The sequence below is a fragment of the Paenibacillus sp. JJ-100 genome, assembly GCF_948329825.1.
In the GTDB taxonomy this organism is placed as follows: Bacteria; Bacillota; Bacilli; order Paenibacillales; family Paenibacillaceae; genus Paenibacillus.
Window position 1 is genome coordinate 400,765 of sequence record NZ_CAOJCM010000001.1, and the last position, 57,671, is coordinate 458,435.

General features: G+C 45.3%; 57 protein-coding genes, 1 other RNA gene and 1 pseudogene (1 of these 59 running past the window's edge). 38 read left to right on the forward strand and 21 right to left on the reverse strand.

What is annotated here, in order from left to right:
- Nucleotides 1-212 precede the first annotated feature (212 nt).
- On the reverse strand, nt 213-809 hold the full coding sequence (locus PQG66_RS02130; RefSeq protein ID WP_272034592.1) for a helix-turn-helix domain-containing protein: 597 nt from the start codon (nt 807-809) through the stop codon (nt 213-215).
- Between the two features lie 455 nt (nt 810-1,264).
- Here PQG66_RS02130 and PQG66_RS02135 point away from each other — a divergent pair.
- From PQG66_RS02135 to PQG66_RS02180, 10 genes and pseudogenes are all read left to right on the forward strand, one after another.
- Nucleotides 1,265-1,675, forward strand: a pseudogene (locus tag PQG66_RS02135) (phage holin family protein); the annotation flags it as partial.
- 282 nt (nt 1,676-1,957) lie between these two features.
- Nucleotides 1,958-2,245, forward strand: a complete 288-nt coding sequence (locus PQG66_RS02140; protein ID WP_272034594.1) for a Dabb family protein — start codon at nt 1,958-1,960, stop codon at nt 2,243-2,245.
- Nucleotides 2,246-2,418: 173 nt separating this feature from the next.
- Nucleotides 2,419-2,874: a DUF86 domain-containing protein gene (locus PQG66_RS02145; RefSeq protein WP_272034596.1), complete on the forward strand. Its 456-nt coding sequence runs from the start codon at nt 2,419-2,421 to the stop codon at nt 2,872-2,874.
- Between the two features lie 17 nt (nt 2,875-2,891).
- Nucleotides 2,892-3,794, forward strand: a complete 903-nt coding sequence (locus PQG66_RS02150; RefSeq protein ID WP_272034598.1) for a DUF4261 domain-containing protein — start codon at nt 2,892-2,894, stop codon at nt 3,792-3,794.
- Between the two features lie 183 nt (nt 3,795-3,977).
- Nucleotides 3,978-4,418 carry a YtxH domain-containing protein gene (locus PQG66_RS25320; RefSeq protein WP_334220749.1) on the forward strand — a complete coding sequence of 147 codons (441 nt, stop codon included), beginning with the start codon at nt 3,978-3,980 and terminating at the stop codon, nt 4,416-4,418.
- A gap of 228 nt (nt 4,419-4,646) precedes the next feature.
- Complete coding sequence (gene racE, locus PQG66_RS02160) at nt 4,647-5,456, forward strand: glutamate racemase (RefSeq protein ID WP_272034600.1); 810 nt, start codon at nt 4,647-4,649, stop codon at nt 5,454-5,456.
- A 287-nt stretch (nt 5,457-5,743) separates the two neighbouring features.
- Nucleotides 5,744-6,976, forward strand: coding sequence for a M14 family metallopeptidase (locus PQG66_RS02165; protein ID WP_442954995.1), 1,233 nt, complete (start codon nt 5,744-5,746; stop codon nt 6,974-6,976).
- Between the two features lie 109 nt (nt 6,977-7,085).
- A complete protein-coding gene (locus PQG66_RS02170) occupies nt 7,086-7,343 on the forward strand; it encodes a hypothetical protein (protein WP_272036414.1) in 258 nt (85 codons plus the stop codon).
- A 143-nt stretch (nt 7,344-7,486) separates the two neighbouring features.
- Nucleotides 7,487-7,789 carry an iron-sulfur cluster assembly accessory protein gene (locus PQG66_RS02175; protein WP_272034602.1) on the forward strand — a complete coding sequence of 101 codons (303 nt, stop codon included), beginning with the start codon at nt 7,487-7,489 and terminating at the stop codon, nt 7,787-7,789.
- Nucleotides 7,790-7,810: 21 nt separating this feature from the next.
- Nucleotides 7,811-8,032, forward strand: coding sequence for a DUF1450 domain-containing protein (locus tag PQG66_RS02180; RefSeq protein WP_272034604.1), 222 nt, complete (start codon nt 7,811-7,813; stop codon nt 8,030-8,032).
- A 114-nt stretch (nt 8,033-8,146) separates the two neighbouring features.
- On the opposite strand, the gene PQG66_RS02185 is transcribed toward PQG66_RS02180, so the two are convergent.
- Entirely contained in the window at nt 8,147-8,596 is a 450-nt protein-coding gene (locus PQG66_RS02185) for a hypothetical protein (RefSeq protein WP_272034606.1), read from the reverse strand.
- 155 nt (nt 8,597-8,751) lie between these two features.
- On the opposite strand from PQG66_RS02185, the gene PQG66_RS02190 reads away from it, so the two are divergent.
- Nucleotides 8,752-9,030 carry a hypothetical protein gene (locus PQG66_RS02190; protein ID WP_272034609.1) on the forward strand — a complete coding sequence of 93 codons (279 nt, stop codon included), beginning with the start codon at nt 8,752-8,754 and terminating at the stop codon, nt 9,028-9,030.
- A gap of 130 nt (nt 9,031-9,160) precedes the next feature.
- Entirely contained in the window at nt 9,161-9,991 is an 831-nt protein-coding gene (locus PQG66_RS02195) for an aldo/keto reductase (RefSeq protein ID WP_272034611.1), read from the forward strand.
- A 474-nt stretch (nt 9,992-10,465) separates the two neighbouring features.
- Here the strand turns inward: PQG66_RS02195 and PQG66_RS02200 are convergent, their stop codons facing one another.
- The 4 genes from PQG66_RS02200 to PQG66_RS02215 form a co-directional block, all read right to left on the reverse strand.
- Nucleotides 10,466-11,200: a DsbA family oxidoreductase gene (locus PQG66_RS02200; RefSeq protein WP_272034613.1), complete on the reverse strand. Its 735-nt coding sequence runs from the start codon at nt 11,198-11,200 to the stop codon at nt 10,466-10,468.
- 83 nt (nt 11,201-11,283) lie between these two features.
- Nucleotides 11,284-11,715 carry a cytidine deaminase gene (locus tag PQG66_RS02205; RefSeq protein ID WP_272034615.1) on the reverse strand — a complete coding sequence of 144 codons (432 nt, stop codon included), beginning with the start codon at nt 11,713-11,715 and terminating at the stop codon, nt 11,284-11,286.
- Between the two features lie 111 nt (nt 11,716-11,826).
- On the reverse strand, nt 11,827-13,833 hold the full coding sequence (locus PQG66_RS02210; RefSeq protein WP_272034617.1) for an LTA synthase family protein: 2,007 nt from the start codon (nt 13,831-13,833) through the stop codon (nt 11,827-11,829).
- A gap of 322 nt (nt 13,834-14,155) precedes the next feature.
- Nucleotides 14,156-15,307, reverse strand: a complete 1,152-nt coding sequence (locus PQG66_RS02215) for a THUMP domain-containing class I SAM-dependent RNA methyltransferase (protein WP_272034619.1) — start codon at nt 15,305-15,307, stop codon at nt 14,156-14,158.
- Between the two features lie 262 nt (nt 15,308-15,569).
- Here PQG66_RS02215 and PQG66_RS02220 point away from each other — a divergent pair, with 262 nt between their 5' ends.
- Complete coding sequence (locus PQG66_RS02220) at nt 15,570-16,205, forward strand: O-methyltransferase (protein ID WP_442954997.1); 636 nt, start codon at nt 15,570-15,572, stop codon at nt 16,203-16,205.
- Between the two features lie 185 nt (nt 16,206-16,390).
- On the opposite strand, the gene PQG66_RS02225 is transcribed toward PQG66_RS02220, so the two are convergent.
- On the reverse strand, nt 16,391-17,602 hold the full coding sequence (locus tag PQG66_RS02225) for an asparaginase (RefSeq protein WP_272034623.1): 1,212 nt from the start codon (nt 17,600-17,602) through the stop codon (nt 16,391-16,393).
- A gap of 439 nt (nt 17,603-18,041) precedes the next feature.
- Between PQG66_RS02225 and PQG66_RS02230 the strand changes: the two genes are divergently transcribed.
- Complete coding sequence (locus tag PQG66_RS02230) at nt 18,042-19,244, forward strand: cytochrome P450 (protein WP_272034625.1); 1,203 nt, start codon at nt 18,042-18,044, stop codon at nt 19,242-19,244.
- A gap of 132 nt (nt 19,245-19,376) precedes the next feature.
- Here PQG66_RS02230 and PQG66_RS02235 read toward each other — a convergent pair whose 3' ends face one another.
- On the reverse strand, nt 19,377-20,588 hold the full coding sequence (locus PQG66_RS02235; RefSeq protein ID WP_272034627.1) for an MFS transporter: 1,212 nt from the start codon (nt 20,586-20,588) through the stop codon (nt 19,377-19,379).
- A gap of 202 nt (nt 20,589-20,790) precedes the next feature.
- On the opposite strand from PQG66_RS02235, the gene hemE reads away from it, so the two are divergent.
- The 15 genes from hemE to PQG66_RS02310 all read left to right on the forward strand — a co-directional run bounded on the left by hemE (nt 20,791) and on the right by PQG66_RS02310 (nt 37,117).
- Complete coding sequence (hemE, locus tag PQG66_RS02240) at nt 20,791-21,855, forward strand: uroporphyrinogen decarboxylase (RefSeq protein ID WP_272034629.1); 1,065 nt, start codon at nt 20,791-20,793, stop codon at nt 21,853-21,855.
- On the forward strand, nt 21,848-22,798 hold the full coding sequence (gene hemH, locus PQG66_RS02245) for a ferrochelatase (protein WP_272034631.1): 951 nt from the start codon (nt 21,848-21,850) through the stop codon (nt 22,796-22,798). Before hemE ends, hemH begins: the two co-directional genes overlap by 8 nt.
- A complete protein-coding gene (gene hemY, locus PQG66_RS02250) occupies nt 22,798-24,228 on the forward strand; it encodes a protoporphyrinogen oxidase (RefSeq protein ID WP_272034633.1) in 1,431 nt (476 codons plus the stop codon). Before hemH ends, hemY begins: the two co-directional genes overlap by 1 nt.
- 186 nt (nt 24,229-24,414) lie before the next feature.
- Entirely contained in the window at nt 24,415-25,815 is a 1,401-nt protein-coding gene (locus PQG66_RS02255; RefSeq protein ID WP_272034634.1) for a CapA family protein, read from the forward strand.
- Nucleotides 25,816-25,842: 27 nt separating this feature from the next.
- Nucleotides 25,843-26,595, forward strand: a complete 753-nt coding sequence (locus tag PQG66_RS02260; protein WP_272036416.1) for a glycerophosphodiester phosphodiesterase — start codon at nt 25,843-25,845, stop codon at nt 26,593-26,595.
- Between the two features lie 61 nt (nt 26,596-26,656).
- On the forward strand, nt 26,657-27,289 hold the full coding sequence (locus PQG66_RS02265) for a fumarylacetoacetate hydrolase family protein (RefSeq protein ID WP_272034636.1): 633 nt from the start codon (nt 26,657-26,659) through the stop codon (nt 27,287-27,289).
- Nucleotides 27,290-27,616: 327 nt separating this feature from the next.
- Nucleotides 27,617-28,177, forward strand: a complete 561-nt coding sequence (locus PQG66_RS02270; RefSeq protein WP_272034639.1) for a MarR family winged helix-turn-helix transcriptional regulator — start codon at nt 27,617-27,619, stop codon at nt 28,175-28,177.
- 81 nt (nt 28,178-28,258) lie between these two features.
- Nucleotides 28,259-29,707, forward strand: a complete 1,449-nt coding sequence (locus tag PQG66_RS02275; RefSeq protein ID WP_272034641.1) for an aryl-sulfate sulfotransferase — start codon at nt 28,259-28,261, stop codon at nt 29,705-29,707.
- Between the two features lie 38 nt (nt 29,708-29,745).
- Nucleotides 29,746-30,768 (forward strand): ABC transporter substrate-binding protein, encoded by a 1,023-nt coding sequence (locus tag PQG66_RS02280; protein ID WP_272034643.1) that lies wholly within the window; start codon nt 29,746-29,748, stop codon nt 30,766-30,768.
- A 31-nt stretch (nt 30,769-30,799) separates the two neighbouring features.
- Nucleotides 30,800-31,576: an ABC transporter ATP-binding protein gene (locus PQG66_RS02285; RefSeq protein ID WP_272034646.1), complete on the forward strand. Its 777-nt coding sequence runs from the start codon at nt 30,800-30,802 to the stop codon at nt 31,574-31,576.
- A gap of 17 nt (nt 31,577-31,593) precedes the next feature.
- The gene (locus tag PQG66_RS02290) at nt 31,594-32,367 is read left to right on the forward strand and encodes an ABC transporter permease (protein WP_272034648.1); all 774 of its coding nucleotides are present in this window, start codon (nt 31,594-31,596) and stop codon (nt 32,365-32,367) included.
- Between the two features lie 180 nt (nt 32,368-32,547).
- Nucleotides 32,548-33,357 carry a DUF92 domain-containing protein gene (locus PQG66_RS02295; protein WP_272034649.1) on the forward strand — a complete coding sequence of 270 codons (810 nt, stop codon included), beginning with the start codon at nt 32,548-32,550 and terminating at the stop codon, nt 33,355-33,357.
- Between the two features lie 13 nt (nt 33,358-33,370).
- Nucleotides 33,371-33,949, forward strand: coding sequence for a TetR/AcrR family transcriptional regulator (locus PQG66_RS02300; protein WP_272034651.1), 579 nt, complete (start codon nt 33,371-33,373; stop codon nt 33,947-33,949).
- An 83-nt stretch (nt 33,950-34,032) separates the two neighbouring features.
- Nucleotides 34,033-35,964 (forward strand): ABC-F family ATP-binding cassette domain-containing protein, encoded by a 1,932-nt coding sequence (locus tag PQG66_RS02305; protein WP_272034653.1) that lies wholly within the window; start codon nt 34,033-34,035, stop codon nt 35,962-35,964.
- A gap of 217 nt (nt 35,965-36,181) precedes the next feature.
- Nucleotides 36,182-37,117, forward strand: coding sequence for a hypothetical protein (locus tag PQG66_RS02310; RefSeq protein WP_272034655.1), 936 nt, complete (start codon nt 36,182-36,184; stop codon nt 37,115-37,117).
- 158 nt (nt 37,118-37,275) lie between these two features.
- Here PQG66_RS02310 and PQG66_RS02315 read toward each other — a convergent pair whose 3' ends face one another.
- From PQG66_RS02315 to PQG66_RS02335, 5 genes are all read right to left on the reverse strand, one after another.
- A complete protein-coding gene (locus PQG66_RS02315; protein WP_272034658.1) occupies nt 37,276-38,316 on the reverse strand; it encodes a M42 family metallopeptidase in 1,041 nt (346 codons plus the stop codon).
- A 110-nt stretch (nt 38,317-38,426) separates the two neighbouring features.
- The gene (locus PQG66_RS02320) at nt 38,427-38,819 is read right to left on the reverse strand and encodes a LapA family protein (protein WP_272034660.1); all 393 of its coding nucleotides are present in this window, start codon (nt 38,817-38,819) and stop codon (nt 38,427-38,429) included.
- Between the two features lie 133 nt (nt 38,820-38,952).
- Nucleotides 38,953-40,743 carry an oligoendopeptidase F gene (gene pepF, locus PQG66_RS02325; protein WP_272034662.1) on the reverse strand — a complete coding sequence of 597 codons (1,791 nt, stop codon included), beginning with the start codon at nt 40,741-40,743 and terminating at the stop codon, nt 38,953-38,955.
- Nucleotides 40,744-41,037: 294 nt separating this feature from the next.
- Nucleotides 41,038-41,223: a hypothetical protein gene (locus PQG66_RS02330; protein WP_442954998.1), complete on the reverse strand. Its 186-nt coding sequence runs from the start codon at nt 41,221-41,223 to the stop codon at nt 41,038-41,040.
- A gap of 3 nt (nt 41,224-41,226) precedes the next feature.
- Nucleotides 41,227-41,460 (reverse strand): hypothetical protein, encoded by a 234-nt coding sequence (locus PQG66_RS02335; RefSeq protein ID WP_272034668.1) that lies wholly within the window; start codon nt 41,458-41,460, stop codon nt 41,227-41,229.
- Nucleotides 41,461-41,623: 163 nt separating this feature from the next.
- On the opposite strand from PQG66_RS02335, the gene PQG66_RS02340 reads away from it, so the two are divergent.
- Complete coding sequence (locus PQG66_RS02340) at nt 41,624-41,821, forward strand: cold shock domain-containing protein (protein WP_095288023.1); 198 nt, start codon at nt 41,624-41,626, stop codon at nt 41,819-41,821.
- Between the two features lie 108 nt (nt 41,822-41,929).
- Here PQG66_RS02340 and PQG66_RS02345 read toward each other — a convergent pair whose 3' ends face one another.
- Both PQG66_RS02345 and PQG66_RS02350 read right to left on the reverse strand, forming a co-directional pair.
- Complete coding sequence (locus tag PQG66_RS02345) at nt 41,930-43,102, reverse strand: MFS transporter (RefSeq protein WP_272034673.1); 1,173 nt, start codon at nt 43,100-43,102, stop codon at nt 41,930-41,932.
- Nucleotides 43,103-43,150: 48 nt separating this feature from the next.
- Nucleotides 43,151-44,491: a multi antimicrobial extrusion protein MatE gene (locus PQG66_RS02350; RefSeq protein WP_272034675.1), complete on the reverse strand. Its 1,341-nt coding sequence runs from the start codon at nt 44,489-44,491 to the stop codon at nt 43,151-43,153.
- Between the two features lie 234 nt (nt 44,492-44,725).
- Between PQG66_RS02350 and PQG66_RS02355 the strand changes: the two genes are divergently transcribed.
- Complete coding sequence (locus PQG66_RS02355) at nt 44,726-45,751, forward strand: tetraprenyl-beta-curcumene synthase family protein (RefSeq protein ID WP_442955026.1); 1,026 nt, start codon at nt 44,726-44,728, stop codon at nt 45,749-45,751.
- A gap of 53 nt (nt 45,752-45,804) precedes the next feature.
- Nucleotides 45,805-46,776 (forward strand): 6-phosphofructokinase, encoded by a 972-nt coding sequence (gene pfkA / locus PQG66_RS02360; RefSeq protein ID WP_272034679.1) that lies wholly within the window; start codon nt 45,805-45,807, stop codon nt 46,774-46,776.
- A gap of 110 nt (nt 46,777-46,886) precedes the next feature.
- Here pfkA and PQG66_RS02365 read toward each other — a convergent pair whose 3' ends face one another.
- The 4 genes from PQG66_RS02365 to PQG66_RS02380 all read right to left on the reverse strand — a co-directional run bounded on the left by PQG66_RS02365 (nt 46,887) and on the right by PQG66_RS02380 (nt 51,022).
- Entirely contained in the window at nt 46,887-48,275 is a 1,389-nt protein-coding gene (locus tag PQG66_RS02365) for an MATE family efflux transporter (protein WP_272034681.1), read from the reverse strand.
- A gap of 213 nt (nt 48,276-48,488) precedes the next feature.
- Nucleotides 48,489-49,673, reverse strand: a complete 1,185-nt coding sequence (locus PQG66_RS02370; protein WP_272034683.1) for a putative glycoside hydrolase — start codon at nt 49,671-49,673, stop codon at nt 48,489-48,491.
- Between the two features lie 165 nt (nt 49,674-49,838).
- The gene (locus PQG66_RS02375) at nt 49,839-50,027 is read right to left on the reverse strand and encodes a hypothetical protein (RefSeq protein WP_174812284.1); all 189 of its coding nucleotides are present in this window, start codon (nt 50,025-50,027) and stop codon (nt 49,839-49,841) included.
- Between the two features lie 173 nt (nt 50,028-50,200).
- Complete coding sequence (locus PQG66_RS02380; protein WP_272034686.1) at nt 50,201-51,022, reverse strand: YitT family protein; 822 nt, start codon at nt 51,020-51,022, stop codon at nt 50,201-50,203.
- Nucleotides 51,023-51,326: 304 nt separating this feature from the next.
- Here PQG66_RS02380 and PQG66_RS02385 point away from each other — a divergent pair, with 304 nt between their 5' ends.
- The 4 genes from PQG66_RS02385 to PQG66_RS02400 all read left to right on the forward strand — a co-directional run bounded on the left by PQG66_RS02385 (nt 51,327) and on the right by PQG66_RS02400 (nt 54,765).
- On the forward strand, nt 51,327-52,898 hold the full coding sequence (locus PQG66_RS02385; protein ID WP_272034688.1) for a DEAD/DEAH box helicase: 1,572 nt from the start codon (nt 51,327-51,329) through the stop codon (nt 52,896-52,898).
- Nucleotides 52,899-53,092: 194 nt separating this feature from the next.
- Nucleotides 53,093-53,893, forward strand: a complete 801-nt coding sequence (locus PQG66_RS02390) for a YesL family protein (RefSeq protein WP_272034690.1) — start codon at nt 53,093-53,095, stop codon at nt 53,891-53,893.
- 73 nt (nt 53,894-53,966) lie between these two features.
- Nucleotides 53,967-54,158, forward strand: a non-coding RNA gene (gene ssrS, locus PQG66_RS02395) — 6S RNA.
- 214 nt (nt 54,159-54,372) lie between these two features.
- Nucleotides 54,373-54,765 carry a DUF1499 domain-containing protein gene (locus tag PQG66_RS02400; RefSeq protein WP_272034692.1) on the forward strand — a complete coding sequence of 131 codons (393 nt, stop codon included), beginning with the start codon at nt 54,373-54,375 and terminating at the stop codon, nt 54,763-54,765.
- A gap of 71 nt (nt 54,766-54,836) precedes the next feature.
- On the opposite strand, the gene tpx is transcribed toward PQG66_RS02400, so the two are convergent.
- A complete protein-coding gene (tpx, locus tag PQG66_RS02405) occupies nt 54,837-55,355 on the reverse strand; it encodes a thiol peroxidase (protein ID WP_272034695.1) in 519 nt (172 codons plus the stop codon).
- Between the two features lie 152 nt (nt 55,356-55,507).
- Between tpx and PQG66_RS02410 the strand changes: the two genes are divergently transcribed.
- Together PQG66_RS02410 and PQG66_RS02415 are read left to right on the forward strand one after the other, a co-directional pair.
- The gene (locus PQG66_RS02410) at nt 55,508-56,134 is read left to right on the forward strand and encodes a rhomboid family intramembrane serine protease (protein ID WP_272034697.1); all 627 of its coding nucleotides are present in this window, start codon (nt 55,508-55,510) and stop codon (nt 56,132-56,134) included.
- A 72-nt stretch (nt 56,135-56,206) separates the two neighbouring features.
- On the forward strand, nt 56,207-57,118 hold the full coding sequence (locus PQG66_RS02415; RefSeq protein ID WP_272034699.1) for a LysR family transcriptional regulator: 912 nt from the start codon (nt 56,207-56,209) through the stop codon (nt 57,116-57,118).
- Nucleotides 57,119-57,161: 43 nt separating this feature from the next.
- On the opposite strand, the gene PQG66_RS02420 is transcribed toward PQG66_RS02415, so the two are convergent.
- Nucleotides 57,162-57,671, reverse strand: partial view of a zinc metallopeptidase gene (locus PQG66_RS02420; protein WP_272034701.1) — the 3' portion only. The gene runs 171 nt beyond the window's last position; only the last 510 of its 681 coding nucleotides appear in the window; the start codon falls outside the window, past its right edge — the gene reads right to left on this strand; it ends in the stop codon at nt 57,162-57,164.

Genomic DNA, 57,671 nt, shown 5'->3' on the forward strand with positions numbered 1-57,671 from the left:
TATAACGCTATATGTATAGATAAACACAAACGCGGTTTGTTTCTCTTCAGTTTGCCGTCCTTGCAGGTAAATTATGCATAACTCTTCTCGAATTTCAATATTATTCATAAAATGAGCAAGGATCATGTACGATCGAGGCGATAAAAAAGTCCAACATAAAAAGGCTCTCGCTCCAGTAAACGAGCGGAGAGCCTTTTTGTCTGTTCACTATTTTAAGAGTGACGACGATCTTTCAGAATGACATCTGCGAACAGAATGGTCTTTGGAATGCGGAAAAATTGCTCCGCTTGCTCTTGAAACGCGGCAGAAGGCAGCGTTCCCTGATGCAGCCATTTGCGGAAAGTGCCGGGGTGAACCCCGATCCAGTGGCTGACATCTGTCACCGACAAATCATGGACCATACACAAGCCAGTTAAAATTCGGTTACTTACTGGGGAGCGAGTAACCGTCCGCTTCATAAAGCGGGAAGGCTCAGGTTGACAGATCACAGGGCTGTTACGCACGACTTCCTCATTGAAAAGAATATGCCGTGGGTAGCCAAGCAATTGACAAGTCTTGTCCAGATTGGTACTGCCGGGTATTCGCCCTTCGTACACCCACGCACTTACACTGCGTGATGAGATGGATAAGTCTTCGGCGAGCTGAGACAATTTAATATCGTTGGCCATCAGCACGGCAAGAAGAACACGATTGCGGATTTGACAGCGTGTCGGTTTGCGGAACCGTTTAACACGGACACCTTTTCCCAAATATTTTCGGTTGATCAGAGACCACGCCTGGATGGAATGTTGTTCTGGTTGATTAGGCATATTTCCTCCGATTTTTTTTAACCAAATACTACAATAAACGATGGGGTACTTTCAAGTGCCGTGTCTATCGATTTGAAAAGGGTTAGCACTCCATGTTACATCAAAGAGGGAACTACGAACTAGACGTTTCGTTATTCACATCCTAGTATATTCCTAGATTACAATGATTCACTAAAAATCATGGAATGATTTGTATATGATGTTATTATATTTAGTTCCTTAGACCTAATACTAGTTCTTTAGAACTTTTGTGTGATTTTTGTTGATATTATGCTGTTTGTTTCCCGCAATTCCCAATCTAATTATATTTCTTGCCAGGCTAATCCACTCAAAAAGTGCACAAATCCGAAATGACAATCCGCTTGTTCAGTAAGACAACTGTGCCTGTCACATTCTCCTTTTTTTACATATATTGTAGGGTGCAAATAATAGAACACAATGGAGAGGTGAGGAACATGAGTCCAGCGGTAAGTTCGTTTACTGCCATTTCGGGAGCGATTGTGACGTTTGCTTTTGGTGGGTGGGATCAGCTGCTCAGTCTGCTTGCTATCGCTATGGCAATTGATTATATTACAGGTTTGGCGGCTGCTGTGAGAACAGGAACGGGCTTGAATAGCAATATTGGCTTTTGGGGGCTTGCACGTAAAGGGCTCATGCTGACCGTTGTTCTACTTGCTCATCGTATTGACCTGATCATGGGAACCGATATTATCAAAGGTGGTGCCATTTATTTTTATCTGGTAAATGAGCTGATCTCCATAACGGAGAACTACGCCAGGATTGGGCTACCATTACCCAACAAGCTCAGACAGGCTATCGCGGTTCTAAAGAAACAGGAAGAACAGAACCCTCTGTCCGATAAGGAGTGGACGATACCTCAGCAGAATTCTGCTAGTCCGTCTACCGTGAATGAAAGTATGCAAGCAGAAGAAAACGTTCAAGCTGGGGGCGCAGAAGAGACGCAGGAGAAGGAACAGTCCCCCTCTAAGCCGTAAAAGGTATCTAAGAGGGGATAGTGAAGTACATTCTTCACTGTTCGGGAAACGCATACAACCATCCTTTCGTAATAGCCGGTGATATGATATATTTTGGATACACGAAACATTCAAATCAATGTACTAACTAATTCAAACGAGGTGTTTACCCAGATGATTAAGCATATTGTACTGTTCAAAATGAAAGATCGTTCCGCAGAAAGCATTGAAGCTGCTGCTCAGGTTCTTCGTAATCTGGAAGGTAAAATTGACGTGCTGATTTCACTTGAGATAGGTGTCGATGTACTGCGTTCAGATCGTTCGTTCGACATTTCACTTACGGCGGAGTTCGCTTCACTGGAAGATCTTCAGGCGTATCAGGTTCACCCGCTGCATCAGGAAGTCATCAAGTATATGAATGAAGTCAGAGAACAATCCATTGCTGTTGATTATGTAATCTAAAAAGCACTCATTAAATTATGGATGTGAAGGTGAATCTTCATGAGCGATTTAAGAGACGTTATGGAATTTTCATTTATTTTTATTGTGTTCCTGATCGCCTGTCCTGTCATGATCTTTTGGCTTAAACGTAGAGGCAAGCGAAATCAATAACTCATTGAACGGGAAGTGAATTGATGTATTACGTGAACAGGGAGCAGATTGCTCGTCGGCTTGACGCAGTAACGGAAGTATCCGAAGGGCTTCGACAGGCTGTACAGAACTGGGATGGCGGCCTGATGTTAGGGATGGTTCAGGAACGCTGCTTGCATCTCGCTATTGAAATCGTGACGGATGTGGGGAGTTATCTCATCGATGGTTTCATCATGAGAGATGCGAGCAGTTATGATGATATTATTCAGATTAACTATGAAGAGAACGTGTTTGATGAATCTACGTACGAGGTATTGCGTCAACTCGTTACGTTACGTAAACCGCTTGTACAAGATTATTACAGTTGGGAACGGACAATGTTACATCCACTAAGTGCGACTTTGCCGGATATACTGGAACATTTCTCAGATCAGGTAAGTACTTATGTGGAAAAAGAACTTGGTCCTTTTCAGGGGAATGAAGGCCAAGGGACAGAGTAAGGAATGAGGTAATTAGCATGGAGAAACAACCAAAAGAGACGGATCAAGGGAGTCGCGAAAGTGGTGAGTTAACTTCAGGCTTCCATCCTGTGTATATGGTGGAGTTCCTGTTCAATGAACAGCCAGATGTGAAACAAAGCGAGTTACAGGAGGCGTTGATCCATCGAACGGGCCAAGGCCGACTGGATGTGAGGGAAGCTGAAAAGGGTCAGGGAGATCAGAATATACTGGTGTTCTACCATATGGCCCATAAGGTTGCCTTTCAGGAAGGCAGTATCCCAGCGCAGACCTGTTTCCTCCCGGTACACGAGATCGTGGAACGTGCACGATTTGCAGGGGCTATACAGCAAGCTTGGCATTGGCCTGAAGCAGGACAAGCTGTAGCTTCAGCCCGGTATTCCTTTCGGATTCATGATATGTTTACTGCGGCTATGCCGAGGAAGCAGCGTCTCGACTTGTTTCAGAAAACAGTATTGGCTGTGCTGGATACACTGGATTGTGATGCACTTTACTGGTATGGCAGCGACAAGTTGGTTGAGCCTGAAGCTTATATTCAATCTCAGGAGCGTGAAGAGCATCTGTACGCTGCAATGAATGTACGGATGTATCAGGCAGGTGGGACGGAGCAGAAACGGGAAATGGTCATGGACACCGTAGGGTTGTCTGCACTGGGCGTACCGGATGTGCAATGTCACTTCACTGGACTTGACCCTGATACGGTGGCACAGACGCTGCTCGGTGCTGCATATTACATATTTGACCAGGGAGATGTGCTGCAAGACGGTCAGACTTTGGGCTCGTCAGGGGGGCAGCGCTGGCGCTGTGAGCATCAGGCTGCCCTAATAGCGCCAGGACGATATGTTATAGATCTGAATCCGGGAGAAGAGCATACTGTATCCGCAACGCAGACGGTTCAGTAAAACAGGATTAGGATGGGTATCTTAAGCTGGAGTGGTATTTGTTAAGATTTTTTCAATCCGTTGTGTCAGGTCAAGCCCATCATGCTTATAATGCATCAAAAGAGTAGGCATTGGCCCAGATCAATAGAGTCAACCTCTGGTTCATAAACCGATGTCTAATTCAATGTGAGGGAGAGATGGATCATGAAAGATTCGAACAAAAGCTTGTTGTTGGGTGCTCTAATCGGCTCGGTGGTAGGCTCGGTTACTGCACTGCTGCTGGCTCCAAAATCGGGACGTGAACTGCGTCAGGATATCTCCGAAGGTGCTCGTCAAGTCACGGACAAAGGTCAAGAATTCGCTGCGAAAGTTGGAGAGCAAAGCTCCCAGATCGTATCCAAAGTGAAGGAAACGGCAGATGTGGTCATTAAGGATATCCAGTCCTGGCGTTGCTCTTCGGACGGCAAAGAAATCCGGATTTCTGCTGCAATCACAGACACGGATCAAGTGGATGAAGTGAAAGATCAAGTTCAGTCTGAGATTCCAGATGAAGCGCAGAATCAGGGGCTGAAATTGGTTTCAACCGAGCAAGGCAAGGAGAACATTGCAAAGCTTACTGCGGATGAGTCCAAAGATGAGAATTAACTAAGCGGTTGTGATGCCAGCAGGCTTTCCGTAATTAGCGGAAAGCCTGCTTTATTGTGTGTCTATACGCTGCATGAAAACTGGGGGCTTAGATTTATATTTGAACACATGGATGAAATCGGGTAAGATGTAGGTACCTTTTTGCCGGAAAATTCATAGGGTAGGTAGAAAGCTTTTTTGATATAGGGATATCAGAATGAATTTAATGAAGAAGGAAGCGGTGTGTTCGTGCAGCAAGCTATCGCTATATTAGACTCCGGTGTAGGGGGATTGACCGTTGCGAAAGAAGTGATGCGTCAGCTCCCACGGGAAAAGATCATTTATTTTGGGGACACTGCCCGGACACCGTACGGACCCCGTTCGTCCGAACAAGTGAAACAATTTACGGAGCAAATCGTTGATTTTTTGATCCAGTTCAATCCGAAGGTCATTGTTATCGCCTGCAATACTGCGACAGCCGCGGCACTGGAATATATCCGAGCCAAGGTGAATGTTCCTGTCATAGGAGTAATCCATCCCGGGGCAAGAGCAGCCATTATGGCGACACGTACCGGTCGAATCGGTGTAATTGGCACTTTGGGTACCATCGGAAGTGGTGCATATACGTCAGCACTCAAGCAGTTGTCTCCATATGTGAATGTGGTGAGTCAAGCTTGTCCTGCTCTGGTGCCGTTGGTGGAGCAAGGTGAATTTCGTTCAGAACATACAACCAAAACAGTGGATCAAGCGCTCGGAGAGATCAAAGGACAGCCTATTGACTGCCTGATTCTCGGCTGCACGCATTATCCGTTTCTAATGGACACGATTCAGGATGTCATGGGGCAGGACGTGAAGCTCATCAGTTCAGCCGATGAAACAGCAAGGGAAATCAGTACGATTCTATATGACAAGCGCAAGCTGGCAAGTGGAGATGAAACACCAGTGCATCAGTTTTTCTGTACAGGGGATCCGCGCATGTTCCAGAATATTACGAAGCAGTGGCTAGGAGAACAAATTTCCAAGACACCGGTCGTGTGGCAAGTCACTAAGTTATCATAATAATTTATTATTTTTGTATTGATCCGATTATTGCAATGATAAAAAGAGTTAAGTTGGATTCATCGTTCTTACATGTTTTCGTCAAGCCCGGACCAGAATAGGTCCGGGCTTTTTTATATTTTTCAATATAGAGTACCGTGTGGTCTGCTCTGGGGGCATTGACTAACAAAGAAGTCTGCGAACGATATCACATGAAGGACAACCGGGTTGGCATACGATTATATAGATACGATGAGATGAGATAAGCAACAATCGGGAGAATCGGTTCCTGTAGAAGGGAGAACATCATGGAATTGCAATGGATTATCGTGAAAACAGGTGACACGCTGCCGCGGATTGCTTCGGCATATCGAATGACCAAGGAACTCTTATGTGCCTTGAATCCTGAGGCTGCAGCACAGCCTTATCTGCTTACCGGGCAGATGTTACGTGTGATGCCTGGAACTGGACGCCGGTATGCGGTGCCACCAGGAGAGACCGTGCACGACACAGCAGTGCGTTTTGGATTAACGGAAGATCAGCTTCGTGCGCATAATCCAGAAATCGCCATGGTAAAAGACTGGGGAGGCTGCTATATACATATTCCTCAGGCGGGAAGAAAGACGATCGTGAACATCGAGGGTGAGTATGGATATCAAGAATTGATGAGAGATATACAGCAACTGGAATCGCGTTATTCCTGTGTTCAATCCGGTGCGATTGGTACAAGTGTGATGGGCAAAACATTACCCTATGTGCGGATTGGGCAAGGGCCACGCCATATTCATGTTAATGCATCGGTTCATGCCAATGAATGGTTGACCACTCCTGTACTGATGCGATTTATTGAAGAATACGCTGAGGCATATAGCTCAAATACACCTTGGCATACTTTTGATCCCCAGCGCTGGATGCAAGAAACGACCTTATGGGCTGTACCTATGGTGAATCCGGACGGTGTAGAGTTGGTTCAGGAAGGTGTGGTGAACCACCATACGTATGCTTCTGAATTACTAGCGTGGAATGGTGGTCGTCCGCACTTTACACACTGGAAGGCTAACATCCGAGGTGTAGATCTGAACGATCAGTTTCCAGCACATTGGGATGAGGAGATTGCACGCAGAGGCGTTCTATCTCCTGGCCCGAGGGATTACGCCGGAACGGCTCCACTGACTGAACCTGAGGCGCAGGCACTGGCACAGTGGACGCAGGAACATGCCTTTGCTGCGGTTGTGTCTCTGCATAGCCAAGGTCAAGAAATCTATTGGAATTACCGGGACCTGGAGCCGAGAGAAAGTGCACCGCTGTCGCGCAAGCTTGCCAAAGCATCAGGATATAAAGCGGTGAAGCTTGGTGGCAGTGATGCAGGTTATAAGGATTGGTTTATACAAACATTCGGAAGGCCCGGCTTCACTGTAGAGGTCGGTCTGGGCGTGAATCCGCTGCCAGTAGAGCAATTCGATGATATTTGCGTCGAAGTGGGCATGCTACTGGCAGAACTGCTATCTCACGGAGAGCGTGAGGCCGGAACGATGGGGTAGAGATGAAACAAATCGGAAGTTTAGCCGTATAACTGAAACGGGCGCTTGGAGCGGCGCTCGTTTTTTATCTTTTAATATCGAAGCTTAGTCAATAAAGGGGGTTCATATGATGAAATGGAGAAAGCTGCTGTCGTTTCAGCGGTGGGCCCATGTGTTCAAGAGACTTCCGCGTCTTTTAAGGGCTCCACAGATTCCTTTGGGTGAAAAACTGTTGTTCGTCATTCCTGCGCTGCTATATTGGGTGCTGCCTGATGTTATGCCATTCATGCCCGTGGATGATATTGGTGTAACGCTGATTCTGATGAACTGGTTTGTCAGCCGAGCTGAACGTAAATATCCTGTGATTGCGGAAAAGACAACATCCTGAGTTCTTGTCGAAAATAGAACTTCCACGCGTTTTCACATCAATGTTATTGCGATTAAGGATAACTTTCTTTACAATAGATGCTGAAGTGTTAACGAATGCTGAAATTGTTGAAACCAGCAATGATGATATAGGAGATGAATCGAATGAACTGCAAAATTACTCGTAATGCAGCGAAAGTGCTGAAGCTTGAACTCGACAAGCCAGAGAACGAAGGCAAAAAATTACGCGTTGTGATTACACATGCACATGGGGATCATGCTCATTACGGACTTGACTTGGATACACCAGGAGATAACGACACGGTTGTATCTACGGATAAAGGTATTGACGTGATTTTGGAAAATGGACAGCCTATGCTTGATGGCGTGAAAATTGATTACCTCTACTTGCCACAAGAAGGATTTGTCATCACAAATCCATCCAAAGGCAACCACGGCGACCACTAAGGGAGCGAAGAAGGGGAACTCATGGCTAACGATATCCGTATATGCGAAAAATGTAATCATATCCGATTGAAGTCGATTGTGCCCAAGTTGGAGAAGATGGCTCCAGGCACTGAAGTCAAGATCGGTTGTAAATCTTATTGCGGCCCATGTGCCAAGCGTGCTTTTGTTTTCATTAATGGCCGATATATCAGCGCTCCTACAGAGGAAGAAGTGCTAACGAAAGTGGCTAAGTTCATTAAGTAACCATACAGCAGGTGAGGTATGCTGGAGTTACGTTGTGAACAGTAATAGAGAATGTGCGAATTCCACAAAGGAGAGGCTAAAGGCCGCTCCTTTGTGCGTTGATGTCTTTGTTTCTCAGCCCAGCTCCTGTTGAACATCCTGGTCTGAATGAAGTAGAGATAGTTGAAAGGTATTCTCTTGAATTTGGATAGCAATCCGGACATCGCCTTTGTTCAGGAAGTGCACATGGCCCATGCGTTCCTCCTCCAGTTCTGTCCAACCAGCCTCATGTAGCTTCTGAAAATAATCAACGGGCGGATATAAGCCTTGTTCACCCCCGATGTTTTTCAGTTCATAGGTTTCACTTCGGGATAGCGTCGGATCATCGGAATAGGCCTTGGATTCAATAAGTTTAGCATTAGCTGGAACGGGGAGATCCTGATGAAGCGCTGATGAGGTGTATCCTGTGATCTCATAAGCTGAGCTTACAGGGCGCTGATTCCAAAAATATATGAAAGATAGTACGATTAAAACAGATAGTATTGAAACCGTCAGCAGGTGTAAACCAAAGAACTTTGTTTTCAAGTGGCATCCCTCCTTTTTATTGTAAACCGTCCCCCTCTTGTTAACGTATATTGGAGAGAAAAGGTTGAACAAAAAATTCAAAAAAAGAATAAGTCTGCTTGGTACAAACCATGCTAACAGTGTAACAGGAATAAGCTTCCGAGGAGGAATAACTCATGCCCAAGCGTTATGATTCCAGTTTGCAAGCAGATACAACCGTATCTCAGGCGCAGAATTCGGTGAACAAGCTTCATTATGCTGTTTCCCAGGCTATGTCCCACCCGAATGTACAGACCATTGTACAAGCAGAACAGCGTCTCGCACATACCGAACAGGCAATGAAGCAAGCGGAGCTGTCTCTGGGGGGACAGGGCTTTGAGTTGGCACAGGAAATGTTCATTGAGGAGAAGGAGAGACTCCATTCACTCCAGAATCAGCAGCAAGGGAAGAAATAAATTGTTCCTGTTACACTGGAACCTGTAGGCCATGATGGCCTGCAGGTTTTTTGGTGTTTTTCAGCGCTTAAAATTCTGTCAGAAGGTTAATAAACCGAGAGCAGGCAAAAATCAATACGGGAGGTACAAGATGACAAAACATATTACAGATTGTACAATTCTAAACAACGGAGTGACAATGCCATGGCTTGGAATCGGGACTTATAAAGCAAAGGGAAAAGAAGTACAACAGGCAGTAGAGACAGCTTTGGAAGTAGGATATCGCAGCATCGATACTGCGTCGATATATGGCAATGAGGAGGAAGTGGGACAAGCCATTGCCAGAAGTGGTGTAGCCCGCAACGAACTGTTTGTAACAACGAAGCTATGGAACGATGATCAAGGTTATGATTCAACGCTTAGAGCGTTTGAAGCCAGTCAGAAGGCACTTGGTTTAAATGTTATTGATCTGTATCTCATTCACTGGCCTGGCCGTGATCAATATAAAGAGACGTGGAGAGCGTTCGAACGTCTGTATAGCGAAGGAAGTGTGCGTGCGATTGGTGTGAGCAATTTTCAGGTGCATCATCTGCGCGAGATTATCAACGAAGGCGGTACAGTGCCTGCCGTGAATCAGGTGGAACTGCACCCCGGACTGATCCAGCAGGAGCTCCAGGATTTTTGCGGAGCACAGGGCATTCAGCTTGAGGCATGGAGTCCGATTATGAAAGGTAAGTTGAATCAGGATTCAACCCTCAAAGGACTAGCCCAGAAGTATGGCAAAACGCCAGCTCAAATCATTCTCCGCTGGGATATTCAAAATCAGATTGTAACGATCCCCAAATCGGTAACCCCTGAGCGGATTCGCGAGAATGCGGATATCTTTGATTTTGAACTGACACCAGATGAGCTGAGACAGATTGATGCACTGGATGCTAATAAGCGTACAGGATCGCATCCGGATCAACTATTTTGGGATTAGGGGCGAAGCTGATTTTCCAGTTCAATGATGGACGTTTCGTGAGAGCTCCGGTGACGAATCGTTCTTTCGATCGCTGTTGTTTTCGAATTTCCTTGATTGAAGTTTTTAAAGGTTTGAAATTCGAAACCAAAGGCGAACGCTACGCTTCTACAGAATCGATTTCGTCCCCTCCGCAGCATTGTTTGGTAGGAGAGTCACTGGGAAAAGGAGCTTCTTAAGGCAAGGGAAGTGACAAAACGGAGGGCTTGCTTCTCCGTTTTGTTTTGATTTTCAACTTTTCTAATATGAAGAGGAAGGCCGCGGGTTATGAATATATAGATTATAAAAAATGAGAACAGTGAAAATTGAAGGCCAGAAAAAAGTTTTAAAGGTGTTTCAAAAGTGCTACAAGGCAAATTGAAGGCCATTGAATAACGACATTAAAAAAGCAGCAAGGTCATGAGGCATAGTCATGGTCCTGCTGCTTTTTTAGTGTTAGTTTGACGGTTTGTTTTGTGGAACTTCGCAACCTTCGTCTGTACATACACCACTGCCATCTGCTGTGGCATCATTAGACTCTACGATGGTGAACGGGGAACGATCGTCCCATGCTTTTTGCAGGGCATCCATGAATACATCGTCAGCCTGTGCACCAGAGATAGCGAATTTGCGATCTAGCACGAAAAAGGGTACGCCGCGAATGCCGAGTTGTGCACCCTCGGCCTGATCAGCACGTACATTCTCCGTGAATTGGTCACTGGAGAGAACTGCAGCCGCAGCTTCACGATCCAAGCCCACGTCTTGAGCGAGTTCAGCCAGCACTTGATGATCGCCGGTATGTTTACCTTCCATGAAAATAGCTTGAAATAAACGTTCACTTAGTTCAAGTGCTTTACCCTGTGTGTCTGCCCAGTGTGTCAAACGGTGGGCAGCAAAGGAGTTTGTCGGAATCATTGCATCAATATTATATTCGAGACCTGCTGTACGAGCATTGGCATTCATCTGAGCATTCATACCGCGGGCTTGTTCTTCACTGATATTATATTTTGAAGTAAGGTACGCTGTATTTGTTTTGCCGCTGTTCACTTCAGCATTAGGGTCAAGTTCAAAACTTTTAAACTTTAGCTTCACTTCATCCCGGTGAGGGAATTTCTCTAATACGTTTTCCAGACGCCGTTTACCGATATAACAAAAAGGACACATATAGTCGGACCATATTTCGATATTCATTGGGTGATAACCTCCATCATAATGTTAAATAAATTGAAACTTTTGTAGTTACAATTATATAGCTGCTTTCTATGATTCGCAAGTTAATCGTGTGTACTTTGATATGCTCTGGACCAGTGATGGGGCTGAATTTCATTTAATGTTTTGAAAATAAGGCGTCCCGACGGATCGTATACCCCAGCTTTAACATCCCCACCCCAGTAAAAAAGGCGCTCCTGGCAGATTCCGCAAGGGGTAAGTACTTTGAATGCTGAGTTTTCGTCATCACGTGCGATGCAAAGAGAGTGGGTTACGCGCTCGTTTAATTTGTGTGCCTCGAGATAAGCCCCCGTCTCCATACATAAGTTCGTGGCATCATTAATGACTTCTGGAGCTACGCTAATGAGTAGTGAGCCGGCATCCGTATACACTACGCCTGCTCCGCCCCAACCTTGAGGATACCGCTGTTGTACAAACTCGGCAGCAGCATCAAACAGCTTTTGTTCTATATCGAATGAATCGATGTTGGATGACATGAGATGATGTTCCCCTTTTTCGCATAGTGTGATCAGACTTTATTCAAATGATTGATTTGGTTTTTCCTAACTAAGATATGACAGCTTCACGCCTGCGCTTGGTGGATTTCATTACTCCTCACGGAATTGACGAATTAGATCATGGGTAATCAACGTATCGGAAATATGCAAACGTTCGGATGCTCGATCAAAACCTGCTTTACAAGCGTTGATGTCGGTCTTGGCGTGAGTGGATAGTTCATAACAGGTTCCGTTTGCGTAAATGTAATCATCAGATGGAATATAGAACACCTGACCATCCGTAAACGATCCGTTACGCAGCACTACCATACGTTCAGAGCCATCGTACACGTTGTTGCCCATATGATAATAGGAGTCATCTGAAATTCCGAGCAAGTGCAGAACAGACGGTGTAATATCTAGCTGTCCTGATGGTTTTTCAAATGTGCCTGCTTCAGCTCCGTCTGGTAAATGTACCAGCAGTGGTACTTCGCTCATGATCTGTGCCATGTCGAGGTCGTTCAGCGGACGACCTAAAAACTTCTCATATAAAGCTGTATCGGTAATGGAGTTGTCATGGTCACCGTAGAACATAAAGATCGTTTTTTTCCATAATCCGCGATTCTTCAGGTCCTCCACCATACTTCCAAGCGCAGCATCTACATAATGAACAGACTGCAGATAGTTTCCAAACATCGTGCCTTGGAATTCGCCCACATCCAGTTGCTGTTTATCTTTGGGCAAGGAGTAAGGATGGTGGCTGGTAAGTGTGATAAGGAATGAATAGAACGGCTCGTGCACCTCACTACTCATTTTCTCTACGGATTGACGGAAAAAGGACGAATCAGACAAAGACCAACCAAGCGGGTCGTCCACTACAAAATCATTTTTGCTGTAGAACTTGTCATACTTCATATTCTGATACATCGTGTAGCGATTCCAGAAGCTACTCTCGTAGGCGTGAAATGCGTTGGTGCTATACCCTTGACTCTTCAAGATAGAAGGCAGTGAATCATACGCATGGTCCGGGTAACGCACAAATGCTGATCCTACAGGAAGAGGGTGCAACGAGATATTCGCGCCGAAGTCGGCATCTGACGTTCTGCCTTGACCGGTCTGATGGTAGAAGTGGCTGTAATACTGGCTTTCTTTCATCAATTCGTTAAAATGCGGTGTAATTTCCTGTCCGCCAATGCTTTTACCGATCATAAAATTCATAAAGGCTTCGCCTTGCACAATAATGACGTTGCTATCTTTATATTTTCCAAATAATGCTTGGTCACGCTCTACTGTATTCGACTGCTGTCGATCTGTAAAGTAAGCTTTCACCTGCTCGATATCGGCTGGATCAGCCTCGGGGCTGGAGCCAATATGATCTTTGACATAGGTATACACATCATACCCGTGAAAAGCGAGCAATCCGGTTACGTTGTACATGGATACATTCCACCAATTATTATCAAACAGTCCTTTGGCCCAGGTTTTGCTGTAATAATAAATGGGCCCTGCGGCTAGCCCCAGTCCTAGAACGAGAGCAGTGAAGCCTGCCAACAGGCGGCGACGAAGACGTTTTTTACGAGAGGTGGGGGAAGTCAAGATGTAACCTCCATCGCTTCCGTTATAGCTGCCAGTATTTGAGCTTGATGTTTGAACTGAGCGATGACGTCTGCCAAACAGCAGGATTACCGCACACGGAATGACGATTAACCAATCGGCAAAAAACCAAAAATCACGGGCATAGATCAAGGTGGCAATGCTGTCACCAAGTGCGTCTACCTGTCGTGCCTGTAACAGAACCGGAACAGTCAGGAAATCTTGAAAGTAGCGGTAATAAACCATATCAGCATAAATCAGCGCAGTAAGGAGCAGGTGAAGTAGAGCAAGTGAAGCGATCATGCCTCTACGTGGCAGCCACCAGACCCAGAAAGACAGAAGCAGCAAGGAGCCGACCGCAATCACTTTGTCGAGCAGTCCCATTGTAATGTAATTCGCGTTAAGATTGTTATGTAGCAACATGAGTTTGAGTAGAATGAGTATAGCGAAAATAACATATAGCGTTAATGGATGAAGCAGAAACCCGCGCGTTTTGGCACTTCGCCTAGGCTGAGTGAAAACCATGACGTTTTCCCCCTTATTCAGATAGTGAATGATTGTTTTGTTAATGATTAGCTAATAGGTCGCTAATGAGTCGTTGAATGATTCTTGAAAAAAGATTAACTCCATTCGCTGGTTTTGTTAACGGAATGTAAAGCAGGGCTTCATATATTATAGCGTGACCGTTTGGCATTTCAACTATGCTCGTCAAACCGGTTAGATTTACAAAAATACAAAACTGACCAACGAACAAACTAAAAACGAAAAAACGGAAAAACGAAAAAACGGAAAAACGAAAAAACGCCCTAACCATAAAGGTCAGAGCGTTTCTTATACATACATATTCTTAAGCTTGTGGTGTTTTGTTGCGCGGCGGGAGTGGCCCTAAATACTGATAATATTGGGTTTCAATCCGTCCGTTAAACAGCTTGCGGCGCTTGTCCGCTTTGTGTCCGAAGTACTCTTCGAATGCTTTGGTGGAGGTGATGGCAAAGAATGACCACGTCGGCATCTCCAGGTATGATCGTCCGAGGGAGCGGAGGAGCTTCTGCACTTCTTTTTCCTCACTCAAACGTTCGCCGTATGGCGGGTTGGTAATGATTACACCGTACTCCCCTTGGGGTCTAGCCCGGTGGGCTGGCAGTAAGCTCACTTCGATATCTTTGGCAAAACCAGCACTTTTGATTGCCGCTTGTGCAACTTCAATCGCTTCAGGATCGATGTCGCTGCCTGAAATCTGCAGAGGCACATCGTCTCGAACAGCATCGAATGCTTCCTCACGCGCTTGTTCCCAGAGTTCAGCGGGAATTACGTCCCAATTCTCGGAGTTAAACGTGCGGCGAAGCCCTGGCGCGATATTCCAGCCAATCATGGCAGCTTCGATAAGCAACGTCCCCGACCCACAGCAGGGATCGTAGAACGGACGGGAGACATTCCAGCGGCTAAGCTGAATCAGAGCAGCTGCGAGTGTTTCCTTGAGTGGTGCTTCTGTCACGAGTCTGCGATATCCACGTTTGTGGAGTCCAGGACCTGTTGTGTCAAGTGTAATAAGAGCACGATCATTCAAGAGAATCACTTCGACCACATAACGCGCTCCATTTTCAGGAAACCATTCGGTGTGATGTGTCAGCTTCAGCTTTTCAACAATCGCCTTTTTGACGATACCTTGAGACGCAGGTACGCTGCTGAGCTGTGACTTCTGTGATCTTCCTTCTACGGGGAACTCACCATCTGCAGGAATCCATTCCTCCCAAGGCAGTGCTTTGGTGCCTTCAAACAATTCATCGAAAGTGGTTGCAGGGAATTCACCCATATTAACCAATACACGATCCGAACTTCTTAACCACAGGTTACAGCGGCAGATGTCGATATAGTCTCCTGTGAAAAATACCCGTCCATTGTCGATCTTGACGTCTTCATACCCCAACTGTTTTAATTCCCGGGCAACGACGGCCTCGAGTCCCATCGCGGAGGTTGCAATCAATTGCAATCGAGCCATGTGAATTCATTCAACTCCATTTCAGGCCGCAACAAGCTTAAGCTTATTGTAGCGATATAGTAACGGTGCGGCTTGCCGCATTCCGTGAAAAAACATACAATGAGTAATGCGGTCTGAACCGCAAGACTTCTATACAAGCAATGTAGTGTTCAAAGCTATGAGCTGGACAACAAACATTCATTATAAAACATTGGCATCCATATGGAAAGCAGTTCAAGTGCATTTATATGGAACCCAGTCCAAGTATCCAAGGAGGAACTTCGTGGTGAATCTGACCCCTGAAGAATATGTAAATCAATTATTTCAAGAGGATGAGCTTCTGTTAAAAGTAAAAGAAGCTATTCGAGCGAATGGCATGCCGGAGGTTTCGGTAGCTGCGGCTTATGGACGTTTGCTGACCTTCCTGGCGAGAACTTCGAAGGCTCAAGCTGTGCTCGAAATTGGTGTGCTAGGTGGATACAGTGGGATCTGCCTGGCTCGTGGGATGAGAGATGAAGGTACGCTGACTTCCCTTGAATTAAAAGAAGAGTATGCAGCCATGGCTCGCGGGCATTTGGAGGAAGCTGGGTTCGGCAGTCAGGTAGAATACCGGATCGGGCCTGCGGCAGACAGTCTTGAGCAATTGGCAAAGGAAGGGCGAACCTTCGATTTCTTCTTTATTGACGCAGATAAGGAAAATTATCCGGTATATCTCGATTATGCGATTCGTCTTGCGCGTTCAGGCGCAGTCATCGTAGGTGATAACTGTTTCTTGCGTGGCCGCACCCTCAATCCGGACAAGCAAGGGCCAGCAGTACTCGCTATGCGTCGCTTCAACGAACAGATGGCAAGTGACCCACGTCTCGTTACGACTATGCTTCCGGACTACGATGGCTTGGCGCTGGCGTGGGTGAAATAGTTAACGTCAGATGGTATGCTACTGAGATTCGAGAAAATGGTAATCCATATATGTTAAGATTTCTTTCCCACAGTAGTCTGTTTAATTCATTATAAAGGTTGAAAATGCAGGAAAAAAGCCGAAGCAGATCGTACCACTGCTTCGGCCTTTTTACGTACACAAGCCAATCATTTTTCCTGATTATTTTATACCTCTGGTGTTCCATATGTCTCAAACCAATTTTTAATGGTATCAAAATCATCACTGAAGGAGAGTCCGAGCATCAACAGAATTCGTGCTTGTTGAGGACTGAGGTTATCCCCGGCGATGATACCTTTGCCTCCGCCGTACACGCTGCCTGAACCTGTTCGGGTGGTTGTGACGAAAATAATCCCTTCTTCAATCGCCTTCGTACGGGCCTGAACCATTGCTCTGGAGATGCCGCCTGCCCCTGTACCGGAAGTGACGATGCCTTTCACTCCGCTCTTCACAAATCCTTCAATTGCTCCACCACCAGCCTCCTGATAGGAGATGGCTATTTCTACTTTGGCAAGGTCCGCTTTAGTGATTTTGCTCAGGTCGAATACAGGCTTCGTTGTACCTTTGGGATTCATGGCCCGAGCTGGAGCGCGATAAATCCGAATGTTTTCTTCATCAATATAACCAACAGCACCTAGCATTGGCGTTTCGAAGGTATCCGTACGGTAATCATTGGTTTTGGTTACGCCGCGTGCGAGTTGGATCGTATCGTTCAGCATCAACACCGTGCCGAATGATTCAGTTCGGCCGCTACCTGCCAGCTTAATTGCATTGTACAGATTCGCTTGGGCATCAGATCCGATCACCGTCCAAGGTCGCATCGAGCCTGTGATGATGACAGGTCTATCGCTTTGAACCGTCATATCGAGGAAGTAAGCAATTTCCTCCATAGTATCTGTACCTGTGGTGACCACAACGCTGTCATATTGAGCGAGTGCTTTATCCACGGTTTGAGATAGGTCGTACAGGTCAGCCATCGTATAAGAGCCTGAACCGGAATTTCCGAATTGAAGTGTGCTCACGTCTGCAATCTTTTGTTTGTCTGGCAGATCTCTGACCATGTCATCAATAAGCAGTGTGCCTGCTTTGTAATTTTGGAAGCTGGTTGCGTCCTCGGATTGTCCCGCGATCGTTCCGCCTGTACCGATTACAAGCACATTAGGGAGCGTGGATTGTTTGGAGGATTCCGGTACAGCCGGGATCGTAGTATTGCGTTCTGGTGTCGTTGGGGTACTCTGAACAACACTCGAGGTACCTTTTACCTCTACCGTAGCCGCTTGAGCAGCATAAGTTCCCACGGGTGACAGGGAAAGGATGAGTGCGGTTAGTGCAGCAGTGCTCCATACAGCCCAAGGGCGGAGGATAGATTGTTTTTTCATGTTAACACGCTCCTTAAAGTGATGTTTGTGTTAGGTAATCTCTATTTTTATGTGTATTAGATTAGGATTATTTTATTTTGTGTTAACTAATATAACAAACTTATATTTTGGTAGGGATAACGATTACATTTTGAGTATTTAAGAGTATATTGGGTGATTAGTTTGGGAAAATGATTGATTTTAAATTAAGATAATTTAGAATGAGGCGAAGGATTTATTGATATTTGTGTTATGCAAGAAATAAATGTGTAATATTATCTAACATTGGTGTGGCGATGCTTATGAGGATAATTAGGAGTAATTAAGGGTAGATGGTAGCATTCGTTGGGTCGTGAGACTTATTTATGTTTTTTTGTATGGAAACTATATCCAGTTGTGTGTATAATGAATGAGAAATTATATGTAAATAAATATATATTATTGATTGGAGGAAACCACGATGAAACAAGCACCTCAAAAGTATGCGAATTATATTCCGATTCGAGAATTAAACAGCACGGAACAGCGGTTATTCCCCTTCCAGGTGTATGCAGAACTTCGTGATAACACTCCAGTCCGTTATGATGAGTATCGAGAGTGTTGGGATGTATTTCGATATGAAGATGTGCAGTATGTTTTGAAAAATCCAAAGTTGTTCTCATCCGAGCGCAGTTCAGGTGGTTCAAGTATGTTAACGACGGATCCTCCAAAGCACAAGCAACTTCGTGATCTGGTCAATCAGGCATTTACTCCGAAAGCGATTGAAGCACTATCCCCTCGTATTCAAGAGATTACGGATGAGTTGCTATCTGTGCATCTGCCTGATGAACGGATGAATTTGATTGATGACTTCGCAACACCGCTGCCTGTCATTGTCATTGCTGAATTAATTGGAGTGCCTGCCGTAGATCGTCTCAAATTCAAACATTGGTCTGATGTACTTGTTCAAGGCGCACGTGATGACACGGAAGAGGCTTTTCAGGAGTTGGTGAACGAGAAACGGCAGAACATGCAAGAGTTATATGCTTATTTCACAGACATTCTCGAACAGCGCCGTTCAGAACCGAAGGACGACCTGATCTCTCTGTTGTTAGGAGCGGAGATAGACGGCCAGAAGCTCACTGAAGAGGAAGTAGTGAATTTTTGTATTTTGCTGCTAGCTGCCGGGAATGAGACAACTACCAATCTGATTGCGAATGCTGTGCGCATCCTCTCTGAGCGACCTGATGTACAGAATGAATTGCGTGGAAATCCGGAGAAGATTGCAAGTGCTATAGAAGAGACGCTGCGTTACTATCCGCCCATTGTTGCGATTGGTCGTGTAGCGAGAGAGAACGTGGAGTTAAACGGCCAACTCATTATGGCTGGGGATCAGGTTATCGCTTGGGTGGGATCTGCCAACCGCGACGCCGCTCAGTTTGAGCATGCAGATGAATTTATATTGGATCGTAAGCCAAACAGGCACATGGGATTCGGTTTCGGGATTCATTTCTGTCTTGGTGCGCCTCTTGCTCGTTTGGAAGCCCGAGTTGCACTGCATACCATGCTCCAACGTATGGAAAAGATCGAACTTGTTCCGGAAACGGCGTTGGAACCGATTCAAAGCGCGTTTGTATTCGGCGTGAAAGAGTACCCGATTCAGTTTCACCATCGAAGATCATAAAAGAATAAAAGAAAGCCGCTCTCAGGCCTGAAAAGACCTGAAGCGGCTTTGGATTGTTGCATATGTTACTCTATTCCGGTGTTCTTTTATCGTATGTTACATTATTTCGGCGTCTGACTTGTGTGATTCATCTCAAGCTTTTTCTATGCGTACAGGTTTTTTGTACAACTTGAACCGCACCCATACCATATTAATGAGCAACAGACTGCCAGAGACGATAAATAGTCCTTCGATACCAATAAATCCAGCCATGAATCCACCAATGACCGCACCTAGCATGTTACCCAGTGCCAGTGTACTTGTGTTAAAACTAAATGCACGGCTGATCATATTGTCAGGTGTGTAACCTCGAATCAATGCGTTCACACTCGGGAGTAGCCCTCCCATGAATACACCCATAACAAAACGAACAAGGATCAGCTGCCAGACCGATTGAACAAAAGCTTGCGGAATTAGCATGAGGCCTGTACCAATCAGTGAAAAGGTGAGCACCTTGTGGGGGCCGATCCGGTCACTAAGCTTACCGAGTACAGGTGACATCGCCATATTGGATAGTCCTGTGACTGCCCCGACCATTCCTGCCCAGAACGCCACGTTCACTTCGGTTCCATGAAGTTTTTGTACATATAGGGGTAAAAGTGACATCGGACTGATCATCGCAAATTGCAACAGAAATGTTACAGCAAATAGTGCAGGCAGTTGTGGTGATTTGCTAAGCTCTTTCAGTCCGGATAAGACCGATTGTTCCGGGAGCTTTGCGGCTTTCTCACGGTCGAATGTTTCTCGTACCAGGAACATGGCCAGCATGGAGGCCGCGAAGATGAGTCCACCTGTAATATAGAAAATGGGACGGAAACCAACGGCATCCGCAAGTAAACCGCCGATCAATGGTCCGAGAATCGTTCCTGCTACTTGTCCGGACTGGCTGATCCCCATGGCAAAACCCATACGGTCCTTCGGTGTTGTGCCTGAGATCAGGGCAACCGCAGCCGGGTTGAACCCGGAGATTGTCCCGTTAAGCAGGCGTAATAAAAGAAGTTGCCAAGGGTTCTGTGCAAGACCCATCAGTGCAATGACAACTGCCATGCCGAATCCAGAGCGCAATAGCATGATTTTCCTGCCATATTTATCGGACAGTTTGCCCCAGAGAGGCTGAAATATAAAAGAGGTAAGGAAATTGGCTGCAAAAATAAACCCCGCCCAAATGCCAATTTCATGCTCTCCGACAACTCCAAGATCTCTGGCAAGATACAGGGAGAGAAACGGAGTAATCATGGTCATGCCCGCGTTGACCAGAAACTGTCCGAACCAAAGCACAATGAGATTAACTTTCCAAGTTTTCAAAGTGCTTTCACTTCCTTTCGAGGATTTTCTGTAATTCTCAAAAAAGTCGATTCTTTCATTATATCATAAATGGCATATGAAAAGAGCGTGTAACGAATGTCATAGTATTGTCACCTGGAACTCATCCCTCTATGGTTGTTACTGCTCTTTAAAAAGGGCATAATGGTATTTATGAGTCCATAAACAATTGGAGGCTTCTTACATGAGCTATAATGATCGTTTGATTCGGGCAAGTTTTAAACAGCAGGTTGACCGTGTGCCGGTGTGGTACATGCGTCAGGCTGGACGTTACGACCCTGAATACCGCAAAATTAAAGAAAAATATTCCTTGCTTGAAATATGTCAGCAACCAGAGCTGGCGGCTGAAGTCACTCTAATGCCTGTGCGCAAACTGGGTGTAGACGGGGCTATTTTGTATTCCGATATTATGAATCCGGTTGCTTCACTTGGTATTGACTTTGACATTGTAAAAAATATAGGTCCTGTTATCGATAATCCGATTCGTTCCGCAGCTGATGTAGAGCGTCTTCGTCCTATTGATGTGGAAGGGGACTTGTCTCATATTCTGGAAACCATTCGTATTCTGGACAAAGAACTTGATATTCCGTTAATTACATTTGCTGGTGCACCGTTTACGATTGCGAGTTATCTGATTGAAGGTCAACCATCCAAAGGATATATCCGAACCAAAACAATGATGTACAGTGAACCGGAATTATGGCACAAACTGATGCAGAAGCTTGGAGATATGGTCATTACCTATATTCGTGCCCATGTTGCCAACGGTGGTAAAGCTTTTCAGTTGTTTGACAGCTGGGTTGGAGCACTTTCTCCCAAAGACTTCAAAACGTATGTGCTACCGACGATTACTCGTATCTTTACCGAATTATCGGATTTGAATGTACCGAAGATCTATTTCCCTGGTGTAGCTTCAGGAGAACTGCTGCCAACGCTGCAAAATCTGCAAACGAATGTCATCGGGCTAGACTGGAGAATTTCCATTTCGGAGGGGCGCAGACGTCTGGGCGGTAAATTCGCGGTGCAAGGGAACCTTGATCCGTATATTTTGACTGCACCAATGGATGTAATCAAAGAACAGGCTAAAGCGATCATTGATGAGGGGATCAAGGAGCCGGGCTATATTTTCAACCTTGGACATGGTCTGTTCCCTGAAGCTTCTCTTGAGAAATTAAAAGAATTGACAGCCTATGTTCACGATTATTCAGCAGAAGCCTTGAAGATGGGAGTGACAGTAACCAATGACTAATACGGTAGGAGTACTGGTGATGTCATACGGCACGCCTGAAAATATGGAGAGCATTGAAGCGTATTATACGCACATCCGTAGAGGGCGCCCGCCTGAGCCGGAACAATTAAAAGAGCTGGTGGATCGTTATGAAGCGATTGTTGGCGGTGTGTTCCCGTTGAGAGAAAATACAGATAACCAGGTGAGAACCCTTCAGGAGACGTTACTGCAGGATGAACGACGTGGCGATGTTGATTTTCGTTGTTATCAAGGACTCAAGCATGCTTACCCGTTTATTGAAGATGGCGTGGAACTGATGGCTAAGGATGGTATTCAGAAGGCTATTGGTATCGTACTTGCACCACATTTCTCAACGATGAGTGTGGGTAGCTACATCAAACGTGCTCGGGAGAAAGCTGAGGAGCTTGGCATTGAGATGTCCTTCATCGAGAGTTATCATCTGCACCCGAAACTGATTCAGGCTCTTTCAACACGTGTGAGTGCTAAGCTGGATGCATTCGAAGAAGCAGGAGCGAAGCGTGGGGATGTGAAGGTACTGTTCAGTGCCCACAGTCTTCCGGCGCGTATTGTTGACATGGGTGATCCTTATCCGAATCAATTGCTGGAGACTTCAGAAGCGATCGCTTCCCGAGTAGGATTAACGAATTGGCAATTTACATGGCAAAGTGCTGGACGAACAGCAGAGCCATGGCTCGGTCCAGACATTCTCGATACGCTCCAGGAGCTTTCGCGAGAACAGGTAGAAGATGTGCTGGTGGCCCCGATTGGTTTCGTCTCGGATCATCTGGAGGTACTGTATGATTTGGATATTGAAGCCAAAGCGATCGCTAAGGAAATGGATATGCGTCTAATGCGTATCGACTCGCTCAATAGTGATCCTCTATACATGGAAACGTTGAGTGACTCTATTATTAGCCAATGGCAGCAAGGGTCTGATAACTAATGGAAGACAAGAAACGGCGTATTGTTATCGTCGGTGGGGGTCTGACAGGCCTCAGCGCGGCGTTTTATATCCGTAAGCATTACAGGGAAGCTGGAATTGAGCCAGCAATTACCCTGCTTGAGAAAAGCTCGTCCATGGGGGGCATGATTGAAACCCTACATAGGGACGGATTTGTGATCGAGAAAGGACCTGATTCTTTCTTGGCTCGCAAAACAGCGATGATTGACCTGGCGAAGGAATTGGAAATAGATCATGAGTTGGTCAGTCAGAATCCGGAGTCCAAGAAAACATATATTATGCAGCGTGGTAAGCTTCATCCCATGCCTGCGGGTTTAGTGCTGGGTATTCCGACAGAACTGAAGCCTTTTCTAAGAAGCGGACTTGTTTCTCCAGCAGGTAAGCTACGAGCGCTTATGGACTTTATCATTCCACCCAAACGGACAACGGAGGATGAATCCCTCGGTTATATGATTGAGCGCAGGCTCGGTTCAGAGGTGCTGGAAAATCTGACAGAGCCACTTCTGGCTGGAATCTACGCAGGGGATATGCGGAAGCTAAGTCTTCAGGCGACCTTTCCGCAGTTTGGAGAAGTGGAGCGAGATTATGGAAGTTTAATCCGAGGCATGATGACGGGGCGCAAACCAACCGAAACACACACGGGTACCAAACGCAGTGCTTTTCTGAACTTCCGTCAAGGGCTGCAAAGTTTAGTACATGCGCTTGTTCATGAGTTGCATGATGTGGATCAGCGACTGAACACGTCTGCCCAATCATTGCAACGTCTGGATGGTCAGAGTGCCAGATATCGGATTGAACTGGATAATGGACAATTCGTGGATGCAGATGACGTTGTGATCACTGTACCTACTTATGTGGCCTCACAGCTGCTGAAACCTCATGTGGATACATCGGCTCTGGATGCAATTAATTATGTTTCGGTAGCCAATGTTGTCCTAGCGTTTGAGAAAAAAGAGGTGGAACACGTCTTCGACGGTTCAGGGTTCCTTGTTCCTCGAAAAGAAGGACGTAATATTACGGCATGCACATGGACATCAACCAAATGGCTGCATACCAGCCCGGATGATAAAGTTTTGCTTCGCTGTTATGTTGGTCGTTCGGGAGATGAACAGAATGTGGAGCTTCCTGATGAGGCACTAACGAAGCTTGTTATGAAAGATCTCAGGGAAACGATGGGCATTGAAGCAACCCCTATTTTCTCCGAGATCACAAGATTGCGTAAATCGATGCCGCAATACCCTGTCGGTCATCTCCAGCAACTTGCTAACCTTCGTAAAGAGCTTGGGGATCATATTCCAGGTGTATACATTGCGGGGGCTGGCTATGAGGGTGTAGGATTACCTGACTGCATCCGACAAGCGAAGGAAATGTCTATCCAAGCAACGGCTCAAATTACGAAAGAAATGGCATGAAGTTGAATACGCGTCGTCTCCAGATGTAGTAAAATCTACAGCAGAGGCGGCGTTTTTTTATGCATGTTTTTAGTCTGTCATTATTTTAAATTTATGGACAAGCAGTTCAAAGGAAAGATGTACATCCAGAATATGCTTGATATAATGATATGCAGATGGTTTGTTTGTAAAGAAAAGGAGAGGCCTATGTATCCCCCAAGATCACAGCGAAGCTCAGAAAAAAAGAAAGCAAGACGAACACGTAATGTAAAGGTCAGAATTGTAAATGCCATACTTATTGTAGCGATTGGACTTGTCGGCTTATATTATTTTCTAAACATTCGTGAACAGCAGCCCGCTCCACCTGCTAATCCAGAGGTTGTGCAGGAACAACCGCCTTCGGAAGAGGAAAATAAGGGCGGAGATGCATTGAATCAACCAGATGAAGTTCCAACTGAAACGACGGGTGAAGAATCTAATCCTGTTGATGAGAAGCCAGATGCAGAGCCAGGCAATGCCGGAGAAAATGCTGAATCCGAATCAAGCAAAAATGATGGTAAAGGCGCTGAAAAGCCAGCAACAGACAAGAAGCCTGCTAGTTCCGGCAAAGCAACCTCGGGTAAAACAGATAACGACAAGGGAACTCCCACTACTTCTGATCCATCCAAGGATGTTATCATTCATTTTGTAGGAGATATTCAATTTTCCGGTAAAGTGGCAGAACTTCTGGAGAAGAACGGATATGATTATCCATTTGCAAAACTTGGCTCCATGTTTCAGAAAGATGATCTGACCATTGGCAATCTGGAGACGCCGGTGACCCATGGCGGTACGAGCGCATTGGACAAAACGTACGTATACAAATCTTCGCCCAAAGCTTTGCAAGCGATGGCTACCGCTGGATTTGATGCTGTAAATCTAGCAAATAATCATATTCTGGATCAGGGCGTCGAAGGTTTAGTGGATACGCTAACCTATCTGAAGGAATACGGTATCTCACATGCTGGCGCAGGTATGAATGATACGGAAGCATACGAACCTGCCTACTTTGAACGCAAAGGTATAAAGATCGCTCTGCTTGGTTTCAGTCGAGTTGTACCTGTGGCTAGCTGGAAGGCAGAGGGGAATCGAGCCGGTGTAGCGGAAGCGTATGACTCAACTAGAGCGATCAAAGCGATTCAGGCGGCCCGGAAGAAAGCAGATCTAGTTATCGTTGTAGCGCATTGGGGAGAGGAACGTGTAAGTACGCCGAATGCAGATCAAACGAGGCTTGGACACGAGTTTGTGGATGCGGGTGCAGATCTGGTTATCGGAGGTCACCCTCATGTTTTGCAAGGGCTTGAGTACTATAAAGGCAAGTGGATCGCATATAGTACGGCGAATTTTATTTTTTCTAAATCAACGAACGAAGAGACATGGAAAACAGCCGTCTTTCAAGCAAGTTGTAATCGAGATGCTGCATGCAGTATGAAGGTGATTCCATATGAGGCAGCTCTTGGGCAGGCTGTACCTATGCTTGACGATGCCAATCGGCTTCTACTGGAACAAATGGCGAAGTTGTCACCAGGCATTCGGATCAACACGGATGGAGTAGCAATACCTAAATAAGCATCATACCGCTGGGGAGAGATGATGATGAACAATCTGTGTGTAGCCCATCGTGGGTTTTCTTCTATTGCACCGGAGAACACGATGGCGGCATTTCATATGGCTATGGAGAGACCTGAGGTCCAATGGATCGAACTGGATGTGCAGTTATCCCGAGACGGCGTGCCTGTAGTGATCCATGATTTTACGTTGGAGCGCACGACGAACGGCAAGGGCTGGGTGAAGGATACGGATTGGTCTGCGTTGAAAATGCTGGATGCAGGATCATGGAAGGGCAAGAACTACACAGGTGAGCGTATCCCTTCCCTTAGTGAGGTACTGGATCGTTCATGTGGCAGAGTTCGCTTAAACATTGAACTGAAAACACAAGGGAGCATGTATCCAGGTCTGCCTGCAGCGGTGATTTATGAAATCAGAAAAAGACATATGCAGAATGATGTTGTTATTACATCTTTTGAATCAAGTGCTTTAGTTGAAGTGAAAAAGCTTGCGCCAGAATTGCAAACCGGTCTTATTATCGATGCCAAACCAGGGGATCTACTTACAGCACTGAAACAAATGCACTGCAGCTTCCTCTCACTGGGATATACCAATGTGGACAAAACATTGATGCAGCAAATGAATACTGCGGGCATTCGAGTGATGGCATGGACCGTCGATGATAAGGCTACCATGCGAAAGCTGGCTGCCATCGACTCAGGTGTGATGATCTGTACCAATCGGCCTGATGTCTGGGAGGATGCGTTTCGGGAGACGAGCAGCCGTTTCTTCAGACCTTAACCTTAGTTCAATTTGAACAGATAAACGAAGCAATGAATCCAGTGAAGGTGGTTACAGCTCTATGTTGACTAATATTCGTAATGTGTATTGTGTAGGACGAAATTATAAACTTCATGCCGAGGAACTTGGTAATGCGGTTCCAGATGAGCCGATGATTTTTATGAAACCTTCTCATGCTGTTGTACCATTCAATGGAGAATTACTGGAATTGCCAGCGAATAAGGGAGAAATCCATTATGAGGCTGAACTGGTCATTCGCATTGGCCGAGATTACGAATCGGGAGTGCGTGTAGATGAACTGGTGGATGCCTACGCGTTCGGTATTGATTTTACCTTGCGAGATGTGCAGACGGTAATCAAGAAAAAGGGACATCCGTGGACGGCTGCAAAAGGATTTAAAAACTCTGCTCCCATCACAGCGTTTCAGTCATTTCCGGGTGTTGCGGCACTCCTAGAAAAAGACTTCACCTTGAAGAAGAACGGAATCCAGGTTCAACGCGGGAATATAACCAACATGATCTTCAGCCTGCAACATATTGTGGATTATGTAGGTCATCATTACGGCTTAGGGCCGGGAGATATCATTTTTACAGGTACACCTGAGGGTGTAGGTGCCACGCAGACAGGTGATGTACTAGAGCTCTCTTGGGGCGACGAATCGTTAGGGACGTGCACAATCAAGGTGGCGGAGTAGGAATAAACACGTTATGCCTGCCTGGAATAATAGGGAATGTGAGAAGGGGCGCTTGTGCGCCCTTTTTTTGTGATATCAAATGGGAGGCTTGAAAAGATAAAAAAGAACGATTGAATAATTCTTACTTGACAGGTTGGGTTAGTTGGTTATATGATGATCTCAATTATTTCAACACTCATTTAATGAACAGTGAAATATCGTTGAATGGAATAAAGCTGAATTGAGCTGATTGGACCACCAAAGGCTCCCGGGACTACTCCACTATGGAATGTCCACGGGGGCCTTTTTATATGTAATTTCAGTTCCAGATTCAGAAGGAGGGATGGCGTGAGCGATCGAGACTGGGCAACGTTAGAGAAGACGGATTGGTTATTTCGCAAAATGGTCAGACGATTCGTAAAAGAACGAGATCGCATATCTGTGGAGGGTATCAGTTTGCCTGGTCTTCTTATCCTGCACAAAATTATCCGCGAGGGTGAACAACGACTTGGTGATCTGGCAGAACAATTAGATTTCACATCAGGCGCAATTACCGCGCTAACAGACAAGCTGGAGAAGAAAGGATTTACCGTCCGCAGACGAAAGGAAGATGATCGTCGGACTGTTTTGCTAGATATTACTTCTAGTGGGAGAGAGATGTATGCGAGAAATAGTAACATAGGTGCTCGATGTATCACGCTTCTGTTCGAAGGTTTTAAGACGGAGGAATTGGAACAGCAAAATCGATTTTACGAGCGGGTAATCTTGAATCTGGAGGGGTTCTCAGACAAAGTGCTGGAATCGACGGAGCTTAACCAAGGGAGTCATGAACAGAACCGTTCCTCCACAAGTGACCACGAACAGAAGCGATTAGAAGGTCCTAATGAGCGCAAATATCTCAGTTATTGAGAGCGTTATGAGATGTAGTGCATTTTATATAAGCAATTAAGTATCCAGATTATACAAATACGTTATAAGGAGAGATGATTCATGGGACACTCCACAATCTATCCAACGGGAGCGACGCTATACAATCCGGATAAAGCTTGGGGCGGATATACCGTTTATCAGGCTGGTGAGGAAGGTGTAGTATTGATCGATATGAATGGCAGGGAGGTTCACTTATGGAAAGGATTATTAGGATTTCCGGCCAAAATATTGCCTGGCGGTTACGTGCTGGGCAGTACAGGTCGTAGGGATCCGAAGTTTGGCATCCAGGATAACGTTGATCTAGTCCAGGTGGACTGGGAGGGGAATATCGTTTGGAAGTATAACCGTTATGAACATATCGAAGATCCGGGTTATGAGCCGTTATGGTACGCTCGCCAGCATCATGATTATCAACGTGAGGGTAATCCGGTAGGATACTATGCACCCGGGCTTGCGCCAAAGACGAACAGTGGTAAAACGCTCATCCTGGCTCACAAAAATGTAAGTAATCCGCAAATCTCAGATAAACCATTGCTGGATGATGCGATTATTGAAGTGAATTGGGAGGGAAAGGTACTTTGGGAGTGGCTGCCTAATGAGCACTTTGAAGAGTTGGGCTTTAATGAAGCGGCTCGAAATGTCCTGTTCCGTGATCCCAATACACGTTCATTTGGTCATCTAGGTGGTGGTGTGGGGGACTGGTTACATATTAACTCCGCTTCTTACGTAGGGCCCAATCGATTCTATGAAGATGGAGACGAGAGATTCCATCCTGACAATATTATATGGGATGCCAGAGAGGCTAACATTATAGCCATTACAGATCGACAGACCGGTAAGATTGTATGGAAATTGGGTCCCGATTACGTCTCTTCTGAAGTGAGACACATTGGTACGATCATCGGTCAGCATCATGCACATATTATTCCTCAAGGCTTACCTGGGGAGGGCAATCTGCTCGTGTTTGATAATGGCGGCTGGGCAGGGTACGGACTCCCCAATCCAGCTTCACCATTCGGATTAAAACATGCCATTCGTGATTACTCGCGTGTACTGGAGATTAACCCGGTCACTCTCGAGATCGTCTGGCAGTATACGTCGGCAGAAGCCGGATTTTCTGTTCCTACGGATTCCTATAAGTTTTACAGCCCTTATATCAGTTCCGCTCAACGTTTAGCTAATGGGAATACTCTCATAACAGAAGGCTCTAACGGAAGATTGTTCGAGGTCACTTCAGAGCATGAGTTGGTCTGGGAGTATGTCTCCCCATATACGGATGCACGGAATACCAATATGGTCTATCGTTCGTATCGAGTTCCTTATGATTGGGTTCCTCAGTTAGAGAAACCGGAGGAGATCGCCATTGAGGCCATCGACGTCTCTACTTTCAGAGTACCCGGAGCAGCACCCAAGGGCGCCGAATCTATTGCTAGCGTAGAGATCACTCTTCCTTATGTAGAAGGCGCAGCATGTGTGGCAACCTCTGAAGAAGGGAAGGCGGTTCGTTAGAATCAAGCGGGTACATGGACCGAAAAGGGGTGGAGTTGTTGAGTAGATCATTCATCTTACGAAATGTATTGATATTGTTTTTGGCTACGGCTCTTATTCTATCCGGTTGCAGTTCAAATGCAGTGAAATTGGGAGCGAGTGACGCTACCAGTCAACAGGGTGATATCAAAATCCGGATTGCAGATACAAGCACGAACCCGACATTCAGGGTAGCCATCGCCAAGGGATTCTTCAAAAATCGAGGGATTGACGCAGAGAGTATTACGTTTGGTACCCCGGCTGAAGGTGTGAATGCTTTATTTATCAAACAAGTGGATATTGCTTATGGAGCAGATTTTCCTGTATTGAATGCATTGGCCAAAGGGGATTACTCAGTCATTGCTTCCGCGGGTCAGGCTACAGATCAAGCGGCAGCTGCTTGGAAGCTCTATACTCGCGATGATATTCAGAGCGGAACGGATATGAAGGGGAGAAAAGTGAGCTTTATCCGTGGAACGTTTATCCCTTATCTTTGGGATGAGTATTTGAAAGATCAAGGACTGAAACTAAGCGATGTGACACAAATTGGCCAAGGATCTTTTGATGAGTCTTACATTGCCCTGAAACAGGGGGATCTTGATGCTGTGTGGGTGACAGGTTCTGCCTTAACCGATAAATTCGACACCCTTGAGGGAATACATCAACTGAGTGATATGTCACAGACCCCAATTCGTCTTGGTATGGGGCTGGTGGCAAGTGATGAGTTCATTCAAGCGAACCCCGAAGCGGTGAGTGATTTCCTGGCGGCACTAGATGAAGCGTCGACGTATACACAGGCACATCCCGAAGAGGTTGCAGATTTGATGTATAACGAGACCAAACTTCCTAAAGAAGCCACATTGAAAGACCTTCCGATCAATCCATGGTCAGTCGGATTTACGCAGGCTGCATATGACAGCTTGACGGGGCAAAAGAAATATATGGTGGATACCGGAATTATTGAACAAGATTTTGATCTCGATACGAAACTCAATCTGAATTCTCTCAAGCAGGCACTGCCTGAAAAAGTGACGTACAAGTAAATCATTACTATATTAATTGGAGGTGTCCACGATGACCTTACCTGCAACCCGGCACACGATTCATATTGAACAACTTCGGAAAACGTATCATGCCACAGCGAATGGAGATGTGCACTATATCATCAAAGATGTGGATCTGGTCATTAGAGGAGGCGAATTTTTTGTTCTGCTTGGTCCCAGCGGATGCGGTAAGTCCACGCTGCTGAATATGATCGCCGGTTTCATCTCCAAGTCGGGTGGACAGCTCAAAGTGGATAATAGAGAAATCGAAAGGCCAGGCAGGGACCGGGCAATGATATTCCAACAGGCGGATTCTTCTCTCTTCCCATGGCTCACCGTGAGAGAGAACGTTGAATTTGGGCTGCGAATGTCTAATATACCGAAGACGCAGCGACGTGAGATTTCTGAACGCTATATTCAGCTTGTAGGATTGAATGCTCATGAGGGTAAATTTCCGAAAGAGCTCTCTGGCGGCATGAAGCAACGTGTACAATTGGCGCGGGTACTTGCGAATGATTCAGCGATCTTGCTGATGGATGAACCATTTGGTGCGCTCGACGCGATGACAAGGCGAACAATGCAGAAAGAACTGGTTAATATTTGGAAGGAAACACATAAAACCGTTATATTTGTCACTCACGACATCCAGGAAGCATTGCTACTTGGTGAGAGAATAGGGATCATGTCTGTTGGCCCCTCGTCTAATATAACGGATATCTATCATAACACGTTGCCCTATCCGAGGAACATGAGCTCAGCTGAATTCAACACGCTGTATGACCGAATTCAAGCCCATTTTGAAGAATGAGTGAGGTGAGATAGAAGATGAGATGGTTGGAGAAAAAATGGGTGACTATTCCTCTCCTATGGGTCACGGTTATACTGATCTGGCAGATAGGTGCCTTCATCTACGGACCTGATGTCATCCCAGGGCCGTGGAATACCTTCATGGCGGCACGTGAACTGATTGCTGACGGTACGCTGATGCAGTATATCGGAGTCAGTTTTAGCCGAGTGCTCGCGGGTTGGGTACTAGGAAGCATCATTGCTATTCCCGTCGGACTGATTGTTGGCAAAGTGAATGTCATCCGCCTCTTTGCCGAGCCGTTCCTGAATTTTATCCGTTTCATACCTCCAATTGCCTTTATAACCTTATTCCTGGTTTGGTTCGGGATCGGAGAACAATCCAAGATCGCGCTTATCATGTATGCGACGTTTTTCATCGTTGTGCTAAACACGCTGACTGGTGTGCTCTCCATAGAAGAAGACAAAATACGTTCGGCCCGCAGTATGGGAGCGAATGAGTATCAGATTCTGTTACATGTAATTGTTCCAGCCACGATGCCATATATTTTCACGGGTGTCCGTCTGGCCATGGGGACATCATATATGGCCATCATTGGTGCAGAGATGATTGCTTCCAATGAGGGTGTAGGTTATTTGATCTGGAATTCCAGACTCTTTTTTCGGACGGATTGGATCTTTGTTGGGCTGATCTCTTTGGGACTAATGGGATTCGTTACGGATCGGTTATTCAACTGGTTTGGTCGCAGAGTTCTCTATCGGTATGGTGTTGTTGGAGGAGGGAAGCGAGTTTAAATACGACTATGAACTAATCAAGAACCTGACCTGTTTTGATGCTTCGGGAAGAAGCCAAAACAGGTTTTTTCTGTTCGCCGATCGACTGTTTCGGCATTAGCATCAAACCGTGGTATAATGAACTTTCAAAAATAACTAAACGTCATGTGGACTATATAGCTGTCACATGCAGGAGAGCTTATGGAATGGATGATTGGTGCTGCCTGCGCTTCACTGGTCGCAGGAGCTGCTTATGCAAAGAAATCGCTAACGCTGTCGGGAGGCCTTGCCGCAATCCTGATGGGTACGATATATTACGGGGCAGGCAATCTGTTCTGGTTCGGCACACTACTGTTATTTTTCATCACATCAACGTTGCTTTCCAGGTTTCGTAAAGATCGTAAGCGGGAGATGGAGAAGTCTTACGCCAAGACGGGGAATCGGGATGCAGGGCAAGTGATGGCTAATGGCGGCATGGGTATGCTGTTATGTTTGGCAAATTGGCTTATTCCTCATCCAGCATGGATGTATGCTTTTATCGGAGTGATGGCAACCGTTACTTCAGACACGTGGGCAACGGAAATTGGAAGCCTTAGCCGCAAGCCACCTCGCTCTGTACTCACCTTAAAGGTATTAACCCCTGGAGCCTCGGGAGGCGTTTCAATCTTAGGAAGTTTTGCGGCTGCGCTGGGCGGTATTGTAATTGGTCTGGGAGCATTTGTGTTTGCACAAATAAGCGGACTAGAACTTGGAAGCTGGCTCGGCTGGACTCTGGTTGGACTGATTGGTGGACTAGCAGGGGCATTCGCAGATTCTTATCTTGGAGCGACGATGCAGAACATGTATCGTTGCAAGGTATGCGGACGAGAGGTTGAAGTCCATGATCACTGTGGCCAGCCCACTGTAAGCGCTCGGGGTTGGTCGTGGATGAGTAATGATGTGGTCAATGTACTGAGCTCTGTAATAGGCGCATGTATTGCCATCGGGATAGGTAGCATTTTGGCGTTATAGGGAGGGATGCAGGATGAATACGGTACAGGGAGACAAATCGGAAGCTATTTTGGATGCCGCCTACGGTATTTTTGGGTCAAAAGGTTTCTATGAAACGAAAATGTCCGACATCGCCGATGAGGCTGGCATTGCCAAAGGTACGATTTATTTATATTTTAAAAGCAAGGAGCAATTGTTTGTCGCAGTATCCAAACGAGATTGTAATAGCTTTATCAGTCGTCTGGATTATGCATTGCAATCACAGGAGAATACTGGCGACAAGTTAGGTGCTATCGCAAAGACACATTTGACGTATTATTATGAACGCCGCAATCATACCAAGTTGTTTTTTATGGCACCAAACAATGATCCGGATCTGATGAAATTTATGAAAGCATTTATGAATGAATATATGAGCATGGTATGCAGAGTTCTTGAAAGTGCCGGGGTACCTGAGCCTGTACTGCTCGCTGAGGCATACATCGGCATTCTGGACCGTCTGAAGATGGATATTATGTTGAATCCGGAATTTAACGAGCAAGATCTGAACAAACGAATCGCTTTTGCGGCAGCATTGTTTTTGGATGGATGTCGTTCCTTCCTGCGAGTATAAGCAGGTACGAAAGGTCGCGAAGTAGAGGGCGCCCTAATGGGGATAGAGCATTTCAAATTATAGAGAAGTGTAGGTACAGTGCAATGAATATAATGACGGTAGAACAAATTTCAAAAAGTTATGGCGAGAAAATACTGTTTAAGGATGCTTCATTCGGTATGGCGGATCAGGATAAAATCGGCGTTGTTGGTGTAAACGGTACCGGTAAATCCACGTTTTTGCGCGTTATTGCAGGTTTGGAGCCGGCGGATGAGGGACAGATTTCAATTGGTAACGACGTGCGTGTGCAGTTTCTGGCGCAAAATCCGGAGTTTAATCCGAATAATACGGTGTTGCAGCAGGTGTTTGAGGGCGATAGTGCTGAGATGAAAACCGTGCGAGAATACACAGAAACGATGGAATTACTGGAGTTAAATCCTTCTGATCCAGCCCTGAATGACCGTTTGATGCGTGTGAACCAACAGATGGAACAACTTCAACTGTGGCAGATGGAGAGCGAAGCAAAGAGTATTCTGTCCAAGCTAGGTATACAGCAATTTGATGCACTTATGGGCACTTTGTCGGGTGGACAGCGAAAAAGGGTTGCACTTGCTTCCGCATTAATTCATCCTTGTGAATTGCTCATTCTCGATGAGCCGACCAACCATATTGATAATGATTCCGTTGTTTGGCTGGAGCAGTACTTACAGAAACGCCGCGGCGCACTGCTGATGATTACGCATGATCGTTATTTCCTGGATCGAGTGGCCAATGTCATGCTTGAGCTCGATCATGGGCGTTTATTCCGTTATGAGGCGAACTATACGCGTTTTCTGGAGTTAAAGGCTGAACGGGAGGAACGGGAATCCGCTTCGGAACAAAAGCGTAAAAATCTGTTGCGGACCGAACTCGCATGGATTCGTCGTGGAGCAAAAGCGCGGACGACCAAACAAAAAGCGAGAATTGATCGCTTTGAACAACTCAAAGAGCAACAGGGTGTTCAACGTTCTGGTTCTCTGGAAGTGTCTGTGGGCTCTACACGTTTAGGGAAAAAGATATTGGAGATTGAACATCTCTCCAAATCCGTCGGTGATCGCAAGCTGATTAACGATCTCAGCTACATTGCAGTACCGGGAGATCGTGTAGGTATTGTAGGTCCTAACGGTAGTGGTAAATCAACCTTGCTTCAGATGATCTCAGGCCGATTACAGCCGGATGCTGGAGAGGTCGTGCTAGGGCCAACCGTCAATCTGGGTTATTTTACCCAAGAGCATCAGGAAATGGACGAAACACTACGAGTCATCGAATACATCAAGGAAGTGGCCGAAAATGTGAAGACAGCTGACGGTTCACTGATTACCGCTTCCCAAATGCTCGAACGCTTTTTGTTTAGTCCAACAGCTCAATGGACACCGATTGCTCGGCTGTCTGGTGGAGAGAAGCGGCGGCTGTATCTGCTTCGGATTTTAATGGCAGCTCCGAACGTGCTGTTGTTGGATGAGCCGACCAATGACTTGGATATTCAGACCCTTGCCGTACTTGAAGACTATCTGGATGAATTTCCAGGCGTTGTGTTCGTCGTGTCCCATGACCGCTACTTCCTTGATCGTACAGTGGATAAAGTACTGGCATTTGAGGGGAACGGAGCGGTGCGTGTACATGTTGGTGACTATAGTGAATACGCGGAATGGATGCTCCAGAACGGTCCTGGTAATCAGGAAAACATGACAGGATCAACCAAGAAACAGGCAACGGATAAAAGTCCTGAAGCTCCCGTTGCAACTCAAGCCAAACCTAAGTTAAAGTTCAGTTTCAAAGAACAGCGTGAATACGACCAGATTGATGAAAACATTGAGAAGGCCGAAGCGAACCTAGCCCGGATCAACAAAGAGATGGAAGAAGCCTTCAGTGATTCAGCCCGTCTGCAGGAGTTAATGGCTGAGCAGGCAGAGGCGGAGCGTCATTTGGATGAATTGATGGAGCGTTGGACTGTACTGAACGAGCTGGCGGAGCAGATTGAGCAAAACAAATCTTAACCTGTCTGTGTGATATATCTGAACGATAAACTCGCCTTTCTTCATAGGGTAGCTGAATGCCCCTCTGGAGAAGGGCTTTTTTGGTTTGAATCCGGAAGTTGGAGTTGGATATCAATGATCAGAATTGTGGATATCGATGATTCATATGAAACGTTATGGCTGTCCCATACGTTGTATTTAGTAAACAATTCCATAAGAGGGAGAGGACAGCGCATTGATGAATCGAGATATTAGTGAACAACTTGCCGTACTCAAAGAGAAGGGAAGAATATATGAGAAATGGACCAAACGCCTTCATAAGCTTCAAGAGGAGGAGAAGCAATGGGAAGCGAAAGTGGAGCATTGTACCACAGTCCTTCAGAAGGAACAGAGGGATGTGGATCGTCTGTCCAGTATGAGCTTGGCCTCATTTTTCTATGATCTGATTGGCAGGAAGACGGAACGTTTGGAGAAAGAAGAATTGGAGTTGCTAGAGAGTAAGGCAGCATATGATACGGCGTATCAGATGTTACAGGATGTACGAGAGCAACGCATACAAGTCGAGCAGGAACTTCAACGACAATCACAATATCAGTTCTGGGAAAGTGACTATCAGGTATTGTGGGGGAAGAAAGAGCATCGCTTGCTTAAGCAAGATGAAGAACTGCAACAACTAGCTGAACAACAGGAACAGTTGGCGAGTACGTTACAGGAGCTGCATGAAGCTTTGAGAGAAGGTGAGTATCTGGTGTATGCGCTTGAGCGTGCGGAGAGCGCATTGGAATCGGCAGGAAATTGGGGTATCTATGATATGATGGGGGGAGGTGCAATATCTACGCATATCAAACGCCGCCGTATGGATGAAGCACAAGTCGCTATTCTGGATGCAGGCAAGCGTCTGCGACGTTTTCAGAAGGAGTTAGAAGATGTTGAGATGGCTGTTAACGCTGATTTAAACTTGGGTGGATTGCTTTCGTTTGCAGATTATTTCTTTGATAGCTTCTTTGTAGATTGGATGGTTCAAGACAAAATTCGCAGCGCTGAAAAAGAGGTTAAACATGGACTAAGCACGGTGCGCCAGACCATTCAGGTTTTACAGAGGGAAATGAAGGATCATGAATCCCGGCTAGAGATTCAGGAACGACTATATCGCGAGTATGTTGAACAGGCCTGATGAATAATCGTATCTGGTTTGACTACCATTCCTATAATAAAGGACACAACCCTTCACACATGCTGGTTCATGTGCGGAGGGAGTGTCCTTTATCATTTTAGATGGAAATATACTAACTAAACGAACTGAACTACGTGCGACCTGACATACAGACGCAGCTACTTGGTGGTAATGTATGCGGCAAGTAGCCTAGCGGTATTCATCACGGCATTTTTGTGCGTGCGTTCCATAGAGTGTGAAGCGTGAACTCCAGGGCCGATCAGAGCAGCTCGAATATTGTTGCCGCCGCGCAGGGCAGCGCTGCCATCTGAGCCATATTGGGGATAGATGTCTACCACATAATCCATGCCATCCTGTTTAGCTAGCTCGATTAGACGGCTTGTCATATCGTAGTCATAAGGGCCCGAAGAGTCTTTTGCACATATAGATACATCCGTCTCTTTGCAACTTAGATCATCACCCATAGCACCCATGTCCACAGCGATCATTTCACTGATGTCTGCTGGGATATATGACGCGCCGTGTCCGACTTCTTCGTAATTTGAGATCAGTAAGGAAACGTTATGTACTGGCTTCCAGCCTTCACGATGTGCAGATTCAAGGATACCAAACAGTGCAGCCACGCTGGCTTTGTCATCCAGATGACGTGATTTGATATAACCACTTGGTGTAATGACAGCCCGAGCATCAAAAGAAATAAAGTCACCAACTTGGATACCTAGATTTAAGACATCCTCTTTGGAGGATACGACTTCATCAATACGGACTTCCATATGATGTTCCGAGCGCTCAAACGTCCGTGCATCAGGATATACGTGTACGGACGGATGCAACGAAAGAATCGTTCCTGTATATACCTTGCCGTCTCTTGTGTGAATGGAGCAATATTCGTTCTCGATGCTGTGCATGGTAAAGCCACCCACAGAGGTCAGTTTTAACGTACCATAAGAAGTGATCGACCGAACCATAGCGCCAAGCGTATCCACATGGGCACTAAGTGCGATCGTCTTGGAAGAGTCTTCGCCGGGTAACGTAAGCATCGCACCGCCTTTATTGTTCAGCTCACAGGAGATGTTCAGAGATTCCGCTTCCTTGCGAATCATCTCCATAATGTGGTGGGTGTAGCCGCTCGGACTTGGTGTATCCAGTAGTTTTTTTAGAAAAGACAGAACGTAAGATTCATTAATACTAATGCTCATCTTCATTTTCCTCCTTCAATTGTACGGGGATTATTGCTTAAAATGAACACAGCCTGACTGGGAGAGAATGTATGTCCATTCCTGGCTCGCCAGCAGGCTGTTTCTGATCATTACAATGTTCCAGTTGGGTTGCTTTTGTGATGATTCTGGATCGAATCCTGATTCAGATGCTCATCTTTTTCTTTTTCAGGTTCATTAGAGCCGATGGAATCCATGTTATCGAATGAACCGGATGCATTAGCACTTACTGCGGAAGCTTCCAGTTCCGCTACACGCAGGTGCAGGCGTTTGTTTTCTCGCTGTAGTTGATATTGACGGTAAATACCGTATGAACCGACAATAATTCCACCAATTAGTGTACAGCCCAAAATGAGCAAAATCAATGGGATTTGAACGCTATTAAACAGCAGATTGACTTGAACGGAATCTACATTGATGACTGCAAAAATACCTGTGAGCAGTGCAAAAACAAGACCCGCAATGAGCGTCCATTGCATTTTCATGATGTTGCCTCCTTGTTGTTAACCAATTAAGAATTACAATGCATTACCCTTTTTCAAGTGGACATTATCTTGCTTGATTATAAAATCCCTTGCCCGTTAGGGCAAGGGATACAGATTACAGGGAATCATCACCTTATTTAGTTAACTGCTCCATTTGTTCGATGAGATCCTTGAATACACTCATTGCTTCACGAATCGGTTGCGGCGTCGACATATCCACACCCGCTTTTTTCAGAATATTGATGGAGTAATCACTGCCACCACTCTTCAGGAATCCGAGATAACGGTCTACCGCAGGCTGACCCTCTTCCAGAATCTGCTTAGAGAAACTGGTAGCTGCTGAAAAACCTGTAGCATATTTATAAACATAGAAACTGTTATAGAAGTGGGGGATACGTGCCCATTCCATTTCGATATCTTTGTCAACGACCATATTTTTGCCATGGTATTGTACATTCAGATCATAATAAATTTCAGACAGAAGCTGTGGAGTAAGTGCCTCACCTTGTTCTGCACGCTCATGAATTATTTTCTCGAATTCGGCGAACATGGTCTGACGGAATACCGTGGTCCGGAATTGATCTGCATAATACGTGAGTAAATACAGTTTCTCCTTCGGATCGGTAGATTTGTTAAGCATATAATCCATTAGCAGTGCCTCGTTGGTCGTTGAAGCAACCTCAGCTAAGAAGATCGTATACTGAGCATCTCGATACGGAAGTGTTGTATCTGAATAATGTGAATGCAGAGCATGGCCCATCTCATGCGCCAATGTGAACATGCTGTTCAGATTGTCCTTATGATTCAGAAGTACATAGGGGTGAGTGCCATAAGCCCCCCAAGCATAGGCGCCTGAGCGTTTATTTTCGTTTTCGTATACGTCGATCCAGCGATTGTCATATCCGGTTTGAAGCGCGTCAGCATATTCCTTGCCGAGCGGAGCAAGACCTTCCTTGACGGTCTTTTTAGCTTCCTCATACGTAATATCCATTTTGTACTCATCTACAAGGGGAGCGAATAGATCATACATGTGCAGTTCATCGACACCTAGTAGCTTTTTGCGGAGATCCATGTAACGGTGAAGTAAAGGCAGGCTTTCGTGGATCGTATCTACCAGATTCGTATATACATCCGTTGGGATATTGTCACCGTACAGGGACATCTCCATTACCGAAGGATATTTTCTAACATTGGCATAAAACATATTTTTAGTTACGTTGGCGTTTAACGCTGCAGCTATAGTGTTCTTCTGCTTCGCATAGGTTTCATATACGGCTTTGAAAGCGCGCTCCCGAACTTCGCGGTTTGGATTCTCCAGAAACTGAATATAGCTGCCGTGTGTCAATTCAACTTCATTACCATTCTCGTCTTGAATGCGTGGGAACTTGAGATCCGCATTGTTGAGCATGCTGAAGATGGTCTGAGGCGCTTGAGATAGATTCCCTACCTGTGCAAGCAGTGCTTCCTCTGCCTGAGTTAACACGTGAGCCTTTTCGCGTTTCATCTCTTCCAATGTGAATGTGTAAGCAGCGAGTTGTTCATGTTTAATGAGAGCATCAAGCTCTGAATCTGGCAAAGAAAGAATCTCAGGGGTAACAAAAGAGAGCGCTTCGCCTACTCGTACACTCAGCTTCTGAGCTTTTTGGGAGAGGCTTTGATATGTAGGGTTAGCTGTGTCTTCATCTTGATGCATGCGGGCATACACAAAAAGTCGTTCAAGCTTAAGACTGATTTCGTCTTCGTATTCGAAACAAGCTTTGAGGACTTCAGGCTGATCTAATTTACCTTGGAATTCGGAGGCTTTTTTCATCATAGAAGATACTTCTTCATACTCCTGATCCCAAGCTTTTTGATTGGCAAATAAATCTTCCAGTTTCCAAGTGTGTTCGGTTGGCACTTCGGAACGTTTTAATAGTTTACTCATGGGAATCCTCCTTTGATTATATGCTGAATATATGGGCGTAGCCGCCTTCGTCTCCTGTGCTTGTGCGGCAGGAGATGAAGGGATCAGGCTACAAGCCAGAAGAACATATAACGGTTTCCGATATTTCAACGGCCTTCCTCCTTACTCTACGAATAACGATGAAAAAATGAAATCCGGATAACAGTCGATTTCATAACATAACATCCGAATAACTTCGTATAGTATGGCCTGGGCACAGCAGAAATATTTGAGAGCTTATGATTGTTCTGCAGAAAACTTGTTCAGTCTTGTGAATTAAGCTCCCATGTTATAGAGGTAATACACAATCAGGAAAAACGCAAAACAAATGAGCAGGGTAGCAATTAAAGCCATTCCCCTTCTCAAGCGATCCGGGATGGAGTTACGTCCCAGAATAAGCACAATCCCGAGTGAAAAGGCAAGGATAATAAAGATAACGACATTGCCTGAATCCAGCTGCATGGATTAGACTCCTTTGAAGGCTGCCATTAGTGCACGCCATTCATCTTCGCGATTCTGAAAATCCTCCTTCGGAAAACGACGCTCCGCCCAATGCATCAACGCGGGACGGCTAAGAAAGGTGTGGCATTCTTCGCCCCATTCTTCGGATATTTCTCGCAATACGAGATATTTCCCTTGTACCTCTACAGTCATCATATTCCACTTGTCTGTTTTGTATATTTCGTGTTTTTTTATCATAGGTAGTCTCCAAACTAACGGTTTTGGTAAAATGATACCGTACCCTTCGATGCAAAGCAAATTTTTTCATCATTTATTAAAAAGATAAATTGCAAATTGAAAGCCCATACAGTATAATGAGGTTATTCGTCATAGATGGCGATATTTTTAGGAGGTTGTTCATTTGAAAGGTACAGTTAAATGGTTTAACGCAGAAAAAGGCTATGGCTTTATCTCAGTTGAAGGCGGCGAGGACGTATTCGTACATTTCTCCGCAATTCAAGGCGATGGATTCAAAACATTGGAAGAAGGTCAAGCGGTAGAATTCGAAATCACTGATGGAAACCGTGGTCCTCAAGCAGCTAATGTAATTAAATTGTAAGATTTTTCCGTTCTTCACGGACTTCTTATAAATGATCCATTATAGCTGAATATAACAAACACAAGCACAGTCCCCATTCGGAGACTGTGCTTTTTTTGGTTTTGTATACTATGAAGATCGGTTGGCGAGAGGTCGTAATAATTGTAAGCCAAAGCCGATTAATGCAGCGAGTGCAAAGATCATTGCCGTAATATAAAACGTTTGGCGTCCGGTATGCTCTAGCAGCAAACCACCCAAGGTACCACTCAGAAGCCCGGAAGCGCTTGACCAGACGATGGTGAACAGGGCCATACCTGTGGCGCGAAAACCATCCGGGACAAGCCGGGTGATATAGCGAACTGCAGTGACATAGAAGATACCGAAGGTGACACTGTGCATGGTCTGAATGAGAACAACGGCAGCAGGGGTGCTGGACATGGACATGAATAATAGGCGAACGGTGTACATTAGAGCAGCAAGAGTCAGAAGTGGCAGCTCTTTGTACCGGTTTCCATATTTGCTGAGTAGAAGAAAGATCGGGATTTCACTTACCGAGGAAATGAGCAGGGACCAGCCGATTAATCCTTCGCTGGCACCCAGATCTTTCAGCGTTATCGTTAGAAAGGCCTCATTCATTCGATGTCCCATATCGAGAAGGAATACACAGCCGAAAAAAGCAAGAACTTCCCTGCGCTTCAGAATGGCCCACAATCCCGATAAATCCATTTTGCTCCCGCCCCCAGACGGCTGATCCCGTAACTGAAAGCTGATCAACAGCGTCACTGCCGCAAGGCTAATGCATATCCACATCGTCCACTCGGCACCGAACGAACCCAGTACATAACCGATGCTTAATGCAAAAAAAGCGTATCCGATTGAACCGAAAACCCGAATGGACGTGAAGTTGCGGCCGTATTTGTTTGCCGTAGTGATAGCCATCGTGTCAGATAGCGGGTATACCGGATAATAGAAAAAGTAAAATAAAGTTACAAGTACAAATACTTCGCCAAAGCTTGATGCATTGGCCAGCAGGACACCCGTAATGAATTGTCCGCCAAGCAACAGGATCATCACTTTTCGCACCGTCTTGTACTTGTCGCTCGCCATACTCCAGAACATATTCGAGAATACGGAGATGAGCGGACCGATTCCGTACAAATATCCAATCTCGGCTGAACTGAAGCCAAGGTGGCTGAAATAAAGCTGGAAATAGGATACAACTAGTGCGGTGGATCCGAAGATGGTGAACATTAGTGCCCGAAGCCAGTTCTGATCTGGTCGAGCAGAATAACTTGATTTCATGATGAGGTACTCCAATCTTTCAACTGATTCAGATATCGCAAAGAGTGACTAGCCTTTCTGAGATGATGACCGACGAGAAGGTGGTGCAGACATCGATGGTTCTTTTTGCGTGCGACGGATGACCATCCAGACAATGACAAGTTCTGCAAGCAAACCGAGTGATTGAGCTGCTGCTCCGATCATGCCGTTCCACGTCGGGAAAATGCTAACCAGAATAAGCAAGACAATAACAGTGCAGATGGCATTTGCACTCTGTGAACGGAACATGGTTTTGGTCTGACCTCGTAGCAGAATCAGTCCGTTGCTGAAATCCAAAAAAGGAGAGATCAGCGGAAACAGGATAAAAGCGCGAAGTGTCCATAGACTTTGTTCCAGCAACTGTCCCTTCACACTCATCACGTGTTCAAATACCCAAGGTCCAAGAGGGGTATAAGCGATAAGGGCGGTCATAGTAAACGGAATAAAACCGGTCACCAGTGCAAATTTCCTGACGAGCTTCGCATCAATCAGATAGAAGTTGAGCACGATCTGGTGAATGTACGTGAAAAAGCTCAGCATGAGCTGCATCAGACTGCTCGCTACAGCAAACGAAGAGATAGCCAGTGCAATTCCCGTAGTTTTACCAAGCACAATGTTGATCACTGGACCAATAAATAGGGCTACAAAGCTGGAAAGCAGCAACGGTTTGTAAAAACGATATACATCACTCTTGCTCTCTACAGGATGATCCTCAAGCTTGGCTGGCATTTTCCGCATAATACTCCTGCCCTCCAAGTAGCTGACGAGTGCTTCAATCATCATACCTGCAGCAAAAATGATAGCGCCTACACGACCGCTGTTAATGCTGTCTGTGTAGATGAAATACAGGGATAGTCCATACATACCTGCCAGACGGAATATCATGCCGATCGTAAGCCATTTGGTTCGGTTATTCGTGATGATAATGCCCTGATAGATATTACGGATGACTGAAAAAATGCTAACATACATCAGGATCTCATAAACATCAATCACTTTGTCCAGCAGGTCTGGGCTTACACCGAATAAATATTTGAATACCCCTGTGCCTACAGGAGAGTAAACGATAAGAAAACCGATCAGCAACACACAGGCCAAAAATATTTTAGTCACAAACGTAAGCGCCTGAAAAGAGAGGCGGTCACGTACAAGCGCAGAACAGGTTTGACGTAGTAAAGTGGATGGACGCTCCGTGAGGGTCAACAGACTTCCTGCAATGGCGTAACTTGCAATAACCGTCTCCGGATGAGCAGAACGGGCTAGTGTACTGTTGATAATCACATGGGATATGGTCACAAGAGAGGCGGAGATGCCAAGCGGCACAAAAAAAGAAAATAACCGTCTCCACGAAAGTGGTTCACCTGACAGCATGTCAACGACTCCTTTGATGGATAGAAATATGCATAGTATATCACAAAGCTTTAGGTCGGGATGCGATTTTTTACGCGGTTTATGCGGTAGATCATTTGTACAATTAAGGGGATCATATTATAATAGGGATGGTTTAAATCGCATTAATACGTATTCAACCAAAGTGGAGGCACATTTATTTTGAGCCAATCAAATCGAAAACGTCATCAGTACCCGCGAGGTCCGCTGGCATTGATGAGAGGGGTGTACAAATACACCATTCCGGAAACGCGTAAGGCATTGAATGGATGGCGTGCCCAAGCTGAGGCAATTCCTGATGAGGAATTACGTACGCAAGCACTTGCCAGTCTAAGGGATAAACAGTTTCACTGTGAAGGTGGAACCGTCTATGCATTGGCTGATATGTCGAACAGACACATCCTCATTCCGCTGATCGTTTCATACCAAACCATAAGTGATTATTTGGACAATCTGTGTGACCGCAGCACCTCAATGGACCCGGATGACTTTCGTCTGCTCCATCAATCTATGCTTGATGCGGTAGATCCCGAAGCAACACCTGTCAATTATTATGCACTCCGTGAGGAGCAGGATGACGGTGGATACTTGCGGAATCTGGTGAAGACATGTCAGGAGCTGATTCGTCAGTTGCCGGGATATGCTTCAGCCAAGCCCCAAATACAGGATCTGGCAGGCCTATACACGGACCTGCAGGTATATAAGCACATCAAACCGGAACTGAGAGAAACGGCCTTGCTCGAATGGTGGTCGGAGCATCGCCACCGCACACCTCAGTTACGTTGGAACGAATTTTCCGCTGCTACTGGCTCTACTCTGGGTGTATTTATACTGTTCCTCGCTGCAAGTGATGAACAGTTGACCGAAGAGCAGGCGGTTTCAATCCATACGGCCTATTTCCCACACGTATGCGCATTACACATCATGCTTGATTATTTGATCGATCAGGATGAGGATCGTGTTGGAGGGGATCTCAACTTCTGTAATTATTACGAGAATGTGGAGATGATGCTGGATCGAATTGCTTTTATTGTGGAGATGGCTCGCAGTGATGTGCAGAAGATTCCGGGTAGTTCCTTTCACCGGATGATTATTGAAGGACTGATAGCCATTTACCTGTCTGATCCCAAAGTCAGCGAACAGCAGGAAGTTCGCACCGTGTCCAAACGTCTGATGAAAAACAGCCCGATTACACGTGTGTTTTTCTTCATTTTCAGCCGCTGGATACGAAAACATATGTAAGTCAGGTGTATTGTTGCGGAGCCTGAAGTGAAACTAGAGGAGGAAGAAACATCATGACAGCAGTAAAGAAAATCGCAGTGTTAACGAGTGGTGGCGACTCTCAGGGGATGAACGCGGCTGTTCGTTCGGTTGTTCGCAGCGGACTATATCACGGTTTGGAGGTATTTGGTATTCAACGTGGATATCAAGGACTTCTAAACAATGACATTTTCCCAATGGATCTGCGGAGTGTAGGGGACATTATTCAGCGCGGGGGAACCGTTCTGCAATCTGCACGTTGCAAAGAATTTTATACCGCTGAAGGTCAACAAAAAGGGGCAGATATTTTGCGCGCACGCGGTATTGATGGTTTGATCGTCATCGGGGGAGACGGTTCATATCATGGTGCGAACAAACTAAGCAAGCTGGGAATCAACGCTATGGGTCTGCCAGGAACGATTGATAATGACATCTCATTCACCGATTATACGATCGGTTTTGATACATCCGTAAGCGTTGTGGTTGACGCTGTAAACAAATTGCGTGACACGATGTCTTCACATGAACGTTCTTCCATCGTTGAAGTTATGGGGCGTCACTGCGGTGACATTGCACTGCATGCTGGGCTTGCTTCTGGAGCGGAAACCATTTTGGTGCCAGAAGTGCCATTTGATATGGACGAAGTGGCTGATCGTATGAAGGCTAATTTTGCACATGGTAAACGCCACAGTATCATCATCGTAGCTGAAGGTGTAGGTAAAGGAGAAGACGTTGCTAAAGAATTGATGGAACGTTGTCCAACGTTTGAACCGCGTGTTACTGTTCTTGGACACATTCAACGCGGTGGTACACCTACTCCGTTCGACCGTAATCTGGCAAGCCGCCTTGGCGACTTTGCTGTACGTAGTCTCATTGCTGGGGAAACAGACAAAGGCTGCGGTATTATCAAAGGTGAGCTGGTACTGACGGACATTGATAAAGTCGTAAATACGAAAAAAGTGTTCGATATGGAAACGTATGAGCTTGCACAACGCTTGTCTCAGTAATAGTGAACACAGCCAAAAGAGTAAAAAGAGCACGTTCCGATGCATCGGAATGTGCTCTTTTATTTCGTTTACTCTGAATGAGTAAAGTAACAGCGTATGATTCCCTTGGCTTAAGCCTGAAACGAAACTTGTTTCTGTACCTGGTAAAGCCTCCATAGTAGTGCTGTCGCTCCAACTGCGAGTCCGGTGATCAGACCAATCCAGTATCCAAATGCTCCTAGGGAAGTGTAGGTGGCTGTTAAGTAACCAACGGGTAGCCCGATAACCCAATAGGCGACAAATGTGATGAGCAACGCTGGATTGACGTCTTTATAACCGCGTAATGCACCTTGTGTAGGGGTTGCAATGGCATCGGAGATTTGAAAGAAAATGGCATAGATCAGAAAATGTTGAGTTAGCTTAATAACGTCAGGTTCGTTAGAGTAAACACTTGCAATCTGTTCACCGAAAATCAGTAAGATGATCGCTGTAATCAGTGAAAGTACCACAGCCCCACCAATGCCCAGCAAGCTATACTGTTTGGCATCTTTAAGGCGGCCTGCTCCATTTTCAAAACCGACCAGAATGGTGAGTGCCATACAGATACTCAAAGGCAACATGTAGAGTGTAGAGGCGAAGTTTAAGGCCGCCTGATGGGCGGCGATAGTCAAGGTGTCGAATCGGCTCATCAACAAGGTAACAGCGGCAAAGATGGACGTTTCGAAAAAGGTTGCAAATCCGATCGGAATCCCAATGCCCAGAAGTTCTTTCCATTTGCTAAGGGAGATACGTGACCATTTACGGAAAACACCATACTGGGCAAATGGCTCCATACGATGAGCGAAAAACAGACTAATCAAAAAAATAAGCCAATATGTTGAAGCTGTGGCTACGCCAGCACCGACACCGCCCAATTGAGGAAAACCCCAACGTCCGAAAATGAGCAGATAGTTCAGCAAAATGTTGACGGGCAGGGAGGCTAATGTAATAAGCATCGTGACTCGTGTCTGTCCCAGTGCATCCATAAAACTCCGCAGTACCGTGTAGCTGAACAGTGGCATGATGCCAAAAGAGAGCGCACATAAAAAATAAAATGCTACATTCGAGACATGTGGCTCCAAAGGCATGCTCTGTAGGATGGGACCTAACAGCAATGAGCCTGCGCCAAGCACAACTAAACCTACAGCAATACCAAGATAAAGTGCCTGAATGACGCTATGTCCAATCTGATCTTGCCGTCTGGAGCCAAGGAGATGAGAAACAATAGGAGTTATACCCATCAATATTCCGCTAAGTCCAGTTTGTACGGGTAACCAAAGGCTGGTGCCGATTGCGACCCCAGCGAGGTCAGCCGATGAGAATTTCCCCGACATATTCGTATCAAAAAATGACATGGCCGAGAGCGTGATCTGTGTAGTAAAGATAGGTAAAAATATAATCAGGAACTGCTTGATTTTTTGTGGAAAACTGGATGTGTTCATGTTCACTGGAGCTGCCTCGCGATCTGTTGTAGTTATCATAATGATGTCATATCAGACAGCTACTTATTGTAGAGGATTTTTACAGGTTTGAATAGTCCAGCAAGGTGAATCGTCTTGAATTGGATATTTTAGGAGCTAAGGAAATTAAAAAACCTCGTTCCCGCTAGAGAGGGACGAGGTTGAGAGTAGTAGAGCTTTAATGTTTAAGATAGCATAAGATCAATCCGAATTATAAATGATGAATAAGTTCGGTTATTTGTACTGCACACCAGGTGTATATCGATTAGATGCGTTCCATAGCAAATATTCGTCCACATCCATTTCTTTCATAGCTTTAATCTGATCTTCCACTTGTTTCTTACCGTACTTGATATAGTGACCGCTGCCCAGCCAGCTTGCGGTGAAATCTTGTATCCATGGGCGAATGATCGGTTTTCTTTCTTTGGTGGGCTCCAGTTTTTTATGTGTATCTTTCATCGATCCTTTGATCGTAGTGTAGGGATCTTTGTCAGGGTCTTTCACGCCATACCAGCCGGTTGAATAATGACTCGGGTATACCATGGGCGAGATGACATCTACATTTTCTGATATTTTCACGAAATCCTGTCCTATGCCTTCGGCTGCTGGTACTGAGGCAGCGTACCCAAAGATGTCGACTGAGACCCTAACGCCTAGTGGTGCAAGTTCTTTGCGTGCATACTGTACAAATTCTGCGACAACGTCTACGCGTGATTGATCGGTTTGGTTGTACTTCAGCTTCTCAGCACGTGTCTCAAAGCCTTCGGGAAAACGAACGTAGTCAAACTGAATTTCCTTGAATCCTAACTTCGCCGCTTCTTTGGCTATTTCAACGTTATAATCCCAGACTTCTTTGTCATATGGATTCACGAAGCTGTCTCCTTTGCCGTTAGCCCATACAGAACCGTCTTTGTTGCGGAAGGAGAGATTAGGTTTCTTTTTGGCCAGAATCGTATCCTTGAACACAACGATCCGTGCAATGGGATATACGTTATGCTTTTCAAGTCGTTTCATCAAGGCTTCGATATCTGGAATGAAAGACTTTGCTTCACCCATCTTGGTTATTGCTTTGTTTTTCGTGGGATATGTAATATATCCCAGATCATCCTTGATATCAATAACCATGGCATTCAGTTCGGTCTGATCGGTCAGTTCGAGTAACTGTTCCATTCGGGCACCACCTGCGCTGTACGCTGTGACATAAATACCTTTGACAACGGGGGCATCAGGCTGAGGATCCACTTTGACGGGCGGATTGTCCGCGCTGGGAACGATCTGGTCTTTTTGCGATTGAATAACGGCGTTGTTAAAACTGGTGCTAAATGAGGGGAGTTGCTTCGTATTTCCATGATCAGGCAATCCGGAAGATCCCCCATAGCTTCCTAGGGCCAATACCAATAAAGCCCATAGTATGTTCATGCTTTTCCACTCCTTTTTATGTACGTTCCATAACCTCGATTATACAGCAAAGCCTTTGCGCTTTTAACCATATCCATCCTTTTATGAAACATCTTGATAAAATGAAAACCGCCTCCTGACTGAGGAATCCCTCGTCAAGAAGCGGCGTAATCCATCTGAAAAAAATTATTGAATATACACATCGTTTTGATGCTCACAAATACTGTACTGAATGATTTCCATTGCATCTCCCTGTTCCAGGATCCCCAGCCCATCCCGTAGCACAATCAGCGAGTCGAGTTCATTCGGTTTCAAGAAAGGGAGCATTTCTGGGCACCATTTGTTGACAATTTCAAACAGTTTTACCGTTTCCATATCCACAATAATCACCCTTTCCTACTCGAATTCCAAAATGGTAAGTCATTCGGCGCGAATCGGAAAAGCATATGGCTTTGTGAAAAGTAAAGGTCAGAACCTGCTTACAACATATTTAAGAGCGGTGCACCAATATTATACCACAAACTTGTGAATTGTTAACGGGCAGATGTCTAACCGCGGCGAAATGAGCCCATAACGCCTACCGTTTCCACGATGTTAACAAAAGCATTGGGATCGGTTTCTTTGATGATTCGTTTGATCTCAACCAGTTCATAACGTGTAGTCACAGTCATTAACATATCCTTTTCAATGTCGGTATATGCCCCTTGGGTTTTGATTTTTGTAACACCACGCGGACGGCTGAGCAGTTTTTTCAGCATAGCTTCAGTTTCGTTCGTAATGATATACAGGGTAACCTTGACGTGACTGATATGGATAAGATCAAGTACCTTACCTGTGACGTAAATCGAAACCATGGAAGCTAAGGCGATGTTCCAATCATTATTCAGATAACCTGCTAGCAGAATGATAGCTCCGTTCATTCCTGCCATGACGGTACCGATGGGGAAGTCGCGTTTTCTTGTGAAAATAGAACCAACAATATCCAAGCCTCCGGTAGAGCCGCCGACTCTAAAGGAAAAGCCGGTGCCGATTCCAACCAATACACCGCCAAACACACAGCTTAATAACGGATCGGTTGCGACAGCAAAAACAGGCAGCAGTCCAATAAACCAAGAAGTGGCTGCTACCGAGACAATGCTTAATATAATGAAACGTCGTCCAAGGATAAACCAACCTGCAATAAGCAGGGGGATGTTAAGAACAAAATACATTATACTAAGATTCAGGTTGGTGAAATAACCCAAAAGCATGGAAATGCCTGATACTCCACCGCTTAGAAGCTGATGGGGAACCAAAAACCAGTTGAAGCCGCAGGCAATTGCCGCAGCTCCCAATGTGATCACCAAAGAGTGCCAAATTATTTTGGGCAATTTAATCACCTCATTTTTATTTAAAACCAGATTGCTGGTAATCTAGAATAGTTTTATGATATAATGATTTGTGGATATTCTTGAGTAGGAAACTTTTCCCAAATCGAAACCTAAAATTTGAAATGTTTCAAACGGATGATTGTAGTTTTAGTCTTATGTTGGGGACCCATTCATGGAATTATGTTCGTTCGTGAAAATAATTCGTCCTATTGGGATACCCTATAAATATTAACGCTACTTAAGAATACAGACAACAAAGTGGATTGTCCACCATGTCCACCATATAAAAGGAGTATGAATAATTTTGACAAATTTAAATTTCTCTGATTTCAATCTTGAACCACTGGTGCTGCAAGCCATCACTGAGCTCGGGTTTGAAGAAGCAACACCGATTCAATCCAAATCGATTCCGATTGCACTCGAAGGTAGAGATTTGATTGGTCAAGCTCAAACGGGTACAGGTAAAACCGCAGCATTCGGTATTCCTTTGATCAGCAAAATCTCCAAAACGGATGATAAAATCCGCGCCCTCATTATGGCACCTACACGTGAACTTGCGATCCAAGTCGCTGAAGAGATCGAAAAACTTACTCGCTTCAAAGGTCTGCGCTCCTTGCCTATCTACGGCGGACAAGATATCGTACGCCAGATTCGTGCATTGAAAAGAAAACCACAGATTATCATCGGTACACCAGGACGTCTCCTAGACCACATCAACCGCAAAACAATCAAACTTGATGATGTACAAACTGTTGTATTAGACGAAGCAGATGAAATGCTTGACATGGGATTCATGGAGGATATTCAATCCATCCTGAAGCAAGTTCCAGACGAACGTCAAACGATGCTATTCTCTGCTACAATGCCTCCTAACATTCAAAAATTGGCTCAACAATTCTTGACTAATCCAGAACACGTTTCTGTTATTCCTAAACAAGTCAGCGCTCCGTTGATTGACCAGGCTTATATCGAAGTTCCAGAACGTCAAAAATTCGAAGCTCTTAGCCGTTTGCTCGACATGGAGTCCCCAGAACTGGCTATCGTATTTGGACGTACGAAGCGTCGTGTAGACGAATTGGCTGAAGCTCTGCAAAAACGTGGATATTCTGCTGACGGCTTGCATGGTGACTTGTCTCAGAACCAACGTGATACTGTAATGCGTAAATTCCGTGATGGTAGCATTGATGTACTCGTTGCAACAGACGTAGCAGCACGTGGTCTCGATGTATCTGGTGTAACGCACGTCGTTAACTTTGATCTGCCGCAAGATCCTGAAAGTTACGTTCACCGTATTGGCCGTACAGGTCGTGCCGGTAAAGAGGGTGCAGCTTGGTCTTTCGTCACTCCGCGTGAGATTGATCACTTGCATTTCATCGAGCGTGTAACACGTCACCGTATCCCGCGTAAACCTTTGCCTACAATGGCAGAAGCGATTGAAGGAAAACAACGTGTAACAGCTGAACGTCTTCTTGAAATTGTTCAATCTGGTGAGTTGAACGAATACAAAGGCATTGCGATTCAAATGTTGGAACAGTATGATTCCGTACAATTGTTGTCCGCAGCTTTGAAACTTCTGACAGGCGACAAAAAAGACGCTCAGGTTGATCTGACTCCAGAAGATCCAATCCGTGCAAAACGCCGCAGACCGGATGTTCGTTCAGGCGGACGCAAACCATCGGGTTACAGTGGTAACCGTAACGGTGGCGGTGGTTATAACCGTGATCGCAACAGCGGTGGTGGTGGACGTGGCGGTTATAATCGTGACCGTAACAGTGGTGGAAGCGGAAGTAGAGAAGGCGGCTACAACCGTGATCGCAAACCGCGTCCAAGCAACAACGAAGGACGTCGTCCAGCCAGAGACACTTCTTTCGAATAAGATGTTCAATGAACTAGGATGGGGCAAGCAGTTGCTCCATCTTTTTTCTTTGCAATATTTATTTCCATATTTAGGTGAACGTTGGAGGGGTTGAAGTGGTCTTCTTTCGGGAAGTGCTGGCTTTTCCTATATATAATAAGGTATATTATTATTAGACTTTAGGCTATACGCAAGGTACGGAGGAGGAGAAATGTTTGGAATTTAAAGGAGCTATGGGCGGGCTATACCGGCTCACAGAATGGATTACGAGACTGGCTGCAAGCAATCTCTTGTGGGCCATCTGTTCGTCACCTTTTTTGTTTTTTATGATTATGAAGTTTCTGGTGATGCAGCAGAACCTCGCTAACGAGTCATTACAAATGAATTGGGCTATGGCCATTGTGGCACCGCTTACACTGTTTCCGGCAACGTCAGCTTTGTTTACGGTTGTTCGCAAGTGGAACATGGGGGACACGGATGTACCCATCTTCCGTACATTTTTCACTGGGTACAAGGAAAACTACAAACAAAGTTTAATTGGGGGAATTTTTTACACACTTCTGTTTGCTATTATGTATCTGGACTATACGGTGTATATGACACAGTTCCGTAACATGCAGCTTGTTGGCATTATCATGCTCGTACTGTTGCTGCTGTTGTTTGTATCATTGTTTAACTTCTTTTCAATGGTTGTGCACTATCATATGTCCATTGGACTTATTATTAAAAATGCAGTTCTTCTAACGCTCATTCGACCTTTCCGTGTATTCTCTACATTATTGGGAAGTGGTTTACTATTCTATATCGGATTACGGTATCCTGTATTATTTGTTTTTTTCATCATGAGTATCGTAGCCTGGTTTGCGTTCTTTAACTTCTATGCGACTTATAACAAAATGCAAGAGCAGATGCAAAAGCTTCAATTGCAAAAAGAGGAAGAAGAGGCTGCTGCGAAGGCTGAAGGTGCGGTTGAACATGATGACCAGCTCCAATCTCCTGGATCTATTAACAAATAAAAAATTTACACAGCAAAAATAAAACATGGTTGTATGGCATTTACTTTTTACACAGTTAGGGATATAATAATTGTACATCCTGCGATGTACGTTTCGGTTATTCGTTGTTTTGAACCAATGATGATGTCTTCGGGAGATTAATATTAAAATGTTGCTGAAACGCCCTGTCTATATGACATGGGGACTTCAAATGCATTTTTGCAATCACCCACCTGCCAAGCAGGTTCATAAGACAATGTAGCCGGACGGCATAGGCGGGTTTCTCCATTTTGCAATGTACAGCACCCTGACTTTCCTTTGTATAGGAAGCCGGGGTGCTTTTTTGTGGGCATAAGTGTTGTCCTGGTGAACTATCAAATCTTTTGTGTTGGTTGTTCGGCGTATTTTGTTAAATATGATGCTAACCCTTTTGTTACTTCTTGAACAATGTTACACTAGAATACATAAATGGAACGGTTTCAATTAAAGGAGGAAGGGTCTTGACCTTAAAGAGAACGCTCGTCGGTATCATCCGAAGTATGGAGGGGACCAGCGATCGAGCCAAGGATCCCAAATTAAAAACGAGGTATTACAATTTATCCAAAGAAAAAGCCTGGGAAGAAGTATCCTCGACACTCAAAAAAATTCCGGGTTATAAAGTATTGCATGAGGTGCATTCGGTAGGTGAAATTATTCTGGAGAAGCGTACTACGTTTGGGCGAACGATGGATATTACGGTTTCCATTATTTCGGTAAGTCCTGTACGAAGTGCAGTGGATATTTACTCTGCCTCTCGCGGTTCACTAGGAGATCTTGGTTCAAACTATCGAACAATTATGCACTTGTTCTCCGTATTAGATAAAAAGCTTAGCCAATATAAAGTTAACGAGTGAAATACATGATAGCAAAAAGCGAGAGAAGGTTGACCTTCCTCGCTTTTATTCTGCCACATAGAAAGCGTATTCTACAGCAAAGCTTTTACTGCAGCAATGGCTTGCTCGAAGTTAGGGGAGTCTGTCATCTCAGGCAGATACTCCACATATGTAATTTTATCTTCGGCATCCACAACGAAAATAGAGCGCATATCCAACTGGAACTCTTTGATAAGAACGCCATAGTTCTTGCCGAAAGAACGTGATTTGTAATCGGATAGTGTAACCACACGGTCAACACCTGCCGCACCACACCAGCGTTGCTGAGCGAATGGAAGATCTGCGCTGACAGTCAAAACAACAACGTTTTCCCCGAGGTCTGCTGCTTCAGTGTTGAAGCGACGTGTCTGAGCATCACATACGCCAGTATCCAGAGAAGGAACAACGCTGATTAATTTAATTTTGCCTGCGAAGTCTTTCAGAGATGCGTCTTCAATCAAGTTTTTGCTCACAGTAAAGTCAGGTGCTTGATCACCCACTTTCAATTCGGGTCCGATCAGTGTGATAGGGTTGCCTTTAAAAGTGGCTGCACCAGTACGTTCTTGTGTCATAAGTAATGTTCCTCCTTATAAATTGGTGATCCGTGCCAAAATCCATTATAATCTTTTATGAAAGGCATTGTCCAATCTGGAGATATAAGATAATGATGGATCTGAATTGACAGGTCTGATTTTTAAAAGGGTGGAGTGAGAATAAAAAGTCTATGATATTTATTCGTTATGAAAATTGGAAAAGTTATTTGAAGTACTTCCCTTTGACGTCATTATTGTTGATTGCAAATGTAATTATGTTTATTGTGTTATCTTTTAATGGAGGTTCAACGAACAGTTTGGTGTTGCTCAAATTCGGAGCATTGACGAATTATGAATTATTCGCTCAGGACTGGTGGCGTTATGTGACTTCCATCTTTTTGCATGCAGGATTTGGTCATCTCTTATTTAACAGCTTCGCACTAATTGTATTTGCTCCACCGATGGAGCGGCTGCTAGGCTCGTTGAGATACGGCGTGTTGTATCTTGGAGGAGGTGTCCTGGGTAATCTTCTGGCCGTTGCTTGGTACAACTCGGCTGGAGAGATCACGGTTTCTGTAGGAGCTTCTGGTGCCATATATGCCGTGTATGGAGCATTTCTCTATGTAGCGTTATTCCAGCGAACTTTGATGGATGAAACATCTCGTAAAACGTTGTATACACTGTTGTTGTTTGGGATCATTTTTTCCTTTGCAGCGTCAGGTATTAATTGGATGGCACATTTTGGTGGTTTGATTGGCGGATTCTTTATTTACGGTTTGATCATTCGCCTGTGGAAACCCCGTATTCTCAGGAAATAGCCGGATTAGTTCTCGAGTTGGGAAAGCGGTAAAAGACATAGTAGGGTATAACAGAATGGAGCGATCAGGCAAGTGGAATTAAGACAGTTACATTATTTTCTTAAGGTGGCGCAGAAAGAGCACGTTACACAGGCGGCAGAAGAGCTTCACGTGGCTCAATCTGCGGTGAGCAGGCAGATTCATCAGCTTGAAGAGGAACTTGGGGTTGATCTTTTTATGCAAAAAGGACGGAACTTGCAGTTAACCGCAGTGGGCCAGCTTTTTTGCAAACGAGTTGAAGGTATTTTGAAGGACCTCGACAAAGCTGTTGGTGAGGTTCATGAGTTTCTGGACCCGGAACATGGGGAGATTCGAATCGGTTTTCCGCATAGTTTGGGAATTCATCTGATCCCTTCTGTCGTGGCTGCTTTTCGTCAACGGTATCCAAACGTAAAATTCAGATTTAAACAAGGAATGTATCCAACATTGATTAGAGATGTGTTGTCGGCAGAAGTGGATTTGGCTTTTATTTCGCCGTTCCCGGAGAAACATGATCATGTAGTCGGTGATATTGTGTTGACTGAGGAGTTACATGCTATTTTACCACCAAATCATGCACTTGCTGGAGAAGAAAAGATTGCGCTTGAACAGTTGAAGGATGAAAAGTTTGTATTATTCAGCAAGGGGTACTCGTTGAGGCCAATTGTGTGGCATGCCTGTTTAGAGGCTGGATTTACACCCAAAATTGCTTTTGAGGGTGAGGAAACGGATACGATTCGTGGGTTGGTTGCTGCAGGTATGGGAGTGAGTTTGTTACCAGAAATGGCTTTATTCCAGACAAATCCTCTGCAACCTGCACATGTGGCTATTTCTCACCCCAAAGTAACGAGAACCATTGGATTGATTCACCGTGCTGATGACAAGCTTCCATTGGTTGCTCAGTCTTTCCGTACGTTTCTGCTGGATTACTTTGGTTTACAGCAAAACAATACCCCTTCCGAATAACGGGAGGGGTATTATTATTTTGGAGATGAACCTGTTATGGAAATTATTCGCGACTATTGAAGATACCGATGTAACGGATCAGTTCAAGCAGGGAGATTAATGCAGCGGCAACATAAGTCAAAGCTGCAGCGTTTAGAACTTTGGCTACACCTTTTTCTTCCTCGTTGCGAATATAACCTTCAGACACCATAATCTCGCGTGCGCGATTACTCGCGTTGAACTCCACTGGCAGTGTGATCAATTGGAATGCAACAGTAACGGAGAAGAAGATAATGCCGATTCCAACCAGATTCATGGCATTAAAGATAAAACCTGCGATCAACAAGAGTGGTGCAAGTCCAGATGCGAAATTTACAATTGGAAAAATCCGGTGACGTAATGCTAGCATTGGATAACTTTCCTTGTGCTGGATCGCGTGACCGACTTCGTGACAGGCTACGGATAAAGCGGAGATGGATTTTTCATAATATACAGGCTCTGACAAACGTACAACCCGATTGATCGGATCGTAGTGGTCAGAAAGTGTGCCTCGAACGGGCTCGATAGGTACGTC

Excerpts from the sequence above, each read along its gene's own strand:
- PQG66_RS02170 (WP_272036414.1), top strand. The coding sequence starts at position 7,086 with ATGAAATGGAGAAAGCTGCTGTCGTTTCAGCGGTGGGCCCATGTGTTC.
- PQG66_RS02230 (WP_272034625.1), top strand. The coding sequence starts at position 18,042 with ATGAAACAAGCACCTCAAAAGTATGCGAATTATATTCCGATTCGAGAA.
- PQG66_RS02320 (WP_272034660.1), bottom strand. The coding sequence starts at position 38,819 with ATGAAAATGCAATGGACGCTCATTGCGGGTCTTGTTTTTGCACTGCTC.
- PQG66_RS02315 (WP_272034658.1), bottom strand. The coding sequence starts at position 38,316 with ATGAGCATTAGTATTAATGAATCTTACGTTCTGTCTTTTCTAAAAAAA.
- PQG66_RS02375 (WP_174812284.1), bottom strand. The coding sequence starts at position 50,027 with ATGGAAACGGTAAAACTGTTTGAAATTGTCAACAAATGGTGCCCAGAA.
- PQG66_RS02345 (WP_272034673.1), bottom strand. The coding sequence starts at position 43,102 with ATGAAATCAAGTTATTCTGCTCGACCAGATCAGAACTGGCTTCGGGCA.
- PQG66_RS02175 (WP_272034602.1), top strand. The coding sequence starts at position 7,487 with ATGAACTGCAAAATTACTCGTAATGCAGCGAAAGTGCTGAAGCTTGAA.
- PQG66_RS02205 (WP_272034615.1), bottom strand. The coding sequence starts at position 11,715 with ATGTCATCCAACATCGATTCATTCGATATAGAACAAAAGCTGTTTGAT.
- PQG66_RS02410 (WP_272034697.1), top strand. The coding sequence starts at position 55,508 with ATGATATTTATTCGTTATGAAAATTGGAAAAGTTATTTGAAGTACTTC.
- PQG66_RS02150 (WP_272034598.1), top strand. The coding sequence starts at position 2,892 with ATGGAGAAACAACCAAAAGAGACGGATCAAGGGAGTCGCGAAAGTGGT.
- PQG66_RS02335 (WP_272034668.1), bottom strand. The coding sequence starts at position 41,460 with ATGATAAAAAAACACGAAATATACAAAACAGACAAGTGGAATATGATG.
- PQG66_RS02165 (WP_442954995.1), top strand. The coding sequence starts at position 5,744 with ATGGAATTGCAATGGATTATCGTGAAAACAGGTGACACGCTGCCGCGG.
- PQG66_RS02370 (WP_272034683.1), bottom strand. The coding sequence starts at position 49,673 with ATGAACATACTATGGGCTTTATTGGTATTGGCCCTAGGAAGCTATGGG.
- pepF (WP_272034662.1), bottom strand. The coding sequence starts at position 40,743 with ATGAGTAAACTATTAAAACGTTCCGAAGTGCCAACCGAACACACTTGG.
- PQG66_RS02195 (WP_272034611.1), top strand. The coding sequence starts at position 9,161 with ATGACAAAACATATTACAGATTGTACAATTCTAAACAACGGAGTGACA.
- PQG66_RS02290 (WP_272034648.1), top strand. The coding sequence starts at position 31,594 with ATGAGATGGTTGGAGAAAAAATGGGTGACTATTCCTCTCCTATGGGTC.
- PQG66_RS02350 (WP_272034675.1), bottom strand. The coding sequence starts at position 44,491 with ATGCTGTCAGGTGAACCACTTTCGTGGAGACGGTTATTTTCTTTTTTT.
- PQG66_RS02180 (WP_272034604.1), top strand. The coding sequence starts at position 7,811 with ATGGCTAACGATATCCGTATATGCGAAAAATGTAATCATATCCGATTG.
- PQG66_RS02190 (WP_272034609.1), top strand. The coding sequence starts at position 8,752 with ATGCCCAAGCGTTATGATTCCAGTTTGCAAGCAGATACAACCGTATCT.
- tpx (WP_272034695.1), bottom strand. The coding sequence starts at position 55,355 with ATGACACAAGAACGTACTGGTGCAGCCACTTTTAAAGGCAACCCTATC.
- PQG66_RS02305 (WP_272034653.1), top strand. The coding sequence starts at position 34,033 with ATGAATATAATGACGGTAGAACAAATTTCAAAAAGTTATGGCGAGAAA.
- PQG66_RS02225 (WP_272034623.1), bottom strand. The coding sequence starts at position 17,602 with ATGAAAAAACAATCTATCCTCCGCCCTTGGGCTGTATGGAGCACTGCT.
- PQG66_RS02130 (WP_272034592.1), bottom strand. The coding sequence starts at position 809 with ATGCCTAATCAACCAGAACAACATTCCATCCAGGCGTGGTCTCTGATC.
- PQG66_RS02275 (WP_272034641.1), top strand. The coding sequence starts at position 28,259 with ATGGGACACTCCACAATCTATCCAACGGGAGCGACGCTATACAATCCG.
- pfkA (WP_272034679.1), top strand. The coding sequence starts at position 45,805 with ATGACAGCAGTAAAGAAAATCGCAGTGTTAACGAGTGGTGGCGACTCT.
- PQG66_RS02310 (WP_272034655.1), top strand. The coding sequence starts at position 36,182 with ATGAATCGAGATATTAGTGAACAACTTGCCGTACTCAAAGAGAAGGGA.
- PQG66_RS02355 (WP_442955026.1), top strand. The coding sequence starts at position 44,726 with ATGAGAGGGGTGTACAAATACACCATTCCGGAAACGCGTAAGGCATTG.
- PQG66_RS02140 (WP_272034594.1), top strand. The coding sequence starts at position 1,958 with ATGATTAAGCATATTGTACTGTTCAAAATGAAAGATCGTTCCGCAGAA.
- PQG66_RS02145 (WP_272034596.1), top strand. The coding sequence starts at position 2,419 with ATGTATTACGTGAACAGGGAGCAGATTGCTCGTCGGCTTGACGCAGTA.
- hemE (WP_272034629.1), top strand. The coding sequence starts at position 20,791 with ATGAGCTATAATGATCGTTTGATTCGGGCAAGTTTTAAACAGCAGGTT.
- PQG66_RS02215 (WP_272034619.1), bottom strand. The coding sequence starts at position 15,307 with ATGGCTCGATTGCAATTGATTGCAACCTCCGCGATGGGACTCGAGGCC.
- PQG66_RS02265 (WP_272034636.1), top strand. The coding sequence starts at position 26,657 with ATGTTGACTAATATTCGTAATGTGTATTGTGTAGGACGAAATTATAAA.
- hemH (WP_272034631.1), top strand. The coding sequence starts at position 21,848 with ATGACTAATACGGTAGGAGTACTGGTGATGTCATACGGCACGCCTGAA.
- PQG66_RS02260 (WP_272036416.1), top strand. The coding sequence starts at position 25,843 with ATGAACAATCTGTGTGTAGCCCATCGTGGGTTTTCTTCTATTGCACCG.
- PQG66_RS02300 (WP_272034651.1), top strand. The coding sequence starts at position 33,371 with ATGAATACGGTACAGGGAGACAAATCGGAAGCTATTTTGGATGCCGCC.
- PQG66_RS02200 (WP_272034613.1), bottom strand. The coding sequence starts at position 11,200 with ATGAATATCGAAATATGGTCCGACTATATGTGTCCTTTTTGTTATATC.
- PQG66_RS02295 (WP_272034649.1), top strand. The coding sequence starts at position 32,548 with ATGGAATGGATGATTGGTGCTGCCTGCGCTTCACTGGTCGCAGGAGCT.
- PQG66_RS02365 (WP_272034681.1), bottom strand. The coding sequence starts at position 48,275 with ATGATAACTACAACAGATCGCGAGGCAGCTCCAGTGAACATGAACACA.
- PQG66_RS02330 (WP_442954998.1), bottom strand. The coding sequence starts at position 41,223 with ATGCAGCTGGATTCAGGCAATGTCGTTATCTTTATTATCCTTGCCTTT.
- PQG66_RS25320 (WP_334220749.1), top strand. The coding sequence starts at position 3,978 with ATGAAAGATTCGAACAAAAGCTTGTTGTTGGGTGCTCTAATCGGCTCG.
- PQG66_RS02255 (WP_272034634.1), top strand. The coding sequence starts at position 24,415 with ATGTATCCCCCAAGATCACAGCGAAGCTCAGAAAAAAAGAAAGCAAGA.
- hemY (WP_272034633.1), top strand. The coding sequence starts at position 22,798 with ATGGAAGACAAGAAACGGCGTATTGTTATCGTCGGTGGGGGTCTGACA.
- PQG66_RS02210 (WP_272034617.1), bottom strand. The coding sequence starts at position 13,833 with ATGGTTTTCACTCAGCCTAGGCGAAGTGCCAAAACGCGCGGGTTTCTG.
- PQG66_RS02285 (WP_272034646.1), top strand. The coding sequence starts at position 30,800 with ATGACCTTACCTGCAACCCGGCACACGATTCATATTGAACAACTTCGG.